The organism is Candidatus Tenderia electrophaga, assembly GCA_001447805.1.
In the GTDB taxonomy this organism is placed as follows: domain Bacteria; phylum Pseudomonadota; class Gammaproteobacteria; order Tenderiales; family Tenderiaceae; genus Tenderia; species Tenderia electrophaga.
Genome location: CP013099.1, coordinates 57,672 through 114,289 on the forward strand (window position 1 = coordinate 57,672; position 56,618 = coordinate 114,289).

Here is a 56,618-nt window from a genome sequence, read left to right on the forward strand (position 1 = left end):
CCGCACCGCTTACTACGCTCAAGGGCGTCGGCCCGCGTGTCGCCGAGCGCCTGGAGAAGCTGGGCCTGCGCCGCGTGGAGGATCTGCTGTTCCACCTGCCCTATCGTTATCAGGACCGCACCCGCGTCGTTCCCATCGGCGCCCTGCGGCCGGGCGAAGAGGCGGTTGTCGAGGGCGAGATTCAGGCCGACGACATCAAGTTCGGCAAGCGCCGTTCCCTGTTGTGCCGCCTTGGCGACGGCAGCGGCAGCCTGTTGCTGCGCTTTTTTCATTTCAATGCCAGTCAGCGGGCCGCCTTGGCGCGGGGTAAGCGCCTGCGTTGTTACGGCGAGGTGCGTCGCGGACCGGCCATGCTGGAAATGGTGCATCCGGAATATCACCTTATCGATGCCGAGGCGCAGGCGCCGATGGAAGCGCACCTGACCCCGATTTATCCCACCACCGAAGGCATGGCCCAGAAGAGCCTGCGCCAATTGATTGAACAGGCCCTGCAGCTACTGCGTCAGGGCCGGGTGGCGGATCACCTGCCGCCCGAGTTGCTTGAGGAATACCACCTGCCGAGCTTGCGGCACGCCTTGCTCGAGATGCACCAACCCGCGCCGCACACGCCGGTGGCCGAGCTGCTGGAGGGCGAACATCCGGCCCGGCAGCGTCTGGCGCTGGAGGAGCTGCTGGCCCAGCATCTCAGCCTACGCCAGCTGCGTCACAAAGTGCAGCAATACAGCGCGCCGCCGCTGGCGCCGCCGGGACACTTGCGGCAACGCCTCATCGACGCCTTGCCCTTTGCCTTGACCGGCGCCCAAACACGGGTGATGCAAGAAATCGATGCCGACCTGGCCCGGCCTCATCCCATGCAGCGTCTGGTGCAAGGCGATGTGGGCTCGGGCAAGACCGTGGTGGCCGCCGCCGCGGCGGCGCAGGCCATCGAGGCCGGTTACCAGGTGGCGGTGATGGCGCCCACTGAGCTGCTGGCCGAGCAGCACCGCCGCAATTTTACCGCCTGGCTGGAACCGTTGGGCTTGACGTCGGCCTGGCTCAGCGGCAAGTCGGGGGCCAAGCAGCGCCGCGAGAACCTGGCGCTGTTGGCCGAGGGCAAAGCGGCCCTGGCGGTAGGCACCCACGCCCTGTTCCAGGACGAGGTGATGTTCGATCGTCTCGGCCTGGTGATCGTCGACGAACAGCACCGCTTCGGCGTGCACCAGCGTCTGGCCCTGCGCGAAAAGGGCAGCCGCAACGGCAGTGTGCCGCACCAGCTGATCATGACCGCCACCCCCATCCCGCGCACCCTGGCCATGACCGCCTACGCCGACCTGGACAGCTCCGTCATCGACGAACTGCCGCCCGGCCGCACCCCGGTGGAGACCGTGGCCATCTGCGACGAACGCCGCGACGAAGTGGTGGCGCGGGTGCATCGCGCCTGTGTCGGGGAGCGGCGCCAGGCCTACTGGGTCTGCACCCTGATCGAGGAATCGGAGGCATTGCAGTGTCAGGCGGCGGAAGACACCGCCGCCCTGCTAACCGAGGCCCTGCCGGAGCTGCGCATCGGCCTGGTGCATGGCCGCATGAAAGCGGCCGAGAAAGCGCGTGTGATGGCCGGTTTCAAGGCCGGCGAGCTGCAGCTGCTGGTGGCCACCACGGTGATCGAGGTGGGGGTGGACGTGCCCAACGCCAGTCTGATGATTATCGAAAACGCCGAACGCCTGGGTCTGGCCCAACTGCATCAATTGCGCGGCCGGGTAGGGCGCGGCAGCGTCAGTAGCAGCTGCGTTTTGATGTATCATAAGCCCCTTTCGCAACAGGGCCGGGCGCGCCTGGCGGCGCTGCGCGAGACCAACGACGGCTTCGAGATCGCGCGCCGCGATCTGGCGCTGCGCGGCCCCGGTGAGCTGTTGGGCACGCGCCAGAGCGGCATGCTGCGGCTGCGCGTCGCCGATCTGGAGCGCGATCGGGACCTGCTGCCGGACGTGGCGCGCCTGGCGACTGCCTTATTGCAACGCTGGCCGCAGCACGTAGCGCCCCTGATTCAGCGCTGGCTGGGCGACCGCCAACGCTATGGCGATGTTTGATACCGTTTCTCGACAGGCGGGCCCGCATTTCTCACCGGGCGACCAACGGCTGTGGTGTCGATGACTGCAACGGATGAAGAACCATCAAGAATGTCGATCGATCAGACAATGACATGCTGTTCCCGCCCGTGGCCTATCCCGGTTCGGGCCGGTGTTCGCGCGCGTGTGCGTGCGCTTCACGCAACGCCTAGCGGTAGCGACGTGTTGGGCTTTAGCGCGGCGTCTACGAACGCGAAGCCTGCGCCGGTTGCCGCGATCCCGGTGGTAAATGCGAGCTAGAGTTTGAGACGTATTGCCACAGGTAAGGCTGGACTTGAACCCAGGTGGCGACTCGGGCATGGTAGGTGCCCGGCGGGGCTGCCCGCGGAGATGGCCTTATGGCTGTTCGACAGTGAGTCGCTGACCAAGCGCCTCAAGCAGGCCTGTGGCGGCGGCTTCCGGGTACGGCTGTTGAAACAGCAATACGAACGGCCGCTATTGTGCGAGCGCCTGCCCCTGGGCATGGATGAGCGCAGCCTGGCCCTGGTACGCCAAGTGCATTTGTATTGCGGTGATGTGATCAAGGTCTATGCCCGCACGGTGATGCCGTTGGCGTTGCTGCAGGGGCATGGTCGCGGCTTGGCCAACCTGGGTGGGCGGCCGTTGGGCGAACTGCTGTTTCGGGATAAGTCCATGCGCCGCAGCCCCATGGAAATCGCCAGGATCGAGGTGGGCGAACTGTTTCACCGCTGGGCCGTGCCCGAGCAGGCCGGGTTTGACCAGCCGCTGTGGGGGCGGCGCTCGGTATTCCGCCTGGCCGGCCTGCCGCTGCTGGTGAATGAAATCTTTCTGCCACCGCCGCCGCGGGCGGCGTGCTTCAGAATTAAAGCATAACTAAGGTTTGGCTGAGTGCTAAAACTCGATCGTCAACATTTGCGCGGCTATGCGCTGCTGATGCGGCTCGACCGCCCCATCGGCACGCTGCTGCTGTTGTGGCCGACCCTGTGGGCGTTATGGATCGCCGGCGAGGGGCGCCCGGATGGGTGGGTGGTGACGGTGTTCGTGGTGGGGGTGTTCCTGATGCGTTCGGCCGGCTGTGTCATCAACGACTATGCCGATCGCGAATTCGATCCCTTTGTCGAACGCACCCGCAACCGGCCGCTGGCGGTGGGCCTGGTGACGCCCAAAGAGGCGCTGCTGTTGTTCGCGCTGCTGTCACTGGCCGCCTTCCTGCTGGTGTTGACCCTGAATTGGCTCACGGTGGTGTTGTCCTTCGTGGGCGCGGCCCTGGCGGCCAGTTATCCCTTCATGAAGCGCTACACCTATTTGCCCCAGGTCTATCTGGGCCTGGCTTTCGGTTGGGCCGTACCCATGGCCTTCGCCGCCGAGACCGGTGCGGTGCCCATCGTCGGCTGGCTGCTGCTGATCGCCACCGTGCTGTGGGCCACCGCCTACGACACCATCTACGCCATGGTGGACCGGCCCGATGATTTGAAGATTGGCGTTAAGTCCACCGCCATCCTGTTCGGTGACGCGGATCGCGCCATTATCGCCATAATTCAATTGATGCTGCTGGCCGTGCTGATTATTATCGGTCAGCGTCTGGCGCTGAGCGGGGTGTACTATGCGGGCGTGTTGGCCGCCGCCTTGTTGATGCTGTATCAACAGCGCTTGATCAAACACCGTGACGGCATGCAGTGCATGCGCGCCTTCCGCAACAATAATTGGGTCGGGGCGGTCATCTTTCTTGGTCTGTTGGGCCATTATCTTCAGGCCTGAGTATCTATCAGAGTATTTTTATAGAGCCTTTTTTATATGTTGCTATCCATGATTGCCGTGATCGGCGGATTTGTGTTGCTGGCCTGGAGTGCCGACCGCACGGTGCTGGGGGCCTCGGCCACAGCGCGCAATTTCGGTATCTCGCCGCTGGTGATCGGCCTGACCATTGTCGGTTTCGGTACCTCGGCGCCGGAGATGCTGGTGTCGGGCATGGCCGCCTGGGACGGCAACACCGGCCTGTCCATCGGTAACGCCCTGGGCTCCAATATCACGAATATCGCCCTGGTATTGGGAGTGACGGCATTGGTCGTGCCGCTGACGGTGCAATCCGATACGGTGCGGCGCGAGATCCCCATCCTGCTGGCGGTCTCTCTGTTCGCCTTCGTGCTCATGAACGACGGCTATCTGGGCCGCCTGGACGGCGCCCTGCTCATGGGTGGTTTGGCGCTGATGCTGGTCATGGTGGTGAGCCTGGGCCTGAAGTCGCGCAATGGCGACCCCTTGGAAGACGAATATACGGAAGAAATGCCGGCGGCCATGACCACCGGGCGGGCTGTGTTTTGGCTGTTGTTCGGCATCGTCGTGATGCTGCTGGCCTCGCGCCTGTTGGTATGGGGGGCGGTGAATATCGCCCAGGCCTTCGGTGTCAGTGACCTGGTGATCGGTCTGACCATCGTCGCCATCGGTACCAGCATGCCGGAACTCATGGCCACTCTCATGAGTGCGCGCAAAAACGAGCATGACCTCGCCCTGGGCAATATCATCGGCTCCAATATGTTCAATCTGCTCGGCGTGCTGGGGCTGCCGGGCCTGATCGCCCCCGACGCCTTTCTGCCCGAGGTGATCATGCGTGATTTTCCCTGGATGATCGGCCTGACCTTGGCCCTGTTCGTGATGTCTTTCGGCTTTCGCGGGCCGGGGCGCATCAGCCGTATCGAAGGCGGTCTGCTGGTGGCGGCTTATGGTGCCTACATGGTCATGTTATATTTTTCGGCCATAAGCTGAGTTGAGGGGTGTTGGGATGGAAATGCTGGAATTAAATGTCGCCAACGTCAAATGCGACGGCTGCGCCGCCAATATCAAGCAAGGCCTGAGTGCCATGGAGGGTGTCGAAGCCATTGAGGTGGATGTGCTTGACGGCCGCGTCCGCGTCAGCGGTGAGGCCTTGGACCGCGCGGCCATCGCCGCCAAGTTGGCCGAGCTGGGTTATCCCGCAGCCGCCTAAGGAGATCTTGTGAAGTCGGACCAGCAGCCCGTTAAACTCGCCCCGGATGAGGGCGCCAAGCTCAAGCAACTGGGCACCGCGGTGGTGGAGACCGAGGCCGCCGCCGTGGCGGCGCTGACGGCGCGTATCGACGATAATTTTATCCATGCCTGTGAGTTGATGCTGGCCTGCGAGGGGCGCATCGTGGTCATCGGCATGGGCAAGTCGGGCCACATCGGCAGCAAGATCGCCGCGACGCTGGCCAGCACCGGCAGCCCCGCGTTTTTCGTCCATCCCGGCGAGGCCAGTCACGGCGATCTGGGCATGATCACCCCCAAGGATGTGGTGATGGCCTTTTCCAACTCGGGCGAGACCGATGAAATCCTCACCATCCTGCCCCTGATCACGCGCCTGGGGGTGCCGCTGATCGCCCTCACCGGCAATGCGAATTCCAGTCTGGGCAAGGCCGCCGATGTGCATATCGACGTCAGTGTCGAACAGGAAGCCTGTCCGCTCGGCTTGGCCCCCACCTGCAGCACGACGGTGGCCCTGGTGATGGGCGATGCCCTGGCCGTGGCCCTGCTGGAACAGCGCGGTTTCACCGCCGAGGATTTCGCCCGGTCCCATCCCGGCGGTCGTTTGGGGCGGCGACTGTTGCTGTTGATTCGTGACATCATGCATAGCGGCGACGCGCTGCCGCAGGTCGATGACGACGTGCTGCTGGTGGACGCCTTGATGGAGATGAGCCGCAAGGGGCTGGGGATGACCGCGGTGATCGACAAGCAGGGCCGGCTGGCGGGCATTTTCACCGACGGCGACCTGCGCCGCGCCGTGGATCAAGGGGTGGATATCTATCACGCCCGCGTGGGCGAGCTGATGACCCGCAATGGCCGCAGCGTCGGGCCGGACGAGCTGGCCGCCGAGGCCCTGCGCCTGATGGAAACCCACAAGATCAACGCCCTATTGGTGGTCGACGAACGGCAGCACTTGGTGGGCGCGCTTAATATGCACGATCTGTTGCGTGCCGGTGTGGTGTAAGGCTTGGCAGGAGAGGACGGACAATGAAAGACATCATGGCCCGCGCGGCACGCATTAAACTGGTGGTCTTCGATGTCGACGGCGTGCTCACCGACGGCGGCCTGTTCATGGATAAGGACGGCCACGAGTACAAGATGTTTCACTCGCGCGACGGCCACGGTATGAAAATGTTACTCAATACCGGCGTGGAGATCGCCATCATCACCGGTCGCAGCTCCACCGTGGTGGAGCATCGCATGAGCGGCCTGGGGATCAAATATGTGTATCAGGGACAGGCGGATAAACGCGTGGCCTTCAAGCAGTTGCTGGATGAAATGCAGCTCGGCGCCGACCAGGTTGCCTACGTGGGCGACGACGTGGTGGACCTGCCGGTGATGCGCAAAGTCGGCTTGGCGGTGGCGGTGCAGGATGCCCACGAGCTGGCCAAGAAACACGCCCATTGGCAGACCCCCAGCGGCGGCGGTCGCGGCGCGGCGCGCGATCTGTGCGAGCTGATCATGGAAGCCCAGGGCACCCTGGCGGGGCAGATGGCCAATTACCTCGATGGCTAGCCCGCATTTTTCAGCGGGCGGCCAAGGGCTGTGGTGTAGATGACTGCAACGGATGGAGAACTATCAAGCATGTCGACCGACCAGGCAATGACACAGTGTTCACGCCCTGGGTCTAGCGGGAATCAGGCGGGTCTGCGCGTCCCTAGGCCGGCGCTTTACTCAGGCACCACGATGCCTTTTACCCCAAAGGGCAGAAGCGCTCCAGCGCGCCTGCCGCCGCGATCCCGGTGAGACATGCGGGCTAAGGCGATCAAAAAACGTTATATCACCCTCTGGATGGTGTTGTTGCTGGCCCTGTTGGGCTGGTGGATGCAACGCCAGGAGGGGCAGGGGCCGATTCAGCCGCAGGCGCAGCAGACGCCGGTGAGCGATTACTCACTGGCGGATTTCGTCATTACCGCTATGGATGATCAGGGGGTGCCCAAACATCGCCTGCGCGGCCAGTCCATGGTCCACTACGCCGACACGGATTATGCTGAACTGGTACAACCGCAGCTGGAGGTTTACGCTGAACAGTCTGAGCCGCCGGTGACGCTGGATGCGCCGCTGGCCAGGGTCTACCAAGGCGGTGAGTCGGTGCTGCTGGAAGGCGACGTACTGATGTTGCGGCCGGGCACGGCGCGGCAGTCCGCCATGCAGGTGCAGACCCGCGACTTATGGTTGTTCACCGAGCGCGAATACGCCGAGACCGGTGCCGAGGTCACCATCCGGGACGGCTTGGGCGTCACCACGGCCAAGGGTATGACCATCGACATGCAGACGGGTGTTGTCAATTTGCTGGCCTCGGTAAGAGGTGAATATGTGCTGGACTAAGCGAGGATTAGCGGGCTTATGGTTGGTGCTGACGGCCCTGCCGCTGGCGGCGGCCGAACCGACGCCAGAACCCCCCATCTATATCGAATCGGACAGTCTCAAAATCGACGATAGCAAGGGCATTAGTATCTACCAGGGCAATGTGATTTTCCGCCAGGGCCCCGACACCCTGTGGGCCGACAAGCTGGTGATACACTCCACGGCGCGCCAGGAGGTCGATAAGATCGTCGCCAGCGGTGAGCCGGCCCGCTTCGATCACGATGCGGAGGTGGAGGACGAGAAGTCCTGGGGCGAGGCGCAGACCATCGAATATCACGCCGGAGAGTCGCTGTTGATTCTCAATGGCGCGGCGCGCTTTCAGCAGGGCGACAACCTGTTCTCCGGTAACCGCATTGAATATGAGGCCGACAAAGAACTGGTTCGGGCGGGCAAGGCCGTGGCCGGTGAAGGGCGGGTACAGATCGTGATCCAACCGCGCAGTAAGGATACGGAGCAACAACCTGAAGCATCACCGCAGTAATGAGTATTCTCGGCGCCGAGGCCATCTTTAAATCGTATCGCGCCCGCCAAGTGGTGAACGGCGTATCGCTGCAGGTCAATAGCGGTGAAGTGGTGGGCCTGCTCGGTCCCAACGGCGCCGGCAAGACCACCTGTTTTTACATGATCGTGGGGCTGGTGCCTTGCGACAGGGGGCGGTTGTTCATCGACGATCACGATATTACCGCCCTGCCCATGCATGCCCGCGCCCGGCTCGGTATCGGCTATCTGCCCCAGGAGGCGTCGGTATTCCGCAAACTGAGCGTGGAAGACAACATCATGGCCATCCTCCAGGTACAATCGGAGCTGGGTAAGGCGCAGCGCGAGGAAATGCTGGAGAACCTGTTGCACGAGCTGCATATCGGCCATATCCGCGAGACCCTGGGGATGAGTCTGTCAGGGGGCGAGCGGCGTCGCGTGGAGATAGCGCGTGCCCTGGCCATGCGCCCCGAGTTCATTCTGCTGGACGAGCCCTTCGCCGGCGTCGATCCCATTTCCGTGATCGATATTCAGCGCATCATCAGCCAATTGCAGGAAAAGGGCATCGGCGTGCTGATTACCGATCACAATGTCCGCGAAACCCTCGGGATATGCGAACGCGCCTATATCATGAGCGAAGGCCAGGTGATCGCCCAGGGTACGCCGCAGGAGGTATTGGCGAATGACCACGTGCGCAAAGTCTATTTGGGGGAGCACTTTCGGCTTTGAATTGCAATACTGATATCAAAGCGCTATCTGCGTTAAAATTTAATCTTTGGCAGCGGGGTTCGATGAACCTCTCTGCCACAAGAGATAATGAGTAGTCCCGAGGTATGAAACAGTCACTTCAGCTCCGTTTGGGTCAGCACCTGACGATGACGCCGCAGCTGCAGCAGGCGATTCGGCTGTTGCAGCTGTCTACGCTCGACCTGCAGGCCGAGATCCAGGAGGCCTTGGAGACCAATCCCCTGCTGGAGGTCAAAGAGGACGGCGATGCCGACGCCGGCGCCGGGGAGCAGGGCTGGGAGGAAGGCAGCGGCGAGCGGGTCAACGGCAATGACACGTTGGGGGCGGGCGATTACGGCGGTGATACCCCGGCTGAAGATTTGGCCCCCGCGGCCCAGTCGCAGGACTCCTCCGTGGACATGCAGGACCCGGGTATGCCCGAAGACCTGCCGGTGGACAGCAATTGGGACGATGTCTACGACAGCGTATTGCCCGCCACCAGCCCCGCCGGTCCGGCGGGCGACGACGATTACCGCGCCTACGAAAACCAGAGCGGCGGCGAGGAGAGTCTGCAGCAACATCTGCACTGGCAGATGAACCTGACCCCTTTCAGCGACACCGACCGCCTCATCGCCGAGGCCCTTATCGATTCCATCAACGACGACGGGTATCTGTCCAGCAGCCTGGAGGAGATCCTGCAGGGCCTGGGCATGGACGAGGACGTGGGCTTTGAGGAGATGGAGGCGGTGCTGCACCAAGTGCAGAATTTCGATCCCATCGGCGTCGGTGCGCGTGATCTGCGCGAGTGCCTGCTGTTACAGCTCAGACAGTTCGATGCCGCGCACCAGGATGTGGCCGATGCCATCACCCTAGTGGACAAGCATCTTGATCTGCTCGGCAACCGCGACTATAACCAGCTGATGCGGCGTATGAAGCTGTCACGCGAGGCCTTGCAGCAGGCCATCGCCGTGGTGCAGACCGTCAATCCGCGCCCCGGCGGGGTGATTGCCTCGGCGCCGGCCGAATACATCGTGCCCGACGTCAATGTGAAAAAACACAAGGGCACGTGGCGGGTGGAATTGAATTTCGAGGCGGTGCCGCAGCTCAAGGTCAACACCCACTATGCAGGTCTCATCCGGCGCGCCGACAGCAGCGCCGACAACACCTATCTGCGCAATCAATTGCAGGAGGCGCGCTGGTTCATCAAGAGCCTGGCCAGTCGTAATGAGACCCTGCTCAAGGTGGCCAGCGCCATCGTCGAGCGGCAGCGCGGTTTTCTCGAGCACGGCGAGGAGGCCATGAAGGCGCTGGTGCTGAACGACATCGCCGAAGAGCTGGGCATGCATGAGTCGACCATTTCGCGGGTGACCACGCGCAAGTACATGCATACCCCGCGCGGCATTTTTGAATTGAAATATTTTTTCTCCAGCCATGTCTCTACCGCCGCCGGTGGGGCATGTTCATCGACGGCCATCCGCGCCTTGATCAAAAAGTTGATTGCGGCGGAAAACCAGGCCAAACCATTGAGCGACAGTAAAATCGCCAAGATCTTGGAGGAGGAGGGAATCAACGTGGCGCGCCGGACCGTGGCCAAGTATCGCGAGGCATTATCGATACCGCCGTCCAACGAGCGCAAGCGTTTGATTTAAGCTTTGGGGATATATAAAAACATAAAACAAAGAAGAGTCACTATGAATATTTCAGATTTGTTATCCGCCGACCGCATTGTCTGCGGTCTGGCCCTGGGCAGCAAAAAGCGCGCCCTGGAAGCGCTCAGCCAACTCCTTTCGCAGGCAACCGAGGTGAGTCTGTCGGATACCCAGATTGTCGACGGACTGTTGGCCCGCGAGCGCTTGGGCAGTACCGGCCTGGGGCACGGTGTCGCCATTCCCCACGGTCGTTTCAAGGACGTGGACCAGGCGGTGGGTGCCTTCGTCAGACTGGAAGAGGGCGTCGATTTCGATGCCATTGACGGCGATCCAGTGGATTTGATGTTCGCCCTCATCGTGCCGGAGGAATCGACTGAAGAACACCTGCAGTTGCTTGCCTCCCTGGCCGAGATGTTCAGTGACGCCACTATCCGCGAAGGCCTGCGGCGCTGCGGTTCGGCGCAGGATATCGAAAAGGTTGTCAGTCACTGGCGCGCCGGCGGTAACAGGGTGGCTTCATCGCGTTAATCGCAGCCGCGGCATGAGCGATTCCATCCTGTCCCGCCCCGGTGTCTTGCTCGACGTGCACGGCCATGGTGTATTGCTGCAAGGCGACAGCGGAGTGGGCAAGAGCGATCTGGCGCTGGGGCTGGTGGCGCGCGGCCATCGCCTGGTGGCCGATGACCTGGTCGAATTCCAATGCTGTGGCGGCGAGTTGCATGGCCGCTGTCGCAGCGGTTTCGAAGGCATGCTCGAGATCAGTGGTCTGGGACTGATCAATCTAAAACAACTTTACGGCGAGGGTGCTGTGTGCGCCTCGGTCGCCCTGACGCTGGTGTTGACCTTGGAGCCGGGCTTGTCTCGCGATTACGACGGCCTGCAACCGGTGGCCATCGACTGGCGCTTGCTGGATGTCGCCGTGCCGGCCTGGCGCCTGCCCTATTCAAATCAGCGCGATATGCCCTTGCTTGTGGAAACGGCGCTGCGCTTGAACCGCGCCCGGCAGCAGGGCTATGATGCCTGTTCCGATCTGCAATCGCGCTTGTCTTCTCTACTTCACAAGGGGGCCGCATGAAGCTGGTGATTGTCAGCGGCCTGTCCGGTTCAGGCAAAAGTATCGTATTGCACGCCCTGGAAGACCTGGGCTTTTACTGTATCGACAACCTCCCCCTGAGTCTGTTGCCGGCCTTTGCCGGCCAGATATCCAATTCGCCGCGACGCGATTACGAACATGCCGCGGTGGGCATCGATGCGCGTAACCTGACCGAGGATTTCGATAACTTTCCCGACGTGTTGGCGGAGATTAAATCTCTGGGGCTGGGCTGCGAAATACTGTTTCTGCAGGCCGACGACAACACCCTGATCAAGCGTTTCAGCGAGACCCGGCGCAAGCATCCGCTGACCCGCGCCGGCATCTCCCTGGCCGAGGCCATTCAGCGCGAACGTAAGCTATTGGGCGCGCTGGCGGTGAACGCCGACTGGTGTATCGATACCAGTCGCACCAATGTGCACCAGCTGCGCGATCTGGTGCGCGAGCGTATGCTGAAGGAGGCGCGTTCGCTGACCCTGACCTTCATGTCTTTCGGTTTCAAACACGGTGTGCCGGTGGATGCCGACTTTGTCTTCGATGTGCGTTGTCTGCCCAATCCCCATTGGGTGCCGCAGCTGCGTGCCCTGACCGGCCTCGATCACGAGGTGAAACAGTTCCTTGAACAACAGCCACTGGTGGGGGAGATGGTCGATGATCTAACAGATTTTATCGAGCGCTGGATGCCGCGCTTCCAGGCCGACAACCGTGCCTACATGACCATCGCCATCGGCTGTACCGGCGGCCAGCACCGCTCAGTGTACTTGTCGCAGCGCCTGGCGGCCTACTTCGACGACAGCGAATTGGAAGTGCTGGTGCGTCACCGGGAGTTGTCATGAGTGCCGGCCTGCTGATCATCGCCCATGACAATGTCGGCCAGTCGCTGATGGAAACCGCTTCAGAGATTCTCGGCATGTGTCCCATGGCGTTGGAAATCATATCCGTGTGTGCGGGCTGTGAACCGGATGACATGATCGAGAGCGCTCGCAGTGCGGTAAGACGCCTGGATTCGGGCGGCGGCGTGTTGATCCTGACCGATATGTACGGTTCCACGCCTAGTAACGTGGCTAACCGGCTCGGCGATGGCGTACCCATCAAGGTAGTGGCGGGGCTGAATATGCCCATGTTGGTACGGGTGTTGAACTATCCTAGCTTGAGTCTCGATGAGCTGGTCTACAAGGCCATTACCGGCGGCCAGGACGGGATTTTCGTTTGTGATCAGGATGATTCGTGATTCAAAAAAGCGTGACCATTGTCAACAAACTCGGTCTGCACGCGCGGGCGGCATCGAAATTCGTCAAGCTGGCGGGCCGCTTCGAAAGCAATATACTGCTGCGCAAGGGCGATCGTGAGTCCAACGGCAAGAGCATTATGGGGGTGATGATGCTGGCGGCCAGCCAAGGCAGTGAGCTGGAGCTGGTAGTGGAAGGCGGAGATGAAGAGCAGGCGATGCAGGCCTTGGAGGCCCTAATCGCCGACCGGTTTGGCGAAGGGGAGTAATCCTCCATGTCCCATCAGGCGGTCGAATGTAATGAAGCGTTCAGGGAAGGACGGACTGTTATGCAATTTCCGCGATGCGTCGCGCGGGGGGCTCACCGCCGTGGGTGGCGAGAAATCCGGGCTAATTCATTCTCGACGGCGGCCACGGGCGGCGCTAGTCAACACTACAGGCTGATTACATGGCGAGCCTGAGTCTAAAAGGCGTCGGCGTTTCCCGTGGCATTGCCGTGGGCAAGGCCTACCTGTTGCAGCGTGATCAGCTTAAGGTGCGGGAATACTTGATACCGCCGAGCCTGGTCGAGGCGGAGCAGGAGCGTTTCAAGCAGGCGGTGGCCACCGCCAAGCAGCAGCTCGCCGAGGTGCGTCAACGTATTCCCCAGTCGACGCCGGTGGACATCGTCTCCTTCATCGACACCCACCTGTTGATGCTCAATGACAAGGCCCTGGCGCAGGCGCCTTTGAGTCTAATCCGCGAACGCGGTTGCAATGCCGAATGGGCGCTGAAGCTGCAGCGCGACGCCCTGGTGGCGGTGTTCGAGGACATGGACGACGCCTATCTGCGCACGCGCCGTGACGACGTCGACCATGTGGTCGACCGCATCCAGCGCATCCTGTTGAACCAGGTCGATAACATCCAGGTGATGATGGACGGCCGTCTCAAGGGCAAGGTCATCATCGCCGACGATCTTTCGCCGGCCGATACGGTCACCATGCAGAACGAAGGCATTGTCGCCTTTGTGACCGAATTCGGCGGCCCCAATTCCCACACCACCATCCTGGCGCGCAGTCTCGGCATTCCCGCCGTGGTCGGCGTGAAGAACGCCCTGCGTTATCTGCGTCAAAGTGAGATGCTGGTGGTGGACGGCTATCAGGGGGTGCTGCTGGCAGCGCCGGATGCACGCGGCCTGGCCCACTACGCACAGCGCCAGCGCGAGGAAAAGCGCCATCAGTCGGAACTCAACAAGCTCAAGGAGCTGCCGGCCGTCAGCCGCGACGGGCTGGCCATCTCTTTGCAGGCCAATGTGGAGATACCCGAAGACCTGGCCGTGATGAACAAGGTGGCGGCCAAGGGGGTCGGTTTGTATCGCACCGAATACCTGTTCATGAATCGCGATCAACCCCCCGACGAAGAGGAGCAGTACCAGACCTACCGCGAGGTGGTGAAACGCCTGCGTGGCCGGCCCTTGACCATCCGCACCCTCGACCTGGGGGCGGATAAGACGCCGGGCTACGAAGCGCGTCCCGAGGTGCGTGGCGTGGTCACCAATCCGGCGCTGGGATTGCGCGCCATTCGTCTGTGTCTACGCGATACCGCCCTGTTTCTTACTCAACTGCGCGCTATTCTGCGCGTCTCGGCCGAAGGCCCCATCAACATGATGATCCCCATGCTGGCCAGTGTGCAGGAGTTGCAACAGGCCATGGTGCTGATCAATCAGGCCAAGGAGGAGCTACTGCGCGAAGGCAAACCCATTGATGAAAATGTTCCCGTCGGCGGTATGATCGAGGTGCCGGCGGCGGCCTTGCTGGCGCACGTGTTTGCCAAACAGCTGGATTTTCTGTCCATCGGCACTAACGATCTGGTGCAGTACACCATGGCAGCGGACCGCCTCGACAATGCCGTCAACTATCTCTATCAGCCCACTCACCCCGCCGTGCTGCGCCTCATCGACATGACCATCAAGGCGGGACGCAAGGCCGGTATTCCGGTGGCCATGTGCGGCGAGATGGCGGGCGAGTCGCGCTATACCCGTTTGTTGCTAGGGTTGGGACTGACCGAATTCAGCATGCAGCCGGCCATGTTGCCGGAGGTCAAAAGCATCATTCAGGAATCGGATGTGGAACAGCTCACTAAACGGGTGCGCCGGGTGTTGCGCATGTCATCCGCCCCGGAGGTGGATGCCTTTCTCGAAAAACTTAACGATTTAGTTTGATTATTTTGTCTGCAGGGCTGGCGCCGTTTTCGCCGCGCCCTTAAAATCCTCGCTTATGCTCGACCACGCATAACCCGGTTCACTGACGTCATGGCTGAAACTCAAGAACAAGAAAAATCGCAAACGCGCTTGCAGAGTTTTGCCGAGGCGTTGGAGAGTGGCCGCCTGGTCACGATCCGCCGCATGGTGAACGAGTTGCATGCGGCGGAAATCGCCCACTTGCTCGAATCCCTGCCGCCCTCCGAGCGCGAACTGGTGTGGGAGATGGTGGAGCCGGACAAGGACGGCGACATCCTCAGCTACGTCAACGACGATGTGCGCGCCAAGCTGATTCACCAGATGGAGACCGACGAGCTGGTGGCGGCGGCCGAGAGTCTCGACACCGACGACCTGGCCGACATCCTCCAGGATCTGCCCGACATGGTGATCCACGAGGTGCTGCAGTCCATGAGCGAGCAGGATCGCTTCCGGCTCGAGGCGGTACTGTCCTATCCGGAAGACACCGCCGGCGGCTTGATGAACATCGATACCGTCACGGTGCGGCCCAATGTCACCATCGACGTGGTATTGCGCTACCTGCGCCTGCGCGGTCAACTGCCGGAGATGACCGATTACTTGTACGTGGTCAACCGCAACGACAAGTTTCTCGGCCTGCTGTCGCTGGCCGACATCGTCACCAAGGACCCCGGCCTGATGGTGGGCCAGGTGATGATTCACGATTTCGAGCCCATTCCCGCCAACATGTCGGCCAGGGAGGTGGCGGGCCTGTTCGAACGCCGCGACCTGATCACGGCGCCGGTGGTGGACGACGACGGCAGGCTGCTGGGCCGTATCACCATCGACGACGTGGTCGACGTCATTCGCGAAGAGGCCGAGCACTCCATCATGAGCATGGCGGGCCTGGACGAGGAGGACGACATCTTCGCGCCGGTGGTGGTCAGCTCGCGCCGCCGCGGCATTTGGCTCGGCATCAATCTGATCACCGCCCTGATCGCCTCCTGGGTCATTGGCCTGTTCGACGCCACCATAGAAAAGGTGGTAGCACTGGCGGTGCTGATGCCCATCGTCGCCAGCATGGGCGGTATCGCCGGCAGTCAAACCCTTACCCTGGTGATTCGCGGCATGGCGTTGGGCCATATCGGCTCGGCCAATGCCAAGCGCATCCTCACCAAGGAGCTGGCGGTGGGCGGTCTCAACGGGCTGCTGTGGGCCCTGGTAGTGGCCGTGGTCTCCACCCTCTGGTTCGGCAACTACATGATCGGTGTGATTATCGCCGCCGCCATGCTCATCAACCTGGTGGCCGCCGCCCTGGCGGGCGCCACCATCCCCCTGTTCATGCGGCGCATGGGTATCGACCCCGCGCTGTCCTCCTCGGTGGTGCTCACTACCGTCACCGATGTGGTTGGTTTCTTTGCCTTTTTGGGGCTGGCGACAGTGGTTCTACTGTAATTGTCGCAGGGCTCGCAACATCCCCCTGATAAGACTCATTGATAATGAATGGCGTGGCGGTGACGATATATAAAGATGTCATTGCCAATTAGTCTTGTTGTTTCAAGGAAATCATGCCCGAGCTGTTCGTCGCCCGCCAACCCATTTATAACCGTACCCAGCATGTGTACGGTTATGAGCTGTTGTATCGCCATGGCGCCGACGAGGCGCAGGCCGAGGGCGATGCCGCCACCTCGCAGGTGATCCTCAACGCCATGACCGAAATCGGCTTGGACAGCCTGGTCGGCGCGCGTGTGGCCTGCATCAATCTGACGCGTGGCTTTGTCGTCGGCCAGTATTCTTTACCCCTCCCTGCCGATCGGGTGGTGATCGAGGTGCTGGAGGATATAGCCGTCGATGATGAGCTGCTCGCCGGAGTGAAACACTTGGTCAAGCAGGGCTATACCATCGCTTTGGATGATTTTATTTATCAGGAGTCGATGTTGCCCCTGTTGGCGCTGGCCCATATTGTTAAGCTCGATGTGCAGGCCATAAGTGAAGAGGAGCTGCGCGCCCATGTGCACGCCCTGAGGGAGTATCCCCACCTCAAGTTGTTGGCTGAGAAGATCGAGATTCCCGAGGAATACGAGGTCTGCCGCGAGCTGGGTTTTGACTATTTTCAGGGGTACTTCTTTTCCCGGCCCAAGATCATCCGCCGCACCCGTCTGCCGTCCAATCAGCTGGCCTTGATGCAGTTGTTGGCCGAGGTGCAGCGCCCCGATACCACCATTCCCAAACTCGAAACCCTGATCACCCAGGATGTAGGCTTGAGTTACAAGCTGCTGCGTTACATAAACTCGGCCTTTTTCGCCATGCCCAAGTCGGTGGACAGCATCCAACGGGCGGTACTGCTGCTCGGCACCAAGGTGATTCAGAAATGGGCGACCCTGCTGGTATTGGCGCGGGTGGAAGACAAACCCAGCGAGCTGATGGTCACCGCCGTGGTGCGCGCCAAGATGTGCGAAATCCTGGCCAAGGCGGTGAATTACGAAGCCGAGGACACCTGCTTTACCGTCGGCCTGTTGTCTGTGCTGGAGGCCCTGCTGGATATGCCCATGGAAAAGGTGCTCGGCATGCTGGCCCTTTCCGACGAGGTCAACCAGGCGCTGTTACGCTATGAAGGCACGCCCGGCAAGTTGCTGCAATTGGCCCTGCACTACGAATACGGGGAATGGGACCAGCTCGATTATCCGGAGCTGGAAGAGGACGTCATCCTTGACGCCTATCTGCAGTCCATCGCCTGGGCCACGGAGGCCTGTCGCAGTCTATTGGGGGAATAACGCCCCGCTACGCAATCTTCCCCAGCGGCCGATGCCCGGCACATCGATTTCGTTTTCGTTCTGCGAGTACGAGGTTCTCACGGTGAAAAATACGTGCGCTGATGACGCCGAGAACGTGCACTGCCACCCGCCACAACAGCGTCAATATTCCCGGCCACCGCAACGGACCGGGTAGGGGATTATCCCGATCGCCGGTGTTGTCGCGTGAGCAGCAGATTGCCGTAGTCATCGACGCGACAGCGCCAGTGGTCGGCAATTAAGGTCGTCGCCACGGTCTCGGTAATCAAGGCGGGCCCGTCGATTTGCTGCCCCGCCGCGAGCCGCGCTCGATCCAATACGCTGACCGGCTGGCTGATGCCGTGCAATCTGGCCTCATCGGAGGCGGCGCCGGGCGCGGCGTTTTTAGCCAAGACCGGAATATGTAACTCGGGTGCCGGACCGTGCGCGCGCAGACGAATATTCACCAGTTCCACCGCGTGCTGTAGACGGTGGCCGTAGCGTTGTTCATGCGTCTGGTGAAACGCTGCGCCGCTGTGTGCCAGGCCCTGCCAGGGGATATTGAGGCTGAAGGCCTGGCCGCGATAGCGCAGGTCCAGTGAGCGCTCCAGGCTGACCTGCCCGGCAGCAATGCCTTCATCGGCCAAGGCCGCCAAGGCCTTCTGTTCCAGGTTTTGAAATTCCTGTTCCAGCGTTTGCGCGTGTATGTGCTCCAGCTCGGCGGCGATGGTGTGCGACAGCTCGCGGCTGCGCCGCGCCACCAGCATGCCGAAGGCCGACAGCACGCCGCCCTGGATCGGCACCAGGGCGCGGTCCATGCCCAGCGCCTCGGCCAGGGCGCAGACATGCAGCCCGCCAGCGCCGCCGAAGGGCATTAAGGTGAATGCTCGCGGATCCATGCCACGCTGGATGGAGATGACCCGCAAGGCCTGGCCCATGTGTTCGTCGGCGATGCGGATGATACCTTCGGCGGTGTCCTCTATGCTGAGTTTGAGTTGATGCGCCAGTTGTCGGACCGCGGCATGGGCGGCGTCCGGATCGAGTGGCATCTCGCCGCCGAGAAAGGCGTCGGGGCGCAGTCGCCCGAGCAGCAGGTTGGCGTCGGTGACGGTGGCGTGCGCGCCACCGCGGCCGTAACAGGCGGGACCGGGATCGGCGCCGGCCGATTCGGGGCCCACCTGCAGCAGACCGCCGGCGTCGATCCAGGCGATGGAGCCGCCGCCGGCGCCGATGGTATGCATGTCCACCATGGGCACCGCCACCGGATAGGGACCGATATGGCCCTCACTGGTGAGGCGCGGTTCGCCGTCGATCAGGGCGACGTCGGTGGAGGTGCCGCCCATGTCGAAGGTGAGCAAGCGTTCATGCCCGGCCAGGGCACCGATATAGCGTGCCCCGGCCAGGCCGCCCGCCGGTCCGGAGAGCAGCATGTGCACCGCCAGCCGGCCGGCCTGCGCCGCGGCGAGGGTGCCGCCGGAGCTTTGCATCACGGCGATGGGCGTTTGCGGCAGGCCGTGTTGCAGGCGCTGCAGATACTGTTCCACCCGTGGCCCGATCCAGGCGTTGAGCCAGGTGGTGATGCCGCGCTCGTATTCCTTGTATTCGGGCAGGATGGCGGAAGACCGGGATACAAAAATATCTTTTGGCACGATGTCCTCAATGGCCTGCTCGGCGCGCGCGTCGATAAAGGAGAACAGCAGGTTGATGGCCACCGCCTCGGGCTTGAGTTGCTGCAGTTGCTCGCGCAAATGCTTCAGGTCATCGGCGCTCAGCGCTTCGAGCAACGTGCCGTCGGCAGCGATGCGCCCGCCCGTTTCCAGACACAGATCGGGCGGCACCGGCGGGGCGACGGGCTCGGGCTGCAGATCATAGAGTTCACGCCGCGCCTGGCGGCCGATGCTGAGCATGTCGCCGAAACCGCGGTTGGTGATGAACGCGGTGCGCACCCCCTTGCCCTCCAAGGCCGCGTTGGTGGCCACGGTGGAGCCGTGGATGATGGTCAGTTGGGCGGGATCGAGGCCCAGGTCGGCTATGCCGCCGAGGATCGCTTCTTCCGGGGCCTGGGGCGTGGAGAGACGTTTGTGCAGGCGCAGCGCGCGACCGTCGAAGAGGACGAAATCGGTAAAGGTGCCGCCGGTGTCGATGCCGAGTAGCATACTGTTATCCTTTGCTGACACAATGCCGGGGATGGTGCGTGGCTTGAGCCATCTGTTGAGAAAAAATATTATAAGCCGGTCACTGTAATTCACACACCGTTTAGCCAAACAAGGACGAGACAAGCGAACCTTATGACATTGTCGGATGCGTTGATACAGGTCGATCAGGTCAGCCGTTTTTACGGCCCCTTATGCGCTCTGAAGGAAATCAGTTTCGAGGTGCAAAAGGGCGAAGTGCTGGGCTTCTTGGGGCCCAACGGCGCCGGCAAATCCACCACCATGCAAATCCTCAGCGGCAATCTGGCGCCCAGCGCCGGGCGGGTGATGATCTGCGGCATCGACCTGTTGGACAAGCCCAAACAAGCCAAGGCCCTGCTCGGTTACCTGCCCGACCAGCCGCCGGTGTATCGCGAACTCACGGTGGATGAGTATCTGCTTTATTGTGCCCGACTCAACCGTATCCCGGCGGCGCAGCGGCGCCAGGCCCTAGACCTGGCCAAGCAGCGTTGCGGGCTTGCCGACGTGGGCCGGCGCTTGATCGGCAATCTCTCCAAGGGCTACCGCCAGCGCGTCGGCATCGCCCAGGCGATAATTCATGCCCCGGCGGTGGTGATCCTGGACGAGCCCACGGTCGGCCTCGATCCCATCCAGATCCGCGAGATTCGTGCCCTCATCCGCGAGCTGCGCACCGATCACAGTGTGATTCTGTCCACGCACATCCTGCCCGAGGTGCAGGCGGTGTGCGACCGGGTGCAGATTATCAACAAGGGCGAACTGGTGCTCAGCGACAGCATCGCCGGTCTGCAACAGCGTATGCGCGGCGACAGCCTGTTGCTGACGCTGCGCAATCCGCCGGCAGTGCCGGCCTTGGAGCAGGTGGCCGGCGCGGGCCAGGTGGAGGCGCTGGGCGACGGCCGTTTTCGTGTGCATGCCCCCGACTTGGAAGCCCAGGGCGAGTCCTTGGTGATGGCGGCGGTGCAACACGGCTGGGGGCTGTATGAGCTGAGTCCCGAACGTTTGACCCTGGAGCAGATCTTCGTCGACATCACCACCACCGAGCAGGCCCACGACGCCAACGCGGAGGCGGCGGCATGATGATCTTCACCATCGCCGGGCGCGAACTGCGCAGCCTGTTTATCTCACCGTTGGCCTGGTCCATCCTGGCGGTGGTGCAGTTGATCCTGGCCTACATGTTTCTCACCCAGCTGGATCTGTTCATGAACCTGCAGTCGCGCCTGCTGGGCATGGCAGGGGCGCCCGGCGTGACCGAGATCATCGCCGCGCCGCTGTTCGGCAATGCCGCGGTGGTGTTGTTGCTGGTGGTGCCCATGCTGACCATGCGCCTGGTGAGCGAGGAGCGTCGCAGCCAGACCCTGAGTCTGTTGTTTTCGGCGCCCCTGTCCATGACGGAGATTGTGCTGGGTAAGTTTCTCGGTGTGATGGGGTTTCTGCTGATCATGGTGTTGCTGATCGTGCTCATGCCGCTGTCGCTGTTGTTGGGCGGCGGCCTTGACTTCGGTATGCTGGCGGCGGGGGCGTTGGGATTGATCCTGTTGCTGGCTGCCTTCGCCGCCGTCGGTCTGTTCATGTCCACCCTGACCGTGCAGCCCACCATCGCCGCGGTGAGCAGTTTCGGGGTGCTGTTGCTGCTTTGGATTATCGATTGGGCCGGCAACACCGGGTCCGGCCAGGCCAGCGAACTGTTCGCCTATGTGTCGCTGTTGCGCCACTTCGAGTCGTTGCTCAAGGGGGTGTTCGACAGCGCGGATGTGCTCTATTACCTGCTCTTCGTGACCCTGTTTCTGGTCCTGAGTATCCGCCGGCTCGATGCCGAGCGGCTGCAGCATTGAACCTAAATTAGGTCCCGCAATGAAAGTGACGCAACGTTCCAAACGTCAGATCCGGCTGCAGAATGTGCTGTTCGTGCTGCTGTTCACGGTGCTCATCGGCCTGTTGGGCTGGCTCAGCGAACACTATTCCTTCCAGGCCGACTGGACCGCCAATAACCGCAATACCCTGTCGCCGGCCAGCGTGGCGGTACTGGAACAAATGCCGGAACCGATTGAGGTGAGCGCCTTCACCGCGGACAGCGGCACCTTGAAACAGCATATCCAGGATCTGCTGGCCCGCTATCAGCGCTACAAGTCGGATGTGCGCCTCCACTTCGTCAATCCCGACACCGAGCCGCAGCAAGTGCGCGAGCAGGGGATTACCACCGACGGTGAGCTGGTGCTTGAATATCAGGGGCGCAGCGAAAAGGTCTCCGAACTCAATGAGCAAAGCATTACCAACAGCCTGCAACGGCTGTCACGCAGTGCCGAACGCTGGATCGTCTTCGTCGAGGGGCATGGCGAGCGCAGTCCCTTCGGCCAGGCCAATCACGATCTGCAGTCCTGGGCGCAGCAGCTACAGGCCAAGGGCTTGCGCGTGCAGGGGCTGAATCTGGCCACGGCCGGGACGGTGCCGGACAACACCAGCGTGCTGGTCATCGCCGGACCCCAGGTGAATTATCTGCCCGGCGAGGTGAGGTTGATCGAAGACTACGTGGCACGCGGCGGCAATCTGCTGTGGCTGGCCGACCCCGACGGCCTGTACGGCCTGGAGCCGCTGGCGGAGCAGTTGGGCATCACCTTCGAGCCGGGGGTGATCGTCGATCCCACCGCGCAGATGTTCGCCATCGACGATCCGACCTTCGCCATCGTCGGCGATTACGGCCTCCATCCCCTGGTGGAAGGCTTTAATACCCTGACTATTTTCCCCTACGCCGCCGGTGTGGAGTTGGAGCTGCAGGGCGACTGGCAGGGCGAGACTCTGCTGTTGACCACGGCGCGCAGCTGGTCCGAGACCGGTGTGCTGGCGGGCGAAATCGGCTTCGACGAGTTGCAGGATGTGCCCGGTCCGCTGAGCCTGGCCGCCGCCCTGAGGCGCACCCTGGACGATGCCTCGGGCGCAACGGCGGACGGCGCCGAGCAGCGCGTAGTGGTGATGGGCGACGGTGATTTCCTCTCCAACGCCTATCTCGGCAACGGCGGCAATCTGGACCTGGGCATGAACATGGCCAATTGGCTCAGCAGCGATGACCAGCTCATCGCCATCCCGGCCAAGACAGCGCTGGACAGTTCCCTGACCCTGTCCCAGACCCAGTCCATGATCATCGGCTTCGGTTTTCTGCTGGTGCTGCCGGCGCTGCTGCTGATCAGCGGCCTGATCATCTGGCTGAAACGACGCAAGGCGTGATGGGCAAGCGCGGTTGGCTCAATCTAGCCCTGCTGCTGGCGGTGGCGGTGCTGGCGGCTGTGGTCTATTGGCAGCCGGGCAAGCAAAGCGAGCCGGCGAGTCCGTTGACCCCGCTCGATCCGACGGCCGTGCAAAGGATGACCATTGAGCGCCCGGCTGCCGAGACCATTGTGCTGCAGCGTCAGGATAAGCAATGGCGCATGATCGAACCGCTGGCCGTAGCGGCCAACAGCTTTCAGGTCCGGCGTGTGTTGGAGCCGCTCACGCAGCAAAGCCTGCAGCGCTATCCGGCCGCAGGTTTGGAGCTGACGAAATACGGTTTGCGGCCGCCGCGCGCGAAACTGACGGCGGACGGCGTCGAGCTCAGCTTCGGCAAGGTCAATCCGCTCAACAGCCGTCTGTATGTACGGGTGGATGATGTGATGCATATGGTGGCGCAGAATGATATTTCGTTTCTAACGGCGCCGTGGCTGGAGTTTGTCTCTACCGCCCCACTGCCCGATGCGCCGCTGGCGGGATTGACGTTGCCTGGTTTGGGGACCATTACCAAAGATCAGGCGGGTTGGCGCTATGAAGGTCCCAGTGCGCCGCAATCGGCCGATCAGCTGCAGGCCCTGGTGGATAACTGGCGCCATCTTCGTGCCCTGCGCGTCCGGCCGCTGCAGGCGGCCGATATCTCACAGCAGGTCGAGGTGCGACTTGCGTCAGGCGCGACACTGCAGTTTGCCCTGCAAAGCGATGCCGATGCCTTGGTGTTGCAGCGCCGCGACCTGGGTTTGGAGTATGTGTTCGATGGCGATCAATCCCAGCGCTTGCTGGCCTGGCCGCCCTTGCACGGCGCTGATGGTTCACTGCCCGCCAATGAAGGTGATTGATTGATGCCTGAATTACCCGAAGTCGAAACCACGCGCAGCGGGATTGCGCCCAATGTCGAGGGCCGGGCGGTGGCCGAGGTGGTGCTGCGGCGCCGCAAGTTGCGCTATCCCGTGCCCAGGGCCCTGCTGGTGGAGCTGCCCGGCCAGGTGATCGAGCAGGTCGAGCGACGCGCCAAATATCTACTGCTGCGCAGCGCGGCGGGCACGGTATTGATCCATCTGGGTATGTCGGGCAGTTTGCGCCTGATGGCGGCCGCCACACCGGCCGAGAAGCATGACCATATCGACATCGTTTTGGACAACGGACAGGCGCTGCGGCTGCGCGATCCACGGCGCTTCGGCGCCGTACTATGGCTGAGCGGCGATCCCCTGCAGCACAGATTGCTGGCCAGTTTGGGGCCCGAGCCCTTGTCTGAGGGCTTCGACGCGGACTATCTCTATCAGCGCTCACGCCGGCGCAAACAGGCAGTGAAGCAGTTCATCATGGACAGCCATACCGTGGTGGGGGTGGGGAATATTTATGCCAGCGAGGCCCTGTTTCGCGCCGGTATCCGGCCGCAACTGGCGGCCGGACGTTTGTCACGTCTACGTTGCGAGGCGCTGGTGGCGGCGATCAAGGCGGTGCTGGGCCTGGCCATCGAGCAGGGCGGTACGACCTTGCGCGATTTCGTCGACGGCGGCGGTAAGCCCGGCTATTTCAAGCAGCGCTTACAGGTCTACGGCCGGGTGGGCGAGCCGTGTCTGCAGTGCGAAAAACCCATAAAACAGCTGCGCCAGGGCCAGCGGGCCAGCTATTACTGTCCCGCCTGTCAGCGCTAAAGGGTCGGGCTCGGCTCGCTGTCTTGGCGTTTGACTTTGACGATCACACCGTCCGCCTGTTGGATCAGTGTTTCCATGGTTTCGGGCAAGTTCGCGAGCTGATCGCGTAAGTGTTTATTGGTCGGGTCGAAGGGATCGAAGGCGATGAAGTCGACCTGGCCGATGCTTGCCAAGAGGTCTTCTGGAGTTTCATATTTCGGCGGCAATGGGAACACCGGGCGTTTCAGTGCCAGCATGGTGCGCGCCGGCCATTGGCTGATGGTATAGAAGTTTTCGTCCAGGGCTTCGGTTTCAACGGCCAGAGCCTTGATAATTTGGTCGTGCGGATCCAGGCTGCCGTTGATGATGCTGCTGCGATAGGCTCGGTCACCGAGCATGAAAAGGGTAGCGAGGATGAAGATCGCCGCCATTACCAGGCCGCGCTGGCCGACGAAGCTGTGCGCGCCCATGCTGCTGTTCAGCCGGATCAGCAGCGGCGTGCCGCAGTACAACACCAGTGCCAGGATAATCATGGCCCAGCCGAAGTCGGCGGCCACCAGGCCCAGCAGACCGCCCAGTAACAGCATGCGCGGCAGCATTTCGCTGAGGAGAGTCTTGCGGTAGCCGACGATTACGGCGGCAATGATCAGTGCCGGCAGGATGCCGGCAGTGGACAGTATCGGAGACGGGTCGCCGGGGACTCGGCCGAAGGCGGCGGCGCCCAAGGTGGTCAAAGGATTGAGTCCCCAATCGATGGCGGGATTGCCGAATACATAGCTGAACAGCAGGGCGAAGACGGTGGCGATGCCGATGCCGATATGCATCTGTTTGCGCTGGAGTGGGTTAAGCGGGTTGCTGCGCCACTCCCAGGCCAGGGCCAGCGGATACGCCAGGCCGGCTGGATGGATGGTGACCACGGTCACAACCAGCAATAGTTGCATGAAGTACCAACCGCCGAGTTGTTTGCCGACATTGCGGTAGCGTCGGTCCAGCCACCATCCCAGGCCGAAGCCGAGTAGCAGAAACGGGCCGGCGCCTACCGAGTTGATCTGCATCAGCGACAGCGGTGCGATTAGCAGCAGGCCCGAGGCAATCAGGGCCGTCTCGCCGTCGTGGTGTTGTTTGCTCCACAAATGGAGCAGGGTCATTGCGGCAAATAGCGCCAGCAGCATAAATACCTTCAGGGCGATGAAGCTGCCGGACCAGTACGCCCCTAGCGGCAGAAACAGCAGGGCACGGAAATCGGGCGCGCCCAGGGTAACAATGGGGTTGACGACGCGGTCGGCCACGGTCCAATTAATCAGCAGGGCCCGTGCCGCGGCCTCGTCGATGCCGTAGGCGTCAAATCGCAACAGGTTCAGTCCAATAATGGCCGCGCCCCAGGCCAGCAACGCCAATATGCCCCAGTACCGATAGATCTTTGCCGTATCCATTAAAAATTCACCAATTTCAGGGTGCTCCCCGACCGCAAAAGCGGCAAATCATAGCCTAATTTGTCGCTGAGTGCATCCCGCCGCAAACAGCGCGTATTCACTTGGACCGCGGCGCGGTATGGATGTTGTGAGGGGGCTGTAAAGCTTGCAATCGGCTTCTGTGTCGTGATATATATCTTCACCAGCTGTACATTTTTGGGTTGCGATAAGAACAAGTTAAATACTGAAACTGCTTGGGAGGCAAAATCATGTTGGAAACAGGTCAGGTTCTCACTCTTTACGTACTTTGGTTCGTCTTTGCATTTGCGCTGGCAGCGTTTGTGCTGAAGAAGAATTCCTGAAGTAAAGGGATATACCGAATTAATTTTTCATTAAGGCGGCCTGCTGCGTGTACCATGTCTGTGTAGCGCGGGAGCGGTGCTTTATTTCTTGACGTCTGGGCTGGCCTAAGTGTAGGTTATGCCGCCGGGAGACGAAGGTTTACAAAGACAAGAATCTGGGAGGGTGTCTTTACTATGCGCACTTATTTAAAGAAATTGGGGTCGGTGTCAATCGTGGCAATGTCGGTGGTCGCGTCAGCGGCGTTTGCCGGCGAAAAGGTGGGCGGGGCGGATTACGACAACGGTAAATCCATATTTGAAAACGGCAAGGGCGACGTCCCTGCCTGTACGTCGTGTCACGGAGCCGATGGAATGGGGAATGATGCTCTGGGCACGCCGCGTCTGGCCGGCCAGATTTACCAGTTTTTGCATAAGCAGCTGGACGATTATGCCAATGACAGACGCCAGGACACCACCATGTTTGTCATGAATGCGAATGCCAAGGGTTTGAGTCCGCAGGACCGTGTCGACGTTGCAGCCTATCTGAATTCTCTCGGTCGGAGCTTTGCCGGGGCGCAGCTGCAAGAGGCGTCCGGCGGTTCAGATATCGGCGCGCTCAAAGAGGGCGGCACTGAGGTCGGCGCCGCGCATCTGGGCAAGGTGCTGGTACTGTACGGCGACATCAAGCGCACCATTCCCGCGTGTAAGTCCTGTCACGGTTATAATGGCCGCGGTGTTGACCCGATCTATCCGCGTATCGGTGAGCAGAAATTCAACTATCTGGTAAGCCAGCTCAAGAAATGGCGTGATGGTTCCCGTGCCAATGATTTTATGGGGCAAATGCGTGCGGTCGCTGAGAAACTGACGGATGAGGATATCCTCAATGTCGCGACCTACCTGACCCAGGCGCCTCCGACGACCATGGGTAATACGCGCATGCCGGTTGAGCACCTACCGCCAAATGAGGCGTATGATTTGGAATAAACACTACGCCGGGATGCAACTTTGTTGCATCCCGGTGATCTAAGAAAGGCGGGTTAACCCGCCTTTTTTTTCGTGGCTGGTTGTTTACTTTTCTAATTCATTCAGCCGATTAGTGGTGAAAAATACGTTATGGCAGGGAAACAATCTTTAAAGCAGGGCGAAAAGGTGATGTTCGGAATTTTCGGGGCCTTTATCGTCGCCGCGGTCATTGGTTACGTAGTGCTGGAAGTGGTGCGTCTCAACTCCGACACGCCGATATTCGAAGTCAAAACCCGCTATGAGCTTACTGAAGAGGGTCGGCGAGGATCACAGATTTTTCGCGAGGCCCGCTGTACCTCGTGCCATCGAGCCATGCGCAATGGTACGAATATGGGGCTGTCGCTCGATGGTCTGGGCTCAAAGCGCAGCTACGACTACATCTATTCCTTCCTGAAGCGTCCCGAAGAGACGTACCCTGCGGTCACGCTTGACCACGGTATGCCGCCCAAGGAAGCGGCCTATGTTTCGGCCATGTCTGACGAGGACCTGCAAGCCGTCGCCGCGTTTCTGTTCGGGCTCAAGGCGGAACGGGGCTCGGCCCAGTCCGCGATCCCGCCGGAAGGCAAATCTCAATTTATTGATGACGTCCTGAAAATGGTGACTCCTGAAAGTTGGAAAGACAAATATCAGGATGTGCGCGAAAAAGAAGCGGCAACAGAGTAGTAGGAAGAGGTGATAGCGTGACAGGTCAAGGGCAACCCTGGGCAGAAGACAAAGTCTATATTCGTTATACTCTTTGGTTTGTTTATGCTTGTATAATATATAGCATTATCGGGTTTTCCTGGGGGGCCTTGATGGGCGGGATTACCGACTTCCGCCACTTTGTCGATCACCGCTTACACGGCAACCTGATCGTGCGTGCCCATACCCACATCAACTTGCTTGGTTGGGTGGAAATGGCTATATTTGCCGGTGTTTATTATATAATTCCCCGTCTTGTAAAGCGCCATATCTATAGTGTCACCTTGGTAAAGGTCCATTTTTGGATCCACAATATCGGGTTGATAGGCATGGTGTTGCTGTTTACGATTGCCGGGGTTCTCGGGGGGTCCGCCAGCGTCTCCATGTCGCCTGACGAGGTGGAGCAGATTGTGAAACCCTGGTTGGCTGCTATGGGTATGTTCGGAACACTCGTATTGCTGGCCAATTGTATCTGGGCGTATAATTTGGCCAGGACCTGTATTGGCTGGGAAAAGAACTACTAGGAGAACGGGTTATGCGTCAGGGTGTTTTGTGTGTGGGGTTGTTGCTGCTTCTCGTTGGGTGTGGTGCGCAGCCGGGAAACGGACTTCAGGTTGGGGCTAAGGCGCCTATGGTCAAAACCAAGACCCTGGCCGATGTGGATGGGGATTTTAGTCGCATTACCAGTTATCGTTATCCGGACAAGGGTATGTACCAATATTCCCTCGATGATGCGTTGGAGCAGGGTAAGCCGATTGTGCTTGAATTCGCCACGCCGGGGCATTGTACTGTCTGTGACAAACAGCTCCAGATGCTGAAGGGGTTCATGGCGGAATATGGTGATGATGTGATTTTTCTGCATATGGATCAGTATCAGAATCCTGAGGCCTTTAAAGCCTTTAATGTCATGGGTGATCCCTGGACCTATATAATCGACCAAAACCGGGTTGTGGCTTACAAGCAGTCGGGTCGAATGCTTTATGGCGAGCTGGAGTTCGCCGTTAAAAAGGTGCTCGGGGTGGCGGGTTAGCTTAGGTAATGGCAGGTATTGATAATTATCGTTTGGCGCCGGACAAGCGCGGCGCCATGTGGGATGCGTTGCTGTATATTCCCGTCGTGCTTCTGTTGAGTTCATATTCCGCCAAAAGCTGGTACGGCGGCGATCAGACATTTGCTTATGTCTTACTCTTTTTGGTGACCTTTATTTTCCTTATCGGTGCTAATCGGATCCTGGGTACTCGTCTAATGCTGTTGCCAAATTCGCCTAGGGGGTTGGAGCTGGGCAAAAAATCGGTTGCGGTTATCGGTAAAGCGGGCGAGCGCACCGAGTTGGTCAAGGATCTGCGCTATTATCCTGACTATGCCGCTAAGTCTTTCGGTTTGGTGGGTGTGGATCTGTCTGGCAAAAAGCGCCAATATGTTTTTCATCGCGGCCAGTTCGAGCGAGAATCCGATTTTATGGATCTGCGCTCCCGGATGTCTGTGTATAAGTAAGTAGGTGCTTATCGGTTGCGTCGGCTCTTGATAACATCCCAGGCCAGAATACCAATCCCCCCGGCTGCCAGAATACAGCCCGCCGCAATAATTGTTGTTTCGGTTTCCGGTGCCACAAGGCCGCCGATGAACATGTGGATCGAATAGCCGAATAGGGTGATGGCGGCGATCGCCGCTAAGCCATAGATCAGAATTTCTTTTTTCATTTCTTTATGTTCTCCTGGTGCGAAAAAATAGTTTTGCGTCAATCTGTTATGCGGGGATTATACGGAATCAGTGCTGTCTTTGTCGCCCTTGTTCGGTGCGCTATTGGATTCCGTTCTTGCAGGAAAAAAGTCTTGACTGAATTGCAAAATATATGCAACTATTCTGAGTCAGAATTGGCTTCCAATATTGCAATAATAATCTGGGCCTGATGCGAACCTGAAAGGGGTTCGAGGGCTAAACAGCTCGGGATAATTGGGGGGCAGCAGTGATGAAATTTGGGTTGACCAAGCTTAAACACGGAGGGGAATCATGGAAAATAAATTGACACCGAGGAATACCTTTGTATTGGCTCTCATTGGGGGCGTCACCACCGGCATGGGTAACGGCAGTGTATTCGGTGCGGCACTCATGTGCGCGCTGGGCCGTGGACGCTTCGAAACCTGGGGCGGCTGGGGCATGCAGGCCTACGATCCGAGCACGTTCCAAGGGTTCGTTAATTGGTGTATGCTCATTTTTGGTGCGGCATTTATGATCATCTTGCTGATCGCGTTGAATCGCCACGGTAAGCTGGAAGCGGCAACTGCAAAATAATGTTTGCCGCCACCGTCCCGGTGGCTCGTTAAGTATTCGCTAAACTTGGAGGGATATAAAAAATGTTAACGATGTTTGCGACGATGATGGGGATTCTCCTTGCGTTTTCCAGTATGTGGTTCGCGTGGTATCTGTTGATGCCCGGTAAACACGATTAGTCTCTAGTTATAAATTATTGTTCTTCGAAAGAAGGGGGAGGTTGTAAGTCATGTTGAAATACTTGTTCACGAGAAGTGAGGATATCCCGCCAGGCACGGCTGCGGTATACTTTGGTTTCTCGTCTATTATCTGGTTTGTGGTCGGCACAGGCCTGGGTTCATTTAATGCGGCGAAGCTCGCGTTCCCTGATTTTGTAACGGGGTCGGAGCTCTTTTCGTTTGGCCATATGCGCCAAGTTCACGTGTTGGCGGTAGTCTTCGGCTGGATTTCCATGGCGTTTGCCATGACGATGATGTATATCACGCCGGCATTGGGTAATACCAAGCTGTGGTCCGAAAAGCTGGCTGTGTGGAACTGCTTCCTGTGGAACATAGGCCTGTCTCTCGGCTTGACTATGCTGTGGGGCGGCATGAGTTCAGGTCGTGAATATTCCGATTTTCCCTGGATTGTCGATCTGGCTATCGTCGCCTTTGTCTTCATGCCTTTGATGATCAATGTGTTGATGACCATCGTTACGCGTCGTACGCAGGGTATCTATGTCACCAACTGGTTCTTCGGTGGCAGCATTTTCGCGGTTACGATTGTGTTTTTGGTGGGTAACAGCCCGGAGTGGTTCAATCTGACGGGTTTGAGTGAGGCCTATCTGACTTGGTGGTTCGCTCATAACGTGCTGGGTCTTTGGATTACCCCGGTTGCGGCCGCGATTGCGTATTACACCGTTCCTAAGGTAACCGGTAATCCGCTGTATTCGCATCGTATCGGCCATTTGCACTTCTGGTCTATTATAGTGTTTTATTCGACGCCCGCCGCTCACCATCTCATGTCATCGCCGCTGCCTGAGTGGCTGAAATCATTCGCATCTGTAGAAGGGGTGTTGATTCTGGTGCCTGCAATCGCGTTTGTGTCCAACATTCTCCTGACAATGGCGGGTAAGTGGCATATGTTCGTCGAGAACATTGAAATCAAATTCACCATTACCGGTGTTCTGTTGGCGATTCCCTTGAACATGCAGGGCGGTTTTCAGCAGACTCGCGCCATTAACTGGTATGTGCACGGGACCGGCTGGATCGTCGCGCATGCCCATCTGGCGTTGCTGGGCATGTCTACATTCCTGGAAATTGCGGCAGTGTATTTCGGTCTGCAGACCGTTCTGCGTCGTAAGGTGTATTCCCTGGCACTGGCCAACTTCCACTTCTGGTTCGTATTGATCGGGTTCGTGATTTACTGGGTGTCTATGACCATCGCAGGTTTGATCCAGGGCGCGGGAAAGATCTATGAGGTTCCCTATATCGACGTCGTAATCGCCGAGCATCCGTATATGATCGCTCGTTGGATCGGCGGCACGATGGTGTTCACAGGCAATATAGTCTGGCTGTACAACATGTACATGACAGCCAAGGCTGGTACTGAAATCCCAGAAGGCCGTCTGCCGCACGAACTGGCTTACGAACGTTAATAATATTAAGTAGGGAGGAACTTAACAGTGGCGTTTAGAGAATACAAAATTGGGGCGCGCCTTTTCGGCGTAGCCCTGGGTGGCTCGATGGTTATCACCCTATACATGCCCACAGTGGACATGACCTCTGTGCAGGTAACCGAAACCGGCCTTAAGAAGCAGTTGTCATATGGTCGTATCGGCGGGTTTTCTTACGAAGATCCATTCCTGCAGGGTGAAGGGAAACCCAAGACGGTTGTCTTGAACAAGGATCCAAAGACCGGCGAGTCGATGGAAACTGTTGAGGCATACGTCTATGAAAAAGGAGTTCCGTTTGCCGGCGGTATTAACCATCCCCGGATTCTCGGGAAGGGTGTGACCGAGCTGAGTAAGGAGAAAGGGCGTGTCACCGAGGCCGACGATAGCCAAGGGGCTGTATTTTTAGTGCAGCGTGGTACCTACCAAGGGGAAACTGTCAACTACATCGAAAATGCGACGGCGACACGCGGATGGCAGCCCCAGCAGGTTCTAAAGGCGGGCGGAGATGCCAACACGCACTACATCGGCTCGGGCAAAATCATGTTTGTCCGGGAAGGGTGTTGGTGGTGTCACACACTGCTGCCGGAACAGACCCAGGATTGGCAGGCCTTCGGTATTCCGCCGCGCCTGGGTGACTTTAACGGCGAATCGCCAACCGCCTTCGGGTCGGACCGCAAGGCCCCCGATCTGCTACACGTGGGGTCACGCAATTCGTCTAAAGAGTGGATGATGATGCACTTCTTTAACCCCCGTCTGGTCCAGCCGCATTCAATCATGCCGCGTTTCGACTACCTATGGGGCGAGAAAGACGCGGATGGCAATCCGATTGACTTTGCTGCCTGGCGAACCGCATATAATAAGTACAAAGATGGCCAAACCGTCTATCCGCCGGAAATACCAAGCTACGCGCCGGATAGCGAGATCCGTTATCTGATTGACTTTGTGCTTAGCTTGAAGTAAGGGGAGGAGAAGAAAATGGCATGGAAAATTGATAAACCGCTGTATTCACTGAGCGATGAGCAGCAGAATAATGCAGCGACCAAGTTGTGGGAAGACGAAAAAATGGGAGGTGTTGGGGTGCTTAACGGTCGCTTGCCCGTGCCCATCATCTTTCTCATAGGGGTCGTGATCGTTACTGCGTTCTTGATCACGAATCCCCTCTGGGGGCAGCGTCCGACGGCTGAGATATATGCGCCCTATGTTCAGATGATGGATAGCCAGGCGGTTCAGTCGATCGAGAGTGATGAAAAGAAGATGGCGTATCTGCGCGACAATGCGCAAGATCCCAGACTGAAATCGGAGCAGGCTCGTCATCCCATCACTATGGATGACTTGCGTTTGATCAAGGACCAGGTGATCGAGCTACAGCGTAAGGGGGTGGATCTGGCTGAATACACCGTGGTCGGTCCCGACGTCGTATTGGCCAACTTTGAAGGTGAATTGAAGGCTGATGGCACGCGCTCGCGCGTGCAGCCCCGGTGGGATAAAGGGTATACCATCGATATCTTCTACGTTTCCTATTTCTTAATTGCAATGTTTATTGTGATCAAGCGCCTGCCACATTATAGCTGGCAGCCTGATTACAGCGATGACAAATAAAATCTAATTCGGAGGTACGATAATGATTGATATTGATAATCCACCGTTAATATTGGCCTGCATTATTGCTTTGGTGTTTGTCGCGCCAACTATCTATAGCTTTTTTGTGGATAATTACGACAAGGACAAGCCGAAGATTAAGTCGTAAGGCACAGCGCCTGCTTTCCCGGAGCGTGAGCTCGGGGAAGGTCGAAAGAAGAAATGCCGCTCCTGTATTGAGCGGCATTTTTTTTCAGGTACAATACATAATTGCTATGTTTTCAGGGTAGCGGCGCTGACGACCTGTGTTGCAAAGCAATGCCCTGCTGTTTCTTTCCTTTCAAGGCAGGGAGCATGTGCGCGCGTCCTGGCTCTCTTCCCTGGTATGTGTATCCGTTTTTTGGACGTTTGGTTGGTATTGGATACGGTTGAGTACTTAGATAAATGAATTACCTAGAATCATTGGCAACTTTTTTTCTCTCTGGCGGTCTATCAGTTGAGGCTATTACCGACGATCGCGGGGGGGTTGAGGGTCTATACAGCCAGCAGTTTAGTGTTGGTATTTTCTTTTTTTTGTTGATAAGCATTATTTTATTTACCGTTATCGTCTTTAGGTTCATGAGTAGCAGTCCACGTGATGCGTCGCCGAATCAACCGGGTAAACGGCTTAAAACCGGTGAAAAGATAATGTTTTTTTTCATATACTGCGGGATCGTCGTAGCCGTGATTATGGCGGCGGTACAATTGCTGCAGGGCTACCTGTTTTAAAGGAGAGTTCGATGGATTTGGATAACTTACCAGACGGCTGGACTATTTATATATGGCTGATTGCCGGCGCAATGATTATTGTTGCCGCCATCTATGGGCTGCGTTGGGCGAAACGCAATGATCAGTTTGATGAGGACATTAAGTACCTGGTTTTCGATGAAAACGATAAGAATAAGATGACGCCTGAGGAGTTTAAGAAAAGCCAACAGGTCCTGGAAACGCAGATGAACCGGCGCGAGGAGTTCTTGAAGGAAAAGGCCGAAGCCGAACAGCTGGAAAAAGGAAGCTGAAAGCTAGATGCGTAAAGGTGAAAAGGGTATCCTCGTTGCAATTGTGGTCATAGTGTTGGTGTTTATGGGGATTAATACCTATCGCCACTCCCAGGTTGCCGAGGACAAGGGGATACCGTTTTACACCACGGCATCGACTGAACTGCAAAATAAAGGCGCCGAACTATTGCGCGTTTATCAATGTCGCAATTGTCACACGTTGTGGGGGTTTCGTAATCCCATGCAATCGGTTCCATCGCCGGCGCTTGACGGTATTGGGTCGATTCGGGATGAGTCGTGGTTGTATGAGTATCTTTCGGCAGCGGACCCTCAGAACATTCTGCCAACGCGCTTAAAGGCGGAATATCAGATGCCGTCGTATGCGCATTTGCCAGAGCACGAGCGTAGAACGCTTGCTGCCTACCTTGCCAGTTTGAAGGTGGAGGATTGGTATTTGGACGAGGTTAAGCGCAGCGAACAGGAGAAACTGACGGGGGAATCCCCTCCCGAAGACGGCCATGAATAATCGTCTGTTAACAGTCATCATGGGTACGGTGGCAATCGGTGCCGGCGTTCTCGTTAATTTTTTCGGCGACAAACTATTGGGTGTCCGGCTCGAATTGTTTTGGGGCGTCGGCACCTTCAGTCCTCTGTGGGTGCTGGATCTATTTCTGGTGCCGTTTATTGCGGGTGCCGTTGTGTCATTCGTGTATGGACTGGGCGGTAAGTTGCTTTGTTATTTCGTGCCGATTATTGTACGCGGGGCAAGCTATATTCAAATGGCGTACTATGACGGGCTGCCGGAAGGTATGGTATTGCTGCCGCTGGGGTATTGGGTGTTGATATTGATTGTCGCTATCGAGGCGGCCGCCTTCGGTGGGGTGTTTGGCGAGATTATGGTCAAAAAGACATATGGGCGACGTCCCAAACATCTACTTTATAAACAGCGGTCCGATAATGGTCCGGTGAGCTCTGACAAGTAAATGGTCAAGCGGTACCAAAACAAGCGCCGGCTCAGTGACGCGGATCGGGCGAAACGCAAACGCTTCCTGGCAGCCACCCTGGTAACTTGCGCCGCACTGGCGATGGTCGGGGGCTCCCTGCACGTGGTAGATCTGGGCCACACGCGTGTATTTCAGGAGATGCCGGGCAAGGCCACCTACGATATCGCCAAGATGGAGTCACGCATTCGCGCCGCGGGAGAGGACATAACGCGGCACGCGCGACATGAGGCCGGTAAGCTGGAGCTGGTTAAATACAGTCCTGATGATGTTGAGGCAATGCTCGCGCCCGACATCTGGGCTGAGATCGACACCATGGTCACCATTCCCGAGGGTCCTTTTTTGATGGGCTCGGACCGCATCAGAACCGGCGCCCAGAACCGGCCGCGACATGAAGTGACATTGCCTGCATACAAGATCGACAAATACCCTGTCACCAACGCCCAGTACGCTCGTTTCGTCGCCGCGCAGGACTATCGTGCCCCGCTGGATTGGGAGCAGGGCCAGATCCCCGAAGGCTTGGAGCTGCACCCGGTTACCATGGTCTCCTGGTACGACGCCAGCAATTATTGCGGCTGGGCAGGCAAGCGCCTGCCGCGCGAGGCGGAATGGGAAAAGGCGGCGCGCGGTGAAGACGCTCGCCGTTGGCCGTGGGGACAACAGATGGAGCCGGATCGTCTGAACACCTATTACGGCGTCGGGTCGACGACCCCAGTCACCGCCTATCCCGAAGGTGCCAGTCCGTACAGCGTGATGGATATGGCCGGGAATGTTTCCGAATGGATTGAAGACGACTTCTTGCCCTATGAGGGAACGGATGCCGGCAAGGAGCTGTTTCAGGGCAAGATCGCGGTTGCGTCCACCCCCACCGATCGCGCCATGAAGGTGGTTGATCTGGTCGGGGTCGATGCCAAATACAAGGTGCTACGCGGCGGGTCGTGGAAAAGCGATCCTTTTTCCACCACCACCTATCACCGCAATTATTCATGGCCGCATTATGCATCCGACTTTTTTGGTTTTCGCTGTGCGGCGGATACGAGTGAACAGGGGGGGTGAGATGAAAAGGATACTGGCTGGTTGGATTGGAATTTCTGTGTTGACGCTGTTTACGCCGGAGGCGATGGCGGATACTTACCGCTACATGCATGTAACCATCGATACGCCATGGATGATCTTTGTATTTTTATTGTTTGCGGTGCTGTCGCCCTTCATCTTGATGGCCATACTTTACTGGCATAACGCTGTGCGCAAGAGCCGCGAGGAAGACGCGCGAGGCGAGGAATAGGCATGTCACTCGCAATTCGGTCGAGCCCCCGTTTAACAAAACTATTTTTTGCCTGCTGCCTTCCCCTCTTCCTTCTGCTGTTGGCGCCGATGGCGCCAGCTCAGGAACCGCCGGAACCCAGTGACGATGCAGTGGAAATCATGGAGACCTTCAATCAGCAGTCGGCGGCAGAACAGCGGGGCTACGAGCTCACTGAAGAGGATAAGCACAAGATTCTCTTTTTTATGGGGCTCGGCCTGTTGTTATTGCTCGGCAGCACCGCCTATCTTGGTATCAACATGGCGATCTTCGGCAAACAGGTGTTTGTCGCCCACATGGTTTGTGCGGGGCTTACCGTGACTCTGGGTCTGGCCCATGCGGTGGCGGCCATGGTGTGGTTCTTTCCCTTTTGATTTAGCGATGCGGCGCGTACAGTTTGCTGCGGGCATCAGAGCTTGAGCTGATGTCCGTCGAGGTTTCGACAGTGAATGCTGCGCGGCCATCCTATGTGAGCGGGGTGGCCGCGCTTTATTTTTTTTCCGGGGGCATCGGGCTGGCGTACCAAGTGCTGTGGGCGCGCATGCTGTCGCTGCAGTTCGGGGTCAGTATCTTCGGCGTGGTGGTGACCGCCGCCGCCTTTATGCTGGGCCTGGGGATGGGGGCCCTGCTGGGCGGCCACATCGGTCGAGGACGCCGACATCCGCTGCGCCTGTTCGCCTTGATCGAAATCTTGATCGCTGTGTATGCCCTGCTGTTACCCATGGTGCTGCGTGGTGTCGACGACGTTGTAATGTGGCTGGCGTCCGACAGCCTCGGGTTCTGGTACGCCCTGCAACTGAGCGCGGCATTGCTGCTGATCACCTTGCCCGCCACCCTCATGGGTGTGGGGTTTCCCCTGATATTAAAGGCCGTGCAGCATACGCCGCTGAGTCTGGCGCGACTTTACGGATTGAACACTTGCGGCGCGGCCGTGGGTGCCTTGCTGCCCCTGGTGTTGTTGCCGGCGCTGGGATGGGTCGCTGGGGTCTGGCTGGTGGCGACAGCGGGGATGGTGGTGGCGGTGGCCGCCTGGGCGCTGTCACGGCAAGCGCAGACTGAGACCGTCATCACTACAGAGCCCGTTTCGTGGCGTTCGGTGCCGCCCTTTACCTTGCTCGCCTATGCCGGCGTCGGCGCCGCGGCGCTGATGCTGGAGGTGGGTTGGACACGCCTGTTTGGCATGCTGCTGCTGCGCACCGAATACGTGATGGCGGTGATCCTGGCGGTATTTCTTTTGGGGATCGGGCTGGGCAGCCTGGTGGCTCGGCGTCTTAACGGACGTATCTGGTTTGATGTCTTGCCCGTTGCCGCAGCGCTGTTCGCGCTGCTAAGCCTGTGGGCCATTCCGGCACTGGCGGGCTGGGCCGAGCGCAGCGACTTCGACTCGTTAGCGGCGGCCATGTGGGCCCAGGGCCTGGCGATCGCCCTGCTGACCCTGCCGGTGACCTTGTTGCTGGGGGCCTGGCTGCCCCTGTTGAGCGCGCGTTTTGGGCGGAACAAGGCCCTCGGCGCCATGCTCTACGGCGCCAATTCCATCGGCGCCGCGGCGGGCGCCCTGTTGGCGGGGTTTGTCTTGGTGCCCTGGCTCGGCACGACGGGGGCGGTGGTGGCGGCTGCGCTACTGTTGTTTTTCGCCGGCATGGCCTGGGCGGCGCGGCACAGCTGGCTGGCCTTGCCGCTGCTGCTGGGGCTGGCGTGGCCGGTATGGCACCTGCCGGCGGTGAATCAGCTATTGCCCCATACGCAGGGCGGCAGTCGCGATTTGTTCGTGCATGAAGACGCCCTGAGTATTACCCATGTGATTGAACGAGCTGACGGTCAGCGACTCTTGCTGGCCGATCTGCAACGCATGGACGCCTCCTCCGATCCGCTGGCGGTGGTGTCGCAACAAAATCAGGTGCGTCTGGCCCTGTTACTGCACCCCGACCCGAAGCAGGTATTGTTCCTTGGTCTGGGCACCGGTATTTCGGCCGCGGCATCGTTGCCCTATCCGGGCTTGGAGCGCACCGCCGTGGAATTATCCCAGGGTGCCATCGCCGCGGCACGGCACTGGTTTGCTCCCGTCAACGATAATATCAGCGACAACATGAACATCGTGCGTGACGATGCCCGCCGTTTTCTGCAGACCGCCCCCGACAGCTACGATGTGATTATCGGTGATCTGTTCCATCCCGATCTGGTCGGGCGCAGCGCCTTGCTTTCGCTGCAGCAGTTCAAACGCGCGCGTTTGCGACTGAAGCCGGGCGGTGTGTTTGTCCAGTGGCTGGCCCTGAACCAGTTCGATGCCGACTCGCTGCAGGTGGTGTTGCGCACCTTTCAGCGGGTATTTCCCCGGGCGGTGCTGTTTGTCGACGGCTTTCGTCTGGCCCTGGTGGGCGGGCAGGATTGGCGGCTTTCGGCCCGCCTCGTGCAGCATAATCTGGCACGGCTGGCGCCCGCGGCGCGTAGTGAGGCGACCGGCGGCGAAGGGGTATGGAGTTGGCTGGGGCGTTATTGGGGTCCCATCCGTCCCAGCGAGGGCGCGCTGCAGAGCGAGTGGGCGCCAGTGATTGAATATCATCTGCCGCGTGCCCGTTATCGTGGCGAGATGGATGTGGTGGCATTGGTGGAGTGGCTACTGCGGCAACGCCCTCATCTCGCCGAGGCGGGCCAGGCCTTGCGCATCGCTGATGATGAAGTGGATGCATTCGAGCGCGGTTACGCCGCTACAGAGCTGGCCTTACGCGCCTGGGTGGCGGAATTGAAAGGTGATGTGCGCCAGGCCCAACGTCTGTTGCGGCTGGCCTACCAGGCCAATCCCCGCGACCGCTGGGTGAGCGGCGCTCTGGCCGATCGCATGTACGCCGGCTTGCAGGCCATGAGCTCGCAGGCAGCGGACCGGCGGCGGGCGCTGGAGGCGATCTTGTTCGTGCGCCCTGATCATGCCGATGCCCTGCGTGAACTGTGGCGCCTGGAACGGGTCCAAGGCAATATGGAGCGTGCTGCGGAGTATCGTCATATGTTGCGGCGTTACAGCCCTCTGGATGCGGCCTTGGAACAAATTTCGGAGTCCGATCGCGGATGAAATATGCCCCCCTTTTATGGTAAATTATAATAATGAGCGGCAATAAAACCTTAGGCAAGATACCGGTGGTCATCGAAGCGCGCCGGCCCAGTTATAAACTGCACTGGCAACGCCGTGCCTTCCAGCTGTCCGTGCTGGCCTTGTTGGTGATTATCCCCGTCAGCGGTCTGTTTCGCATTGACCCGATGCAAGGCGCGTTTGCGATGCTGGGCCGCCAGATCTGGTTTTCCGACTTCGGTATGGTGTTCGGTTTCTGGATGGTGGTGGCCTGCCTGTTGGCCATGCTCTATTCGATGATGGGCACGGTCTTTTGCGGTTGGGCCTGTCCCCAGAACACCCTCTCGGAATTGGCCAACATGGCGACCCAGAAACTGCTCGGCCGGCGTGCCGAGGTCAGCCTGGATGGCACCCCCATGAAGCTCTCCAGCGCCAAGAACAGGCCGCTTAACTGGACCGTGCTGGTGCTACTCTGTGCTGCGGTGTCCGGGGCGGTGGCCTTGATCCCGCTGTTTTATTTCTACGAGCCGGCGCTTGTCTGGAAATTCATTACCTTTCAACACGACCCGGGTCTGGCGCCGTCGCTGCATTGGATTTACACCGTGTTCTTTTTGGTGATCTTGGTGGACATCACCATGATTCGCCATTTCATGTGCCGCTTCATGTGCATCTACAAGGTCTGGCAACACACCTTCAAGACCCGCCAGACCTTGCATGTGGCCTATGACGACAGCCGCGCCGACGAGTGCACCAAGTGCAACTATTGCGTCAGCTCCTGCTTTCTCGGTATCGACCCGCGCCGCACCGATGTCTATGACACCTGCATCAATTGCGGCGAATGCATCACCGCCTGCGACAATCTTCAGGTGCGCAAACAGAGCGACCGCGAGGGCCTGTTGAAATTCGCCATGGGCGAGCGTCAGGGACAGAACTTCGATCGTTTCAAGACCAATGTCAGTGACCTGTTTTCGCGGGTCTCGTGGGCCTTTCCTCTCTTTCTGATCGGGGTGTTGTTGGTGGCCTGGGGGGCTTGGAGTTATGATCGTTACCATCTCACGGTGTACCGCGCCGAAACCTTGCAAGGGGCGCAGATTTCGGACTATCGCATCTCGGTGGCCAATAAGTTCTACCAGCCGACCCGGCTCTATGTCGCGGTGGAAGGCCTGCCGGACAGTGCCTATAGCTTGGCAAGCGACAAGGTGGATTTCATTACCGCGGGACGCCTCGATGTCGGTCTGCACATCAGTCCCGACCTGGCCAAGGGGCTGTATCCGGTGACGGTCCGGGTTCAGTCGGAAGACGGTTGGGAAGAAAGCTTCCGCATCCAACATTTCTCAGGAGGTGGCGTATGAGTGAGCAAAAGCATCAACCCTTGCCCAAGGAGGAGTTGACCTCGATTGAGAGCAAGTGGGGCAAACAGCCCGACGATCACTTTGGCTATGCCAGCGACGAGGAGCGTCGCGCCAAACGAGGTATGGAGGATTGGGAGATGGTCGAATCCATTCCCGAGTCGCAAAAAGGCATTCCCAAATGGTTTCTCGGTGTGGTGATCGTGGTGCTATTGGTGGCCATCGGACTCAGCTTCCCCTTTTGGGGCGACCGTCCCGGTTATGAACGTGAATGGGTCAACTGGGGCTTCGGGCTCGCTCTGATCTACATCGCCGTGGCCGCGACCTTTGTCTATTTCATGGTGAATCTGTACGGTTCCAAGTACGGCGGCCGCCTCGACCTGGATAACAGCGAAACAGAACGACAAGGGGCGGACAAACACAAGCATGACTAGGTGGTTCGTCCTGCCGTTGCTGCCGCTGTTACTCATCGCCTGTGAATTGCCGCAGCAGAGCTCCCACACCGTATTGCCGGCATCCGATTCAAAGGGCGCGCAGCTGATGAAAAAGTACTGCTCCGATTGTCACGCGCCGCCCAGTCCGGCGGCACATACCGCCAAGGAGTGGCCCAACGTGATTTATCGTATGCAGGAGCGACGTCGCATGAAGGCCTACACCCTGATAGATGAAAACGAAGAGCGTCTGTTGCTCGATTATCTCAAGGAATTTGCCAAGAGCTAAGCCATGCGTAGTTTGATCGTCGTATTGATTATGTTGCTGCTGAGCGCTTGCAGCGAACCCGATCCGCGTTTTTTGATGGTGCCGCAGCAATGGAACGATACCGTAGTCCAGATAGAAAGCCGGCCGACACCGATACGTCCCGGCATGAACGAATTCCTGATTATGGCCACCACCGAGCGCGGCAGGCCCGTGCCGGACCTAGTGGTGTCGCTGCGCGCCGCGACCGATGATGAATGGCAGCAGGCGATACAGGACGGTCACAGCGGCGTTTATCGCCGCGCGCTGCGCGTACCGCCGGGTGCGCCAAGCGTGCTCGTGCAGCTGCGCAAGACGCATTCGGATGAAGAGGCGGTATTGGAATTCCCCATTGTATATGCGGACGAGCTTAAGTCTTAAGGCGTTTGCTCAAACGGCCGCTTTGTTCCCAGCGGCGCAGTAGTAATATCTTGGCGCCGCCGCGCTGCTCCTGGCACAAAGGACAGGTCAGATAGCTGAGATATAATTCTTTCGGCATGCGTCCGGCATCAAGCAGTTTCGCCTGCATTTCCCGTACGCTGTTTTTGATGGTGCCGATGTCTCCTTGGTGCAGTTTGCCGCGCAGTTGAAACGGGTAGGGCAGTCGCTTAACGTGGCGTGACGGTGAATCGGCCGAGCTCAGCGGAGCAAGAATCCGGCCGCGCAACCAACCGGTCCGGGTGAGGTAGAAATCGGGCCAGCGCGGTTCCAATTCCAGCTGGCTGACCAGATGGCGCGCCCGACCCAGATAGACCTCGTATCCCATGGGCATGTGCAAAAAGCTGGGAATGGGCAACTCCAGCATCGCCGCGCCGCCCAAGTCGACATCCTCATTGTCCCAGTCAGGGAAATGTTCGGGGCAGCCGCACTCCAGGGTCATGCGTCGTCGTTATGTCGGGCTTTGTAAATCGTCATGGCGCTGTTGGTGAGAAACAGCCATAAGCCGATGCCCATGATGGTGGCGGAAACGGCGCCGATGGGGATATAGATATCATGGACCTCTTTCACCGATTCGGCACCGTATTCAAGCAGCAGGATTCCTTCCCATACACCAAATAAAATCAGGCTGCCGTAGAAACAGATTACCCCCATCAGGGTCATCCAAAATGAGACGTCTTCCAGCTTACGCGACCAGATCTGGCTACCGGTGAAGCGCGGTAACAGATAGTAGGTGACCGCCATGGCCAGCATCATCACGCCGCCGATGAGATTGACATGGGCGTGGGCCAGTGGGTCAATCATGTGCCCCGGTCCGCCGTAGGGGCTGCCGATGCTGTCCAGCCAGGCGCGCACGGGGGGTAGCATCTGCAGGACTCCCTGGATACTTCCGATGAAGAAAAAGGTGACTGAGGCGGCGAGAAATTTGGTCAGGTGTCTGTGTTGTCTATCCGGCATGCGTAAGTCCTACCCGTACTGTCTGGTAAAACATAGACAGTCGTAATTCGAATTAATTCGGGAGATTCTACAATAAAAAAGCCCGGCAGGCCCGGGCTTTTTCGCATCCAGATGAGTTGTTGCTTAGTCTGGTTGCTTCTTGTGTTCGATGTTCTTAAGCGCAGTCCCCGCCATCACGGCGGACAACACTACGGTCAGCCCAAAGAAGATTGTCAGTGGAACCAACATGCCGATGCTAAATATTGCCATTATTCCCTCCCGAATGAATGTTGTATAAAAATGCTTGACGCTATTAAATATCTGTCGCTCGAGTCTAGAACAATTCGCCAGGCGGTGCAAGCCCAGGCTCAATGCTCCCTAAGCCGTGCCGCGCCGCCGCCGCGCGGATCGCTGGCCGCCGCTACCCGGCCGGCCTGTACGTGCCACAGGATGGACTGCATGTCGCCGTAGCGGCGCGTCATGGGTTTCAGCTCATGGCCCAGGCGTTCGAGTTGTGCCTGTTGTCCAGCGCTGATGGCGCCCGGCTCGAATTGAATGGCGTCGGGCAGATATTGATGATGGAAGCGGGGCCGGCTGACCCAGTCCAAGGGCGGCCTGCCGGCGGCGAATTCCAGCGCGCCCAGTAGCACCATGGTGATGATGCGACTGCCGCCGGGGGTGCCGAGAATCGCCACCCGGTCTTCGGTTTCCAGAAAGGTGGGGCTCATGCTCGACAGGGGGCGTTTGCCGGGGGCGATGGCATTGGCCTCGGCGCCCACCAGGCCGTAGGCGTTGGGCACCGTGGGTTTGGCGGAAAAATCATCCATTTCGTTGTTCAGCAACACCCCGGTGCCGGGCGGGATAAACACCGCACCGAAGGGATAATTGATGCTCAGGGTGGCGGCGACGCGGTTGCCGTCTTGGTCGAGAATAGAAAAGTGGGTGGTGTCCTGGCCGGGGGTGTTGTGATCGATCCCCGGCAGCAGACGGCTGGGGGTGGCGCGATCCAGGCGGATGCTGTTGCGCAGTCCGGCGGCATACAGGGGATGGGTCAGCATGGCCACCGGCACCTCGACGAAATCGCTGTCGCCCAGGTATTCGGCACGGTCGCGATAGGCGCGCCGCATGGCCTCGACAATGGTATGGATGCGCGTCGTCTCATCCATCTGGTCCAGCTCGAAGCCAGCCAGGATATTGAGCATGGTCACCAAGGCGATGCCGCCGGAGGAGGGCGGCGCGGCGGAGCTGATGCGCATGCCGCGATAGTCGCCGCGGATGGGCGCCCGTTCCACGACCTGGTATTGCCGCAGGTCCTCCAGGGTCCAGATGCCGCCGCCCCGGCGCACGCCGTCGACCAATCTTTGCGCGAGCTTCCCGGCGTAGAAACCGTCACGGCCGTGTTCGGCGATGGCCGTCAGTGTCTCGGCCAGTTCCGGCTGTTTGATGACGTGTCCCGGCGGCGGCAGCTCATTGTCGTGCAGAAAGATGCGCGCCGTCTCGGCGTCGTCTTGCAGGTGTTTGAGGCGGAAGCGGGCCAATACGCGATAATGCTCGTCTACGGCGAAGCCCTCGCGGGCGGCACGGATGGCCGGGGCCAGACTTTGCTTGAGCGGCAGGCGGCCATATTTATCAGCGATATGCACCAGGGCCGCCGGCTCACCGGGAATGCCCGCCGCCAACGGGCCGTTCATGGACAGGCCGGGCACGACCTCGCCTGCGGCGTCCAGATACATATCCCGATGGGCCGCCAGCGGTGCGCGCTCACGGCCGTCCACCATGGTTTCGAAACCGTCCGCGGCGCGATGCAGCAGCCAGAAGCCGCCGCCGCCCAAGCCGGAGCCGGTGGGCTCCACCACCGCCAGGGTGGCGCTCACGGCCACGGCGGCGTCGAAGGCGTTGCCGCCGGCGGCGAGGATCTCGTGGCCGGCAGCGGTGGCCAAGGGATGGGCGCTGGCCACGGCGGCGGCGGGTGGTGTTTGCGCCTGGGCGCCGCCCATAAACGACAACAGCAGGGTCAGAAGCCCCGCTGTCAGATGTTGCCGCGAAAAATCGCCGGCGTATGAGAAGCTGATCCTCATGGCTACGGCACTTAGGCGTCGGCGGTGATGTGCTTGTACTTCTCCATCAACTGTTCTTTGGATTCCACATGATCCGGATCCTTCGGGATGCAATCCACCGGACAGACCTCAACACACTGAGGGGTGTCGTAGTGGCCGACACACTCGGTGCACAGATTGGGATCGATCTCATAGATCTCGTCGCCCTGGGAAATGGCGCTGTTGGGGCACTCCGGTTCGCAGACGTCGCAGTTAATGCATTCGTCGGTGATGATTAAAGCCATGACTAACTACCTTCTTCTCTAAAACTACGGTTAGCGATATGTTCAGCCGGTTTAATGTCGACCTATTTTATCGCAAGTTTGTTCCTGAGTGCCCGAAAAACCGCCTCATGGACAAAACCGCTGACATCGCCGCCCAGCCGGCCCACTTCTTTCACTAAACTGGAAGAAATGTAGGTGTATTGCTCGGCCGGCATCAAAAACAGCGTCTCGATCTGCGGCGCCAGCTTACGGTTCATGCCGGTGAGCTGGAATTCGTACTCGAAATCGGATACCGCGCGCAGGCCGCGCAGGATGACATCGGCCCGTTTCTGGCGGGCGAAATCCACCAGCAGGGTGTCGAAACCGCATATCTCCACCTTGTCCATATCCGCCAGCACCTGCTCGGCCAGGGCGATGCGCTCCTGCAATTCAAACGCCGGTTGCTTGCCGCTGTGCGCGGCGATCGCCACGATGACCTTGTCGAACAGCCGGCTGGCACGCTGGATCAGGTCGGTGTGTCCGTTGGTGATCGGGTCAAAGGTGCCCGGATAGATGGCGGTTTGAGTCATGGCTGTGCTCCCCGGTTTACGGTGCCCGACCAGTAGGCCTAAAGGCTTGAATCATATCATGAACCTGGCGCCGCTGCGGCCAGATGGTAGCCCACGTCACCGGCCTTCTTGCTGCGCAACAACTGCCACTGGGCGGGCAGCGCGGGGGGCGGCCGTTGGCTCAGGTCTTCCAGATAGATATAGGCCTTGGGCGCCAGCCAGCCGCCTTGTTCAAGCAGGGCGCAGCACTGTGCCAGGCAGTCGAGCCGGTAGGGCGGATCGAGGAACACCACATCAAACGCCGCGGCGGGGCCTTGCAAAAATGCAAAGACGTCGGCCTGAATTACCCGCCCCGCCCGGCCATGCAAGGTCTGCAGGTGCTGGCGAATCTGTGCCGCCGCCTGGGCATTCTCCTCCACCATCAGCACCTCGGCGGCACCGCGTGATAAGGCCTCCAGCCCCAGCGCGCCGCTGCCGGCGAACAGATCGAGACAGCGGGCGCCGGCGATGTCAGCCTGCAACCAGTTGAACAGGGTTTCGCGCACCCGGTCGGCGCTGGGGCGCAGGTCGGCGACGCTGGGAAAGCTCAGTCTGCGGCCGCGCCACTGGCCGCCGATGATGCGCAGTTGGCCCCTGCTCAACTGCCCTCGGCCTCGCCGCCCACCATGATCGTGACCATGGTGTCCGGATCCAAGTGACGGGCGAAGGCCTGCTTGATTTGCTCGATGGTGACGGCATCGACGTTGTCTGTAAAGCTGTCGAGATAATCCAGCGGCAACTCGTAAAAGCCGATCATGGCGATGTTTTCAATGATCTTGCTGTTGCTGTCCAGGTTCAGGGCGAAGCCGCCGGTAATGTTCTTTTTGGCCGCCTCCAGCTCATCCCCGCTGGGACCGTTCTGCATGAATTTCACCAGGGTCTGTTTGAGGATGTCCAAGGCCTCTTCGGCCTGGTCGTTGCGGGTCTGCAGACCCATGCGGAACGGGCCGCGCCGGGTCATAGGGCTGAAGTAGCTGTAGCTGCTGTAGGCCAGGCCGCGCTTGTCGCGGATTTCTTCGCTCAGTTGCGACACCAGGCCGCTGCCGCCCAGGACGTGGTTGCCGACATAGAGCGGGAAGTAATCGTCATCACCGCGCCTGAGGGCCGGCTGACCCACCAGCAGGTGGGTTTGGCTGGACGGGAAGTCCTTCTTGATGAGCTGGGCCTGTTTCAAAGGCTCGACCTTGGGCAGGGGCGGGGCGGCCTCGCCGGCGGGCAGCCGGCCGAGCAGGGTCTCGGCCAATTGCGCCGCCTGCTCCCGGTCCACCGCGCCGACGATGGCGATAATGGCGTTGTTGCCGACGTAGTAGCGCCGATGGTGTTCCACCAGGTGTTTGCGTTTGATCTGCTTGACCGAGTCCTCGGTGCCGTTGGCGTCCGTGGCGTAGGGGTGGTCGCCATAGGCGGCGGCGAAAAAGGCATCGCTGGCGATGGCCCCCGGCGATTGTTTTTCGGCCTGCAGGGCGATCAGCAGGCGCTTGCGCTCCCGTTCCAGCGCCTGTTTGGAAAAGGTCGGCTGGCTGATGACCCGGGTGGCGGTGGCCACCGCCGGGTCGAGCAATTCAGGCCGTGTCAGACTGCGCAGGCTGACCACCGACATATCCTGATGCGAGCTGGTGCTGAATTGGGCGCCCACCGCGGCGAAGGCGTCGGCGATCTCGTCGGCGTCCATGTCGCCCGCGCCCTCGGCCAGCAGGGCGTTGGTCATCAACGCCGTGCCGGGGATCTTGTCGCGCGCCCCGGCGGCGTCGAAGATGACGCGCACGTCCACCATGGGCAGTTCGGGGGCGGGCACGTAATATACCCGTGCGCCGTTGTCGGTGCGCCAGTGTTGGATTTCGGGGGCGGCCTGAGCCAGGCCGCCGCCGATGCATAAAAGGGCGGCGCAGAGCCAATGAAAGAGTCTGAGTTCTCGCTTGAGCATGATACGAATCCTGTTCTGTTTTTGTTCGATTAGTGACGCAGGCCGGGGGCGGGGCGGGGCGCTTGCTTGCCGTCCAGCGGCTGGGGCTTCAGCACCGCCACAGTCAGGTGTTCGTCGACCAGATATTTGCGCGCCACCGCGCGCACCTGCTCGGCCGTGACTTGCTGGATGCGTTCGGCGTATTCATCGGCCAGGCGCCAATCCAGGCCCACGCTCTCGAGGCGGCCGATCTGCATGGCTTGGTAGAACACCGAGTCTAGTTGATAGACCTCGCCGGCGATCACCTGGGCCTTGATGCGGGCCAGTTCGTCGGTGCTCACCAGCTCGTTCTTGACCTTGTCGATCTCCTTGCGAATGGCCGTTTCCAGCTCGGGGATGGTGTGTCCCTGGGCCGGATTGCCGTCGAACAGGAACAGAGTTTCCAGGCGCGAAAAGGCGCTGTAGCCGGCGCCGGCATTGGCGGCCACCTGCTGGCCGCGCACCAGGTTCTTGGCGAAGCGGGCGCTGTTGCCGCCGTCGAGAATGCTGGCCAGCACGTCCAGGGCGTAGGGCTCGTAATCGTCGTCGTCGCCGGGTTCTACCACCGGCGCCTTGTAGCCCATGATGAGATAGGGGAGTTCGGCCGGGACCTTGACGCTGATACGGCGCTCGCCGCGTTGCGGCGCCTCTTCACGCGGTTTGGGCGGGGTAAGGTTGGACATGGGCTGCAGCGGCCCGAAGTGTTTCTGCGCCAGGGCGAAGACCTGGTCCGGATCCACGTCGCCGGCCACCACCAGGGCGGCATTGTTGGGGGCGTACCAGACCTGGTACCAGGCGCGGATGTCGTCGGCGGTCATGTGTTCCAGATCGTTCATCCAGCCGATCACCGGCCAGCGATAGGGGCTGGTGAGGAAGGCACTGGCGTTAAAGGCCTCGTAGGTCAAGGCCTCGGGATTGTCCTCGGTGCGCATGCGGCGTTCCTCCATGACCACCTGGATCTCCTTGGCGAATTCCTCATCCAACACCTTCATGTTGCGCATGCGGTCGGCCTCCAGCTTCATGCTGATCTCGAGGCGGTCCTTGTGCAGGCGCTGAAAATAGGCGGTGTAATCGCGGCTGGTGAAGGCGTTTTCCTTGCCGCCGTTCTCGGCGATGATGCGCGAGAACTCGCCCGGGCCGTACTTTTCCGTACCCTTGAACATCATGTGTTCCAGCACGTGGGACACGCCGGTGATGCCGTTGTACTCGTAACTGCTGCCGACCCGGTACCAGACCATGGTGGCCACTACCGGGGCGCGGTGATCTTCCTTGACGAACACCTTCATGCCGTTATCCAGGCTGTATTCGTGGACCTCGGCGGCGGCGCCGGCAGGGACCGCGAAAACGGCGCACAACAGCGCCAAACAGGTCACTTTTATTTTCATGCATGCTTCCCTTTGTTGATCTGCTTGCGTGTCTGGGGTGAAGGACACTTGTGGTAGCATATCCTATCCCAGCGTGGTCCAGGTTTCGACCGCGGGACCAATCAAGAATTCATTCAACGACATGCTCTTAAAACCAGGGGTTTTATGTTTGGTTTTCTAAAAAAGGATAAAGGTGACGACGCGGCCAAGCCGGTCGATACCGAGTCGAACGCGGCCGCTGCCGACACCGCAGCGCCAGTCGAAACGTCGGCACAGGAAGAATCAACCGGCGCACCCGCGCCGCAAGCGGTGCACGCACCGGCGGAAGAACACCGCAGCGCCGAATCCGCCGACCCGCCGAAGCCCGCCAAAACGGGTTTTTTCGGCCGTTTGAAGGAACGTCTCAGCCGTACCAGCAGCAACATCAGTGAAGGCGTCGCCAGCCTGGTGATGGGTAAGAAGACCATCGACGCCGAGGTGCTGGATGAGCTGGAAACCCAGCTGCTCAGCGCCGATGTGGGCGTGGAGGCCACCATGGCGATCATCGAGGACCTCACCGCGCGCATGAAGCGTAAGCAGCTCAACGATGTGGATGCCTTGTTCGCCGCATTGCGCGACAATATGCTCGAGATCCTGCAGCCGGTAGAACGGCCGCTGAGCTTGGAGGCGCAGACCCAGCCCTATGTCATCCTCATGGTCGGCATTAACGGTGCCGGCAAGACCACCACCATCGGCAAGCTGGCCAAGCGTTTCCAGAGCGAGGGTAAGTCCGTCATGCTGGCGGCCGGCGACACCTTCCGCGCCGCGGCGGTGGAACAACTGCAGACCTGGGGTGAGCGCAATAACGTGCCGGTGGTGGCGCAGCAGCGCAATGCCGATCCGGCCTCGGTGGCCTTCGATGCGGTGCAGGCAGCCAAGGCGCGTCAGGTCGATGTGCTCATCGTCGATACCGCCGGCCGCCTGCATACCCAGTCCAACCTGATGGAAGAGCTGAAGAAGATCAAACGGGTGATGGGCAAGCTGGACGAACAGGCCCCGCATGAGGTGTTGCTGGTGCTGGACGGCGGCATCGGTCAGAACGCCGTGGCCCAGGCCGAGCAGTTCCACCAGGCCGTGGGGGTCAGCGGCCTGGCGCTGACCAAGCTCGACGGCACCGCCAAGGGCGGCGTGGTATTTGCCATTGCCAAGAAGCTGGGACTGCCCATCCGCCTGATCGGCGTGGGCGAGGGCATCGACGACCTGCGCGATTTCAAGGCCGATGAATTTGTCGACGCGCTATTGGTCAGACCCGAGACGGAGGCCTAGTCCGCAGTTCTCACCGGGATCGCGGCAGCCGGCATGATTCATTTCAGTAATGTCACCAAGCGCTATACCAATGGCTACGAGGCCCTGAACGAGGTCAGTTTTCACGTCGGGCGGGGTGAGATGGTGTTTCTCACCGGCCACTCGGGCGCCGGCAAAAGCACCCTGCTGAAAATGATCCCCCTCATTGAACGCCCCAGCGCCGGTCAGGTGATCATTGACGACAAACACCTGGGCCGGGTCAAACGCCGTCATATCCCCGCGCTGCGGCGCGACATCGGCATCATCTTCCAGGACAGCAAGCTGCTCAACGACCGCAATGTCTTCGACAACGTGGCCCTGCCGCTGCTGGTCTCGGGGGATCATCATCCGCGTGAGGTGGGCCGGCGGGTGCGGGCCGCGCTGGACAAGGTGGGCCTGCTGAGCCGCGAGCATGATTTTCCCATATCCCTCTCCGGCGGCGAGCGTCAGCGCGTCGGCATCGCCCGCGCAGTGGTCAATCGCCCCAAGCTGCTGCTCGCCGACGAACCCACCGGTAATCTGGACCCGGCCCTGTCGCGCGAGATCATGGCCCTGTTCGAGCAGTTCAACCAAGTGGGGGTGACCGTGCTGATCGCCTCTCATGATCTGGAGTTGATCGGGCGCCTGGAAAAACGCATCCTCGCCCTGCGCCGCGGGCGGATGGTGGCGGACCAAGGAGGCGAGCTTGGCGCGCAGACGGGTTAACACGGGGGCGAGTCGCTCGGCGCCCAAGCGCGAGGCCAAGCCGGCGCCGCTCAAGCGCGGCCCGGCCGCTAAGCGCAGCGGCCGCGTCGGTATCGGGCGACGGCTGCGCAATTATTTCGGCCTCCATTTTCACGTCCTGACCACGTCCCTGGCCCAGCTGGGCCGCTCCCCGGGCGGCAATCTCATGACCGCCCTGGTGATCGGCATCGCCCTGGCCCTGCCCGCCACCCTGCATGTATTTCTCGACAAGATCGCCGGTCTGGGCGCCTCGTGGCAGGAATCGGCCCAGGTCTCCCTGTTCCTCAAGCCCGACGTCTCCGAGCGGCGCGCCGCCCAATTGATGCAGGAATTGGGCGCTTGGCCCGAGATCGGTCGTCTGGACTACATCAGCCCGCAGCAGGCCCTGAGCGACTTCAAGCAAAACTCCGGCCTGGGCGACGCCCTGGCCCTGCTCGACGACAATCCCCTGCCCGGCGTCGTGGTCGTGGCCCCGGCCATGGCCCACCAGGCCCCGGCCGCCGCCGAGGCCTTGCTGGCGCGCCTGAGCCAGCTGCCCGAGGTGGAGCTGGCCCAGCTCGATCTGGAATGGGTGCAGCGCCTGCACAGCCTGATCGGCCTGGCCCAGCGCGCCGTGTTGCTGCTCGGCGGCCTGTTGGCCCTGACCGTGCTGTTCGTTATCGGCAATACCATCCGCCTGGCGATCCAGAGCCGGTATGACGAGATCGAGGTGGTCAAGCTGATCGGCGGCAGCGACGCCTTTGTGCGCCGCCCGTTTCTCTACAACGGCATGTGGTTCGGGCTATTTGGCAGCCTGTTGGCCTGGCTGTTCGTGAATCTGTTGTTGTTCAGCCTGAACGGTCCGGTGCGGCAGCTGGCGCGGCTCTACGGCAGCGACTTCTCCCTGGGGCTGGTGGATATCAGGACCACTCTATTATTATTGCTGCTCGGCCCGCTGCTCGGCCTGCTCGGCGCCTGGCTCGCCACCGGACGTCGCTTGCGCGCCATAGAGCCCGCCTAAGATTTTGATTTTGCGAGATTAATCGTCGGAACTTTGGGGTCGGTTAGCACTCATAGGGATTGAGTGCTAGAATATTTTGCAAGCAATTCTTGGAGTGGCAGCAGTGGATTCGCACTGGCAATATGCCGGCTCGGGGTCTACATTTCTAAACTCGGAAAACTTATTCAAAGGGGTATCACATCGATATGAACGACAGCATGGGTAAAGGCATGGATTTGGCTTTGGCCCTTCCGACCCACAGCATTGAGGCCTACCAGGCGGCGGTCGCCCGCATCCCGGTGCTCAGTGCCGAGGAAGAGCGTGAGTTGGCCATCCGATTACACCGTGACAACGATCTGGAGGCGGCGCGCCGCCTGGTGCTGTGCAACCTGCGCTTCGTCGCCTACATCGCGCGCAGCTACCGCGGCTATGGACTGCCCGAGGCCGATCTCATCCAAGAGGGCAGCATCGGCCTGATGAAGGCGGTCAAGCGCTTCGATCCCGACATGAACGTGCGCCTGGTCTCCTTCGCCGTGCACTGGATCAAGGCCGAGATTCACGAATACATCCTGCGCAACTGGCGCATCGTCAAGGTGGCCACCACCAAGGCGCAGCGCAAGCTGTTCTTCAACCTGCGCAAGGCCCGCGCCCGCCTGGGTTGGATGAGCGAGGACGAGATCCAGACCGTGGCCGCCGACCTGGGCGTGAGCGAGGACAATGTGCGCGAGATGGAGTCACGTCTCAATGCCCACGACGCCTCCTTCGATCCCTTCACCGCCGCCGGCGATGACGAGGAGATCGGTGCCGCGCCGGTGGCCTATCTCACCGATCAGCGCCTCGATCCGGCCAGTGAGCTGGAACAGGATCAATGGCAGGCCCAGAACGAAGAGAAATTGCACGGCGCCCTGCAGCAGCTGGACGAGCGTAGCTTCGACATTCTCAGCAGCCGCTGGCTGGCGGAGCGCAAGGCGACCCTGCACGAACTGGCCGATAAGTACGGCGTCTCCGCCGAACGCATTCGACAGTTGGAAAACAACGCCATGAAGAAACTCAAAGGCACCATGGCGACCTGATCCGCACCCCCTACATCATCAAACGACTGCCGGGCCCGCGCCCGGTTTTTTTTGGCCGATCAAAATACAAGCCGCCTCGGTTACAATGCCGGGCATTCTGAAACAACCGTTGGGAGTAACAAGCATGAGTGTGGACGCCCTGGGCTGGAGAGCGCGTTTTCTCATCATCCGCAGCAACAAATTCTTCGAAATCGCCGTGATCAGTATCATCATCCTGTCGGCCATGATGGTCGGGGTGACCACTTACGACATCGGTCCCGGCTGGATGGGCGTGCTGAAATTTTTCGATATTGCCGTCACGGTGTTTTTTCTCGTCGAGTTATTGATTCGTATGGCGGCGGAAAAGCGCTTTCGAGACTTTTTCAAAAACGGCTGGAACATTTTCGATTTTCTGGTGGTGAGCGCTAGCCTGATCCCGGTGGACGAAAGCGAAATGGTGTTGGTGGCACGGCTGTTGCGCATCTTCCGGGTCTTGCGTCTGGTCTCCATGATCCCCGAGCTGCGCATACTCATGGATGCCCTGGTCAAGGCCGTGCCGCGTATCGGTTATGTGGCCCTGCTGATGTTTATTATCTTTTACATCTACGGCGCCATCGGCAGCTTCTGGTTCGAAAAGATCAATCCGGTGCTGTGGGGGGATGTGAGCATCGCCATGCTGACCCTGTTTCGCGTCGCCACCTTCGAGGATTGGACCGATGTCATGTACGAGACCATGGAGGTCTATTCCTTCAGTTGGGTCTATTATCTGACCTTCATCTTTCTCACCGCCTTCGTGTTTCTCAATATGATGATTGGCGTGGTCTTGGATGTGATGCAGAAGGAACACGACAAGCTCAGCGTCGAACAGGGCGAGGGCGAGGCCGGCGAGGTGCATTGGATACGGGAACACACTGCCGAGATGGAACAGCGCCTGGAACGCATGGAGGGCATGCTGGAGCAGTTGACCCAGGATCAGCCACGCCGCTGATGCGCACGGACAATCTTTGTTAAGCTGATCCCCCAGCCAGGCGAACAGGCGGTTTGTCATTATGAAGCGGTTTCAATGTCACTGCGGTCAAGAGGTCTTTTTCGAAAACAGGCGGTGCCAGCGCTGTGGTCGTCATCTGGGCTACGATCCGCAGCGCGGCACCATGGTCGCCCTGGCACAGAGGGGAGGGGACGGCTGGTGGTGCGAGGAAAACGGGGTGGCCTATCGCCTCTGCGGCAACCGACTCAACTACGGTGTCTGCAACGGCCTGGTGGAGGTGGGCGACAGCAATCCACTGTGTGTCGCCTGTCGCCTCAATCGCACCATCCCCAACATCTCCATCCCGCAAAACCTGGAGCGCTGGGGCCGTATCGAGCAGGCCAAACGCCGTCTCATCTACGGTCTGTTGGAACTGGGCCTGCCCTTAGAGGCGCCGGTGGCCGGTTATCCACGCGGCCTGAGTTTTGATTTTCTCGAAGACCAACGCAGCAATCCGGCCGTGCCTCAGGAATTTGTCACCACCGGCCATTTCAAGGGCGTGATTACCCTCAATGTCTTGGAGGCCGACGATGTGCAACGGGTCTGGCAGCGTGAGCTGAGCAGCGAACGCTATCGCACCGTGCTGGGTCATTTCCGCCACGAGTCGGGACACTATTATTTCGAACTGCTGGTGCCTGATCGCCAGGGCTTCATGGCCCTGTTCGGTGACCCCGGCCAGCCCTACGGCCAGGCCTTGCAGCGCTACTACAATCAAGGCGCCCTGGCGGGCTGGGAGAACGACTACATCAGCGCCTATGCCAGTGCCCATCCCATCGAGGACTGGGCCGAATGCTTCGCCCACTATCTGCACATGCTGGATACCCTGGAGACCGCCGCCGCGCGTGGGATTATAGTGCCCTTGTCGGATGTCGAGCCCATCGACCGTCTGTTGCAGCGCTGGGACACGTTGGCAGTCAGCGTCAATGAACTCAATCGCAGTCTGGGCCTGCAGGACGCCTATCCCTTCGTTGTGACCCCGGCGGTGGCGGACAAGCTGCGCTTTGTAGATGCCGCCATCGGCCGCTACGAGGCTGTCCCGACTTAAGTCCTGTTGCCATCTCCCGATAGAGTGGGGATGATCCCACTGTATCCCTATTGCCGCCTATTCCTGCTCCTGCTGACGTGCCTGAGCTATCCGACGTTGGGCAGTGCCCAGACCCCGCTCAAGGTCCATGATAAGTGGGGCGGGGAATTCACCCTCACCGATCAACACGGCCAGGCGCTGAGCCTGTCGGACTACGCCGGCAAGGTGGTGTTGCTGAGCTTTGGCTATACCCATTGCCCGGATATCTGTCCCACCACCCTGTTCACCCTGAAGCGCCTGGTCCATGCCCTGGACGAAGATGGGGAGCGAGTTCAGGTGTTGTTTATCACCCTGGACCCGGCGCGTGACACCCCCGAGCGCCTGCGCGAGTACATGGCCTATTTCGACCCCGGCTTCGTCGGCCTCAGCGGCAGCATGGCCGAGACAAGGCAGGTGGCCGAGCAATACGGCACTCGCTTTGAAAAGGAAGCGGGGGAAACGGCGGGGGAATACAGTCTTGCGCACACCGCCATCATCTATCTCATCGACCCTCAAGGGCGAATCCGCGCCTTCTACAAGCTCAACGCCCCCCTGCAGACCCTGGCGGTCGATGTGCGACGTCTGCTGGCGGGTGAGTGACCGGTCACGCCGGTGTGCCAGCGGGATGGGCGAGAAAAAAATTTATCGCATAATGCGAAAAAATCTAATCTTCTGACAAGAGTCGGACCCGGGCGGCGCCCGTCTGTTTGTCGATAATAAACTCAAGCTCGCAGTATTCCGGCTGCAC

Annotated in this window: 65 protein-coding genes (2 of these 65 cut by a window edge); 52 read left to right on the plus strand and 13 right to left on the minus strand. The window is 59.8% G+C overall.

The features are described from left to right. The 19 genes from Tel_00275 to Tel_00365 form a co-directional block, all read left to right on the plus strand. Positions 1-2,066, plus strand: partial view of an ATP-dependent DNA helicase RecG gene (locus Tel_00275; GenBank protein ALP51699.1) — the 3' portion only. The gene continues 10 nt to the left of window position 1, outside the view; 2,066 of the gene's 2,076 nt are visible here — the last part of the coding sequence; its start codon lies off the left edge, out of view; its stop codon occupies positions 2,064-2,066. Between the two features lie 369 nt (positions 2,067-2,435). Beyond that, complete coding sequence (locus tag Tel_00280) at positions 2,436-2,939, plus strand: hypothetical protein (GenBank protein ALP51700.1); 504 nt, start codon at positions 2,436-2,438, stop codon at positions 2,937-2,939. 60 nt (positions 2,940-2,999) lie between these two features. After that, a complete protein-coding gene (ubiA, locus tag Tel_00285) occupies positions 3,000-3,824 on the plus strand; it encodes a 4-hydroxybenzoate octaprenyltransferase (protein ID ALP54671.1) in 825 nt (274 codons plus the stop codon). Positions 3,825-3,860: 36 nt separating this feature from the next. Continuing rightward, positions 3,861-4,829, plus strand: a complete 969-nt coding sequence (locus Tel_00290) for a calcium:proton antiporter (GenBank protein ID ALP51701.1) — start codon at positions 3,861-3,863, stop codon at positions 4,827-4,829. Positions 4,830-4,845: 16 nt separating this feature from the next. Next, positions 4,846-5,049 (plus strand): hypothetical protein, encoded by a 204-nt coding sequence (locus Tel_00295; protein ALP51702.1) that lies wholly within the window; start codon positions 4,846-4,848, stop codon positions 5,047-5,049. Positions 5,050-5,058: 9 nt separating this feature from the next. Further along, entirely contained in the window at positions 5,059-6,066 is a 1,008-nt protein-coding gene (locus Tel_00300) for a D-arabinose 5-phosphate isomerase (GenBank protein ALP51703.1), read from the plus strand. A 23-nt stretch (positions 6,067-6,089) separates the two neighbouring features. Further along, on the plus strand, positions 6,090-6,617 hold the full coding sequence (locus tag Tel_00305; protein ID ALP51704.1) for a hypothetical protein: 528 nt from the start codon (positions 6,090-6,092) through the stop codon (positions 6,615-6,617). 234 nt (positions 6,618-6,851) lie between these two features. Further along, complete coding sequence (locus tag Tel_00310) at positions 6,852-7,430, plus strand: hypothetical protein (GenBank protein ALP51705.1); 579 nt, start codon at positions 6,852-6,854, stop codon at positions 7,428-7,430. Between the two features lie 22 nt (positions 7,431-7,452). Next, on the plus strand, positions 7,453-7,950 hold the full coding sequence (locus Tel_00315; GenBank protein ALP51706.1) for a hypothetical protein: 498 nt from the start codon (positions 7,453-7,455) through the stop codon (positions 7,948-7,950). Continuing rightward, positions 7,950-8,675, plus strand: a complete 726-nt coding sequence (locus tag Tel_00320; GenBank protein ALP51707.1) for an LPS export ABC transporter ATP-binding protein — start codon at positions 7,950-7,952, stop codon at positions 8,673-8,675. Before Tel_00315 ends, Tel_00320 begins: the two co-directional genes overlap by 1 nt. Before the next feature lie 104 nt (positions 8,676-8,779). Next, the gene (locus Tel_00325; protein ID ALP51708.1) at positions 8,780-10,321 is read left to right on the plus strand and encodes an RNA polymerase sigma-54 factor; all 1,542 of its coding nucleotides are present in this window, start codon (positions 8,780-8,782) and stop codon (positions 10,319-10,321) included. A 42-nt stretch (positions 10,322-10,363) separates the two neighbouring features. Further along, positions 10,364-10,849, plus strand: a complete 486-nt coding sequence (locus Tel_00330; GenBank protein ALP51709.1) for a PTS sugar transporter subunit IIA — start codon at positions 10,364-10,366, stop codon at positions 10,847-10,849. Between the two features lie 13 nt (positions 10,850-10,862). Further along, complete coding sequence (locus Tel_00335; protein ALP51710.1) at positions 10,863-11,396, plus strand: hypothetical protein; 534 nt, start codon at positions 10,863-10,865, stop codon at positions 11,394-11,396. Next, on the plus strand, positions 11,393-12,247 hold the full coding sequence (locus Tel_00340) for a hypothetical protein (GenBank protein ID ALP51711.1): 855 nt from the start codon (positions 11,393-11,395) through the stop codon (positions 12,245-12,247). Before Tel_00335 ends, Tel_00340 begins: the two co-directional genes overlap by 4 nt. Beyond that, positions 12,244-12,642: a PTS fructose transporter subunit IIA gene (locus Tel_00345; GenBank protein ALP51712.1), complete on the plus strand. Its 399-nt coding sequence runs from the start codon at positions 12,244-12,246 to the stop codon at positions 12,640-12,642. The genes Tel_00340 and Tel_00345 overlap by 4 nt, the downstream gene beginning before the upstream one ends. Further along, entirely contained in the window at positions 12,639-12,908 is a 270-nt protein-coding gene (locus Tel_00350) for a phosphocarrier protein HPr (protein ID ALP51713.1), read from the plus strand. Before Tel_00345 ends, Tel_00350 begins: the two co-directional genes overlap by 4 nt. Positions 12,909-13,087: 179 nt before the next feature. After that, entirely contained in the window at positions 13,088-14,839 is a 1,752-nt protein-coding gene (locus tag Tel_00355; protein ALP51714.1) for a phosphoenolpyruvate-protein phosphotransferase, read from the plus strand. A gap of 90 nt (positions 14,840-14,929) precedes the next feature. After that, positions 14,930-16,288, plus strand: coding sequence for a magnesium transporter (locus tag Tel_00360; protein ALP51715.1), 1,359 nt, complete (start codon positions 14,930-14,932; stop codon positions 16,286-16,288). Between the two features lie 113 nt (positions 16,289-16,401). Then, positions 16,402-17,607, plus strand: a complete 1,206-nt coding sequence (locus Tel_00365) for a hypothetical protein (protein ID ALP51716.1) — start codon at positions 16,402-16,404, stop codon at positions 17,605-17,607. 179 nt (positions 17,608-17,786) lie between these two features. On the opposite strand, the gene Tel_00370 is transcribed toward Tel_00365, so the two are convergent. After that, positions 17,787-19,760, minus strand: a complete 1,974-nt coding sequence (locus Tel_00370; protein ALP51717.1) for a hydantoinase — start codon at positions 19,758-19,760, stop codon at positions 17,787-17,789. Positions 19,761-19,892: 132 nt separating this feature from the next. Here Tel_00370 and Tel_00375 point away from each other — a divergent pair, with 132 nt between their 5' ends. The 5 genes from Tel_00375 to Tel_00395 all read left to right on the plus strand — a co-directional run bounded on the left by Tel_00375 (position 19,893) and on the right by Tel_00395 (position 24,691). Continuing rightward, entirely contained in the window at positions 19,893-20,855 is a 963-nt protein-coding gene (locus tag Tel_00375; protein ALP51718.1) for an ABC transporter ATP-binding protein, read from the plus strand. Next, positions 20,852-21,610, plus strand: coding sequence for an ABC transporter permease (locus tag Tel_00380; protein ID ALP51719.1), 759 nt, complete (start codon positions 20,852-20,854; stop codon positions 21,608-21,610). The genes Tel_00375 and Tel_00380 overlap by 4 nt, the downstream gene beginning before the upstream one ends. A gap of 94 nt (positions 21,611-21,704) precedes the next feature. Further along, on the plus strand, positions 21,705-22,997 hold the full coding sequence (locus tag Tel_00385) for an ABC transporter (GenBank protein ID ALP54672.1): 1,293 nt from the start codon (positions 21,705-21,707) through the stop codon (positions 22,995-22,997). After that, complete coding sequence (locus tag Tel_00390; GenBank protein ALP51720.1) at positions 22,997-23,872, plus strand: hypothetical protein; 876 nt, start codon at positions 22,997-22,999, stop codon at positions 23,870-23,872. Before Tel_00385 ends, Tel_00390 begins: the two co-directional genes overlap by 1 nt. A 3-nt stretch (positions 23,873-23,875) precedes the next feature. After that, positions 23,876-24,691, plus strand: coding sequence for a hypothetical protein (locus Tel_00395; protein ALP54673.1), 816 nt, complete (start codon positions 23,876-23,878; stop codon positions 24,689-24,691). On the opposite strand, the gene Tel_00400 is transcribed toward Tel_00395, so the two are convergent. Then, positions 24,688-26,103, minus strand: coding sequence for a hypothetical protein (locus tag Tel_00400; protein ID ALP51721.1), 1,416 nt, complete (start codon positions 26,101-26,103; stop codon positions 24,688-24,690). The genes Tel_00395 and Tel_00400 overlap by 4 nt on opposite strands. Positions 26,104-26,663: 560 nt before the next feature. Between Tel_00400 and Tel_00405 the strand changes: the two genes are divergently transcribed. The 5 genes from Tel_00405 (at position 26,664) to Tel_00425 (ending at position 29,621) form a co-directional block, all read left to right on the plus strand. Next, a complete protein-coding gene (locus Tel_00405; protein ALP51722.1) occupies positions 26,664-27,407 on the plus strand; it encodes a hypothetical protein in 744 nt (247 codons plus the stop codon). A gap of 129 nt (positions 27,408-27,536) precedes the next feature. After that, positions 27,537-28,109 (plus strand): hypothetical protein, encoded by a 573-nt coding sequence (locus Tel_00410; protein ID ALP51723.1) that lies wholly within the window; start codon positions 27,537-27,539, stop codon positions 28,107-28,109. Between the two features lie 17 nt (positions 28,110-28,126). Next, a complete protein-coding gene (locus Tel_00415) occupies positions 28,127-28,651 on the plus strand; it encodes a cytochrome oxidase (GenBank protein ALP51724.1) in 525 nt (174 codons plus the stop codon). 11 nt (positions 28,652-28,662) lie between these two features. After that, a complete protein-coding gene (locus Tel_00420; protein ALP51725.1) occupies positions 28,663-29,157 on the plus strand; it encodes a hypothetical protein in 495 nt (164 codons plus the stop codon). A gap of 8 nt (positions 29,158-29,165) precedes the next feature. Continuing rightward, a complete protein-coding gene (locus Tel_00425; GenBank protein ALP51726.1) occupies positions 29,166-29,621 on the plus strand; it encodes a hypothetical protein in 456 nt (151 codons plus the stop codon). An 8-nt stretch (positions 29,622-29,629) separates the two neighbouring features. Here the strand turns inward: Tel_00425 and Tel_00430 are convergent, their stop codons facing one another. After that, positions 29,630-29,827, minus strand: a complete 198-nt coding sequence (locus Tel_00430; GenBank protein ID ALP51727.1) for a hypothetical protein — start codon at positions 29,825-29,827, stop codon at positions 29,630-29,632. Between the two features lie 310 nt (positions 29,828-30,137). On the opposite strand from Tel_00430, the gene Tel_00435 reads away from it, so the two are divergent. From Tel_00435 to Tel_00510, 16 genes are all read left to right on the plus strand, one after another. Continuing rightward, complete coding sequence (locus Tel_00435) at positions 30,138-30,419, plus strand: hypothetical protein (protein ID ALP51728.1); 282 nt, start codon at positions 30,138-30,140, stop codon at positions 30,417-30,419. Positions 30,420-30,627: 208 nt separating this feature from the next. Next, on the plus strand, positions 30,628-32,034 hold the full coding sequence (locus Tel_00440; protein ALP51729.1) for a cytochrome C oxidase: 1,407 nt from the start codon (positions 30,628-30,630) through the stop codon (positions 32,032-32,034). 27 nt (positions 32,035-32,061) lie between these two features. Further along, the gene (locus Tel_00445) at positions 32,062-33,012 is read left to right on the plus strand and encodes a cytochrome oxidase (protein ALP51730.1); all 951 of its coding nucleotides are present in this window, start codon (positions 32,062-32,064) and stop codon (positions 33,010-33,012) included. Between the two features lie 15 nt (positions 33,013-33,027). Beyond that, entirely contained in the window at positions 33,028-33,651 is a 624-nt protein-coding gene (locus Tel_00450; protein ID ALP51731.1) for a hypothetical protein, read from the plus strand. Between the two features lie 423 nt (positions 33,652-34,074). Then, positions 34,075-34,398, plus strand: a complete 324-nt coding sequence (locus Tel_00455; protein ALP51732.1) for a hypothetical protein — start codon at positions 34,075-34,077, stop codon at positions 34,396-34,398. An 11-nt stretch (positions 34,399-34,409) separates the two neighbouring features. Further along, on the plus strand, positions 34,410-34,688 hold the full coding sequence (locus tag Tel_00460) for a hypothetical protein (protein ID ALP51733.1): 279 nt from the start codon (positions 34,410-34,412) through the stop codon (positions 34,686-34,688). Between the two features lie 7 nt (positions 34,689-34,695). Beyond that, a complete protein-coding gene (locus Tel_00465) occupies positions 34,696-35,193 on the plus strand; it encodes a hypothetical protein (GenBank protein ALP51734.1) in 498 nt (165 codons plus the stop codon). Continuing rightward, positions 35,186-35,650 carry a hypothetical protein gene (locus Tel_00470; GenBank protein ID ALP51735.1) on the plus strand — a complete coding sequence of 155 codons (465 nt, stop codon included), beginning with the start codon at positions 35,186-35,188 and terminating at the stop codon, positions 35,648-35,650. The genes Tel_00465 and Tel_00470 overlap by 8 nt, the downstream gene beginning before the upstream one ends. Then, positions 35,651-36,724 carry a serine/threonine protein kinase gene (locus tag Tel_00475; protein ALP51736.1) on the plus strand — a complete coding sequence of 358 codons (1,074 nt, stop codon included), beginning with the start codon at positions 35,651-35,653 and terminating at the stop codon, positions 36,722-36,724. It abuts the gene before it with no gap. A 1-nt stretch (position 36,725) separates the two neighbouring features. Further along, on the plus strand, positions 36,726-36,953 hold the full coding sequence (locus Tel_00480) for a hypothetical protein (GenBank protein ALP51737.1): 228 nt from the start codon (positions 36,726-36,728) through the stop codon (positions 36,951-36,953). An 89-nt stretch (positions 36,954-37,042) separates the two neighbouring features. Next, positions 37,043-37,345, plus strand: coding sequence for a hypothetical protein (locus Tel_00485; protein ID ALP51738.1), 303 nt, complete (start codon positions 37,043-37,045; stop codon positions 37,343-37,345). Between the two features lie 71 nt (positions 37,346-37,416). Then, the gene (locus tag Tel_00490; GenBank protein ID ALP54674.1) at positions 37,417-40,035 is read left to right on the plus strand and encodes a hypothetical protein; all 2,619 of its coding nucleotides are present in this window, start codon (positions 37,417-37,419) and stop codon (positions 40,033-40,035) included. 32 nt (positions 40,036-40,067) lie between these two features. Beyond that, positions 40,068-41,384, plus strand: a complete 1,317-nt coding sequence (locus Tel_00495; GenBank protein ID ALP51739.1) for a hypothetical protein — start codon at positions 40,068-40,070, stop codon at positions 41,382-41,384. After that, a complete protein-coding gene (locus Tel_00500; protein ID ALP51740.1) occupies positions 41,381-41,815 on the plus strand; it encodes a hypothetical protein in 435 nt (144 codons plus the stop codon). The genes Tel_00495 and Tel_00500 overlap by 4 nt, the downstream gene beginning before the upstream one ends. A 16-nt stretch (positions 41,816-41,831) precedes the next feature. Further along, the gene (locus tag Tel_00505; protein ID ALP51741.1) at positions 41,832-42,101 is read left to right on the plus strand and encodes a hypothetical protein; all 270 of its coding nucleotides are present in this window, start codon (positions 41,832-41,834) and stop codon (positions 42,099-42,101) included. 3 nt (positions 42,102-42,104) lie between these two features. After that, positions 42,105-42,497, plus strand: coding sequence for a hypothetical protein (locus tag Tel_00510; GenBank protein ALP51742.1), 393 nt, complete (start codon positions 42,105-42,107; stop codon positions 42,495-42,497). Here Tel_00510 and Tel_00515 read toward each other — a convergent pair. From Tel_00515 to Tel_00555, 9 genes are all read right to left on the minus strand, one after another. Next, a complete protein-coding gene (locus Tel_00515) occupies positions 42,487-42,996 on the minus strand; it encodes a hypothetical protein (GenBank protein ID ALP51743.1) in 510 nt (169 codons plus the stop codon). The two genes, Tel_00510 and Tel_00515, sit on opposite strands and share 11 nt — an antisense overlap. Continuing rightward, on the minus strand, positions 42,993-43,511 hold the full coding sequence (locus Tel_00520) for a cytochrome oxidase (GenBank protein ID ALP51744.1): 519 nt from the start codon (positions 43,509-43,511) through the stop codon (positions 42,993-42,995). The genes Tel_00515 and Tel_00520 overlap by 4 nt, the downstream gene beginning before the upstream one ends. Positions 43,512-43,634: 123 nt before the next feature. Further along, positions 43,635-43,850: a hypothetical protein gene (locus tag Tel_00525; protein ALP51745.1), complete on the minus strand. Its 216-nt coding sequence runs from the start codon at positions 43,848-43,850 to the stop codon at positions 43,635-43,637. 8 nt (positions 43,851-43,858) lie between these two features. After that, positions 43,859-45,568 (minus strand): gamma-glutamyltransferase, encoded by a 1,710-nt coding sequence (locus Tel_00530; GenBank protein ID ALP51746.1) that lies wholly within the window; start codon positions 45,566-45,568, stop codon positions 43,859-43,861. A gap of 11 nt (positions 45,569-45,579) precedes the next feature. Further along, positions 45,580-45,831, minus strand: coding sequence for a ferredoxin (locus tag Tel_00535; GenBank protein ALP51747.1), 252 nt, complete (start codon positions 45,829-45,831; stop codon positions 45,580-45,582). A 62-nt stretch (positions 45,832-45,893) separates the two neighbouring features. Then, complete coding sequence (locus Tel_00540) at positions 45,894-46,379, minus strand: phosphopantetheine adenylyltransferase (protein ALP51748.1); 486 nt, start codon at positions 46,377-46,379, stop codon at positions 45,894-45,896. A 56-nt stretch (positions 46,380-46,435) separates the two neighbouring features. Beyond that, positions 46,436-46,984, minus strand: coding sequence for a 16S rRNA (guanine(966)-N(2))-methyltransferase RsmD (locus Tel_00545; protein ALP54675.1), 549 nt, complete (start codon positions 46,982-46,984; stop codon positions 46,436-46,438). 11 nt (positions 46,985-46,995) lie between these two features. Continuing rightward, positions 46,996-48,267, minus strand: a complete 1,272-nt coding sequence (locus tag Tel_00550) for a zinc protease (GenBank protein ID ALP54676.1) — start codon at positions 48,265-48,267, stop codon at positions 46,996-46,998. Between the two features lie 83 nt (positions 48,268-48,350). Continuing rightward, complete coding sequence (locus tag Tel_00555) at positions 48,351-49,724, minus strand: peptidase M16 (GenBank protein ID ALP51749.1); 1,374 nt, start codon at positions 49,722-49,724, stop codon at positions 48,351-48,353. Positions 49,725-50,012: 288 nt separating this feature from the next. Here Tel_00555 and Tel_00560 point away from each other — a divergent pair, with 288 nt between their 5' ends. The 7 genes from Tel_00560 (at position 50,013) to Tel_00590 (ending at position 56,470) form a co-directional block, all read left to right on the plus strand. Further along, on the plus strand, positions 50,013-51,008 hold the full coding sequence (locus tag Tel_00560; GenBank protein ID ALP54677.1) for a cell division protein FtsY: 996 nt from the start codon (positions 50,013-50,015) through the stop codon (positions 51,006-51,008). Between the two features lie 33 nt (positions 51,009-51,041). Beyond that, entirely contained in the window at positions 51,042-51,731 is a 690-nt protein-coding gene (locus tag Tel_00565; protein ID ALP51750.1) for a cell division ATP-binding protein FtsE, read from the plus strand. After that, positions 51,712-52,749 (plus strand): hypothetical protein, encoded by a 1,038-nt coding sequence (locus tag Tel_00570; GenBank protein ALP51751.1) that lies wholly within the window; start codon positions 51,712-51,714, stop codon positions 52,747-52,749. Before Tel_00565 ends, Tel_00570 begins: the two co-directional genes overlap by 20 nt. A gap of 185 nt (positions 52,750-52,934) precedes the next feature. After that, positions 52,935-53,801, plus strand: a complete 867-nt coding sequence (locus tag Tel_00575; protein ID ALP51752.1) for an RNA polymerase factor sigma-32 — start codon at positions 52,935-52,937, stop codon at positions 53,799-53,801. 124 nt (positions 53,802-53,925) lie between these two features. After that, positions 53,926-54,768 carry a hypothetical protein gene (locus Tel_00580; GenBank protein ID ALP51753.1) on the plus strand — a complete coding sequence of 281 codons (843 nt, stop codon included), beginning with the start codon at positions 53,926-53,928 and terminating at the stop codon, positions 54,766-54,768. A gap of 61 nt (positions 54,769-54,829) precedes the next feature. Next, complete coding sequence (locus tag Tel_00585; GenBank protein ALP51754.1) at positions 54,830-55,852, plus strand: hypothetical protein; 1,023 nt, start codon at positions 54,830-54,832, stop codon at positions 55,850-55,852. Between the two features lie 30 nt (positions 55,853-55,882). Beyond that, positions 55,883-56,470, plus strand: coding sequence for a hypothetical protein (locus tag Tel_00590; protein ID ALP51755.1), 588 nt, complete (start codon positions 55,883-55,885; stop codon positions 56,468-56,470). Between the two features lie 64 nt (positions 56,471-56,534). Here Tel_00590 and Tel_00595 read toward each other — a convergent pair whose 3' ends face one another. After that, on the minus strand, positions 56,535-56,618 hold the 3' portion of the coding sequence (locus Tel_00595) for a hypothetical protein (GenBank protein ALP51756.1). It continues 264 nt past the right edge of the window; only the last 84 of its 348 coding nucleotides appear in the window; the start codon falls outside the window, past its right edge — the gene reads right to left on this strand; its stop codon occupies positions 56,535-56,537.

Bases quoted from the DNA above. Each gene is read 5' to 3' on its own strand.
- Tel_00425 (ALP51726.1), top strand. From the start codon at position 29,166: ATGGCAGGTATTGATAATTATCGTTTGGCGCCGGACAAGCGCGGCGCC.
- Tel_00435 (ALP51728.1), top strand. From the start codon at position 30,138: ATGGAAAATAAATTGACACCGAGGAATACCTTTGTATTGGCTCTCATT.
- Tel_00365 (ALP51716.1), top strand. From the start codon at position 16,402: ATGCCCGAGCTGTTCGTCGCCCGCCAACCCATTTATAACCGTACCCAG.
- Tel_00375 (ALP51718.1), top strand. From the start codon at position 19,893: ATGACATTGTCGGATGCGTTGATACAGGTCGATCAGGTCAGCCGTTTT.
- Tel_00325 (ALP51708.1), top strand. From the start codon at position 8,780: ATGAAACAGTCACTTCAGCTCCGTTTGGGTCAGCACCTGACGATGACG.
- Tel_00585 (ALP51754.1), top strand. From the start codon at position 54,830: ATGAAGCGGTTTCAATGTCACTGCGGTCAAGAGGTCTTTTTCGAAAAC.
- Tel_00565 (ALP51750.1), top strand. From the start codon at position 51,042: ATGATTCATTTCAGTAATGTCACCAAGCGCTATACCAATGGCTACGAG.
- Tel_00405 (ALP51722.1), top strand. From the start codon at position 26,664: ATGTCGGTGGTCGCGTCAGCGGCGTTTGCCGGCGAAAAGGTGGGCGGG.
- Tel_00460 (ALP51733.1), top strand. From the start codon at position 34,410: ATGGATTTGGATAACTTACCAGACGGCTGGACTATTTATATATGGCTG.
- Tel_00465 (ALP51734.1), top strand. From the start codon at position 34,696: ATGCGTAAAGGTGAAAAGGGTATCCTCGTTGCAATTGTGGTCATAGTG.
- Tel_00470 (ALP51735.1), top strand. From the start codon at position 35,186: ATGAATAATCGTCTGTTAACAGTCATCATGGGTACGGTGGCAATCGGT.
- Tel_00310 (ALP51705.1), top strand. From the start codon at position 6,852: ATGCGGGCTAAGGCGATCAAAAAACGTTATATCACCCTCTGGATGGTG.
- Tel_00390 (ALP51720.1), top strand. From the start codon at position 22,997: ATGGGCAAGCGCGGTTGGCTCAATCTAGCCCTGCTGCTGGCGGTGGCG.
- Tel_00340 (ALP51711.1), top strand. From the start codon at position 11,393: ATGAAGCTGGTGATTGTCAGCGGCCTGTCCGGTTCAGGCAAAAGTATC.
- Tel_00330 (ALP51709.1), top strand. From the start codon at position 10,364: ATGAATATTTCAGATTTGTTATCCGCCGACCGCATTGTCTGCGGTCTG.
- Tel_00290 (ALP51701.1), top strand. From the start codon at position 3,861: ATGTTGCTATCCATGATTGCCGTGATCGGCGGATTTGTGTTGCTGGCC.
- Tel_00495 (ALP51739.1), top strand. From the start codon at position 40,068: ATGAGCGGCAATAAAACCTTAGGCAAGATACCGGTGGTCATCGAAGCG.
- Tel_00280 (ALP51700.1), top strand. From the start codon at position 2,436: ATGGCCTTATGGCTGTTCGACAGTGAGTCGCTGACCAAGCGCCTCAAG.
- Tel_00420 (ALP51725.1), top strand. From the start codon at position 28,663: ATGCGTCAGGGTGTTTTGTGTGTGGGGTTGTTGCTGCTTCTCGTTGGG.
- Tel_00475 (ALP51736.1), top strand. From the start codon at position 35,651: ATGGTCAAGCGGTACCAAAACAAGCGCCGGCTCAGTGACGCGGATCGG.
- Tel_00370 (ALP51717.1), bottom strand. From the start codon at position 19,760: ATGCTACTCGGCATCGACACCGGCGGCACCTTTACCGATTTCGTCCTC.
- Tel_00450 (ALP51731.1), top strand. From the start codon at position 33,028: ATGGCATGGAAAATTGATAAACCGCTGTATTCACTGAGCGATGAGCAG.
- Tel_00400 (ALP51721.1), bottom strand. From the start codon at position 26,103: ATGGATACGGCAAAGATCTATCGGTACTGGGGCATATTGGCGTTGCTG.
- Tel_00440 (ALP51729.1), top strand. From the start codon at position 30,628: ATGTTGAAATACTTGTTCACGAGAAGTGAGGATATCCCGCCAGGCACG.
- Tel_00590 (ALP51755.1), top strand. From the start codon at position 55,883: ATGATCCCACTGTATCCCTATTGCCGCCTATTCCTGCTCCTGCTGACG.
- Tel_00540 (ALP51748.1), bottom strand. From the start codon at position 46,379: ATGACTCAAACCGCCATCTATCCGGGCACCTTTGACCCGATCACCAAC.
- Tel_00510 (ALP51742.1), top strand. From the start codon at position 42,105: ATGCGTAGTTTGATCGTCGTATTGATTATGTTGCTGCTGAGCGCTTGC.
- Tel_00485 (ALP51738.1), top strand. From the start codon at position 37,043: ATGGCGCCAGCTCAGGAACCGCCGGAACCCAGTGACGATGCAGTGGAA.
- Tel_00515 (ALP51743.1), bottom strand. From the start codon at position 42,996: ATGACCCTGGAGTGCGGCTGCCCCGAACATTTCCCTGACTGGGACAAT.
- Tel_00455 (ALP51732.1), top strand. From the start codon at position 34,075: ATGAATTACCTAGAATCATTGGCAACTTTTTTTCTCTCTGGCGGTCTA.
- Tel_00320 (ALP51707.1), top strand. From the start codon at position 7,950: ATGAGTATTCTCGGCGCCGAGGCCATCTTTAAATCGTATCGCGCCCGC.
- Tel_00410 (ALP51723.1), top strand. From the start codon at position 27,537: ATGGCAGGGAAACAATCTTTAAAGCAGGGCGAAAAGGTGATGTTCGGA.
- Tel_00500 (ALP51740.1), top strand. From the start codon at position 41,381: ATGAGTGAGCAAAAGCATCAACCCTTGCCCAAGGAGGAGTTGACCTCG.
- Tel_00305 (ALP51704.1), top strand. From the start codon at position 6,090: ATGAAAGACATCATGGCCCGCGCGGCACGCATTAAACTGGTGGTCTTC.
- Tel_00295 (ALP51702.1), top strand. From the start codon at position 4,846: ATGGAAATGCTGGAATTAAATGTCGCCAACGTCAAATGCGACGGCTGC.
- Tel_00335 (ALP51710.1), top strand. From the start codon at position 10,863: ATGAGCGATTCCATCCTGTCCCGCCCCGGTGTCTTGCTCGACGTGCAC.
- Tel_00430 (ALP51727.1), bottom strand. From the start codon at position 29,827: ATGAAAAAAGAAATTCTGATCTATGGCTTAGCGGCGATCGCCGCCATC.
- Tel_00360 (ALP51715.1), top strand. From the start codon at position 14,930: ATGGCTGAAACTCAAGAACAAGAAAAATCGCAAACGCGCTTGCAGAGT.
- Tel_00535 (ALP51747.1), bottom strand. From the start codon at position 45,831: ATGGCTTTAATCATCACCGACGAATGCATTAACTGCGACGTCTGCGAA.
- Tel_00555 (ALP51749.1), bottom strand. From the start codon at position 49,724: ATGAAAATAAAAGTGACCTGTTTGGCGCTGTTGTGCGCCGTTTTCGCG.
- Tel_00520 (ALP51744.1), bottom strand. From the start codon at position 43,511: ATGCCGGATAGACAACACAGACACCTGACCAAATTTCTCGCCGCCTCA.
- Tel_00580 (ALP51753.1), top strand. From the start codon at position 53,926: ATGAGTGTGGACGCCCTGGGCTGGAGAGCGCGTTTTCTCATCATCCGC.
- Tel_00480 (ALP51737.1), top strand. From the start codon at position 36,726: ATGAAAAGGATACTGGCTGGTTGGATTGGAATTTCTGTGTTGACGCTG.
- Tel_00355 (ALP51714.1), top strand. From the start codon at position 13,088: ATGGCGAGCCTGAGTCTAAAAGGCGTCGGCGTTTCCCGTGGCATTGCC.
- Tel_00345 (ALP51712.1), top strand. From the start codon at position 12,244: ATGAGTGCCGGCCTGCTGATCATCGCCCATGACAATGTCGGCCAGTCG.
- Tel_00380 (ALP51719.1), top strand. From the start codon at position 20,852: ATGATGATCTTCACCATCGCCGGGCGCGAACTGCGCAGCCTGTTTATC.
- Tel_00530 (ALP51746.1), bottom strand. From the start codon at position 45,568: ATGAGGATCAGCTTCTCATACGCCGGCGATTTTTCGCGGCAACATCTG.
- Tel_00395 (ALP54673.1), top strand. From the start codon at position 23,876: ATGCCTGAATTACCCGAAGTCGAAACCACGCGCAGCGGGATTGCGCCC.
- ubiA (ALP54671.1), top strand. From the start codon at position 3,000: ATGCGGCTCGACCGCCCCATCGGCACGCTGCTGCTGTTGTGGCCGACC.
- Tel_00575 (ALP51752.1), top strand. From the start codon at position 52,935: ATGAACGACAGCATGGGTAAAGGCATGGATTTGGCTTTGGCCCTTCCG.